This is a genomic window from Maribacter sp. HS (genome assembly GCF_048059195.1).
Lineage (GTDB): Bacteria > Bacteroidota > Bacteroidia > Flavobacteriales > Flavobacteriaceae > Maribacter > Maribacter dokdonensis.
Genome location: NZ_JAYLVV010000003.1, coordinates 749,518 through 807,188, shown reverse-complemented (window position 1 = coordinate 807,188; position 57,671 = coordinate 749,518). Strand labels below are relative to the sequence as shown.

40 protein-coding genes (2 of these 40 only partly in view) are annotated in these 57,671 nt (G+C 34.3%); 20 read left to right on the top strand and 20 right to left on the bottom strand.

Features of this window, described 5'->3' with window-relative positions; genetic code table 11:
- Positions 1-623, bottom strand: partial view of a T9SS type B sorting domain-containing protein gene (locus tag VBZ51_RS08645; protein ID WP_416576661.1) — the 5' end (the start) only. The gene continues 17,287 nt to the left of window position 1, outside the view; the window shows 623 of its 17,910 coding nt (coding positions 1-623); its start codon is at positions 621-623; the stop codon falls past the left edge of the window.
- A gap of 1,104 nt (positions 624-1,727) precedes the next feature.
- Here VBZ51_RS08645 and VBZ51_RS08640 point away from each other — a divergent pair.
- Together VBZ51_RS08640 and VBZ51_RS08635 are read left to right on the top strand one after the other, a co-directional pair.
- Entirely contained in the window at positions 1,728-2,561 is an 834-nt protein-coding gene (locus VBZ51_RS08640; protein WP_416576660.1) for a class I SAM-dependent methyltransferase, read from the top strand.
- Positions 2,551-2,733 carry a hypothetical protein gene (locus VBZ51_RS08635; RefSeq protein WP_058104576.1) on the top strand — a complete coding sequence of 61 codons (183 nt, stop codon included), beginning with the start codon at positions 2,551-2,553 and terminating at the stop codon, positions 2,731-2,733. Before VBZ51_RS08640 ends, VBZ51_RS08635 begins: the two co-directional genes overlap by 11 nt.
- Before the next feature lie 293 nt (positions 2,734-3,026).
- Here VBZ51_RS08635 and VBZ51_RS08630 read toward each other — a convergent pair whose 3' ends face one another.
- Both VBZ51_RS08630 and VBZ51_RS08625 read right to left on the bottom strand, forming a co-directional pair.
- On the bottom strand, positions 3,027-5,204 hold the full coding sequence (locus VBZ51_RS08630; protein WP_416576659.1) for a type IX secretion system membrane protein PorP/SprF: 2,178 nt from the start codon (positions 5,202-5,204) through the stop codon (positions 3,027-3,029).
- A 7-nt stretch (positions 5,205-5,211) separates the two neighbouring features.
- Entirely contained in the window at positions 5,212-7,458 is a 2,247-nt protein-coding gene (locus VBZ51_RS08625; protein ID WP_416576658.1) for a gliding motility-associated C-terminal domain-containing protein, read from the bottom strand.
- Positions 7,459-7,684: 226 nt separating this feature from the next.
- Here VBZ51_RS08625 and VBZ51_RS08620 point away from each other — a divergent pair, with 226 nt between their 5' ends.
- Positions 7,685-9,370, top strand: coding sequence for a glutamine--tRNA ligase/YqeY domain fusion protein (locus VBZ51_RS08620; RefSeq protein WP_416576657.1), 1,686 nt, complete (start codon positions 7,685-7,687; stop codon positions 9,368-9,370).
- Between the two features lie 248 nt (positions 9,371-9,618).
- On the opposite strand, the gene VBZ51_RS08615 is transcribed toward VBZ51_RS08620, so the two are convergent.
- The gene (locus VBZ51_RS08615; protein WP_058104579.1) at positions 9,619-10,548 is read right to left on the bottom strand and encodes an SPFH domain-containing protein; all 930 of its coding nucleotides are present in this window, start codon (positions 10,546-10,548) and stop codon (positions 9,619-9,621) included.
- Between the two features lie 177 nt (positions 10,549-10,725).
- On the opposite strand from VBZ51_RS08615, the gene VBZ51_RS08610 reads away from it, so the two are divergent.
- A complete protein-coding gene (locus tag VBZ51_RS08610) occupies positions 10,726-11,085 on the top strand; it encodes a bleomycin resistance protein (protein WP_416576656.1) in 360 nt (119 codons plus the stop codon).
- 66 nt (positions 11,086-11,151) lie between these two features.
- Here the strand turns inward: VBZ51_RS08610 and katG are convergent, their stop codons facing one another.
- Positions 11,152-13,398, bottom strand: a complete 2,247-nt coding sequence (gene katG / locus VBZ51_RS08605; RefSeq protein WP_416576655.1) for a catalase/peroxidase HPI — start codon at positions 13,396-13,398, stop codon at positions 11,152-11,154.
- Positions 13,399-13,861: 463 nt separating this feature from the next.
- Between katG and VBZ51_RS08600 the strand changes: the two genes are divergently transcribed.
- From VBZ51_RS08600 to VBZ51_RS08590, 3 genes are all read left to right on the top strand, one after another.
- On the top strand, positions 13,862-14,440 hold the full coding sequence (locus tag VBZ51_RS08600; RefSeq protein ID WP_416576654.1) for a PepSY domain-containing protein: 579 nt from the start codon (positions 13,862-13,864) through the stop codon (positions 14,438-14,440).
- Positions 14,441-14,455: 15 nt separating this feature from the next.
- Positions 14,456-15,454 carry a 23S rRNA (adenine(1618)-N(6))-methyltransferase RlmF gene (rlmF, locus tag VBZ51_RS08595; protein WP_416576653.1) on the top strand — a complete coding sequence of 333 codons (999 nt, stop codon included), beginning with the start codon at positions 14,456-14,458 and terminating at the stop codon, positions 15,452-15,454.
- A 131-nt stretch (positions 15,455-15,585) separates the two neighbouring features.
- A complete protein-coding gene (locus VBZ51_RS08590; RefSeq protein ID WP_416576652.1) occupies positions 15,586-15,981 on the top strand; it encodes an ACT domain-containing protein in 396 nt (131 codons plus the stop codon).
- Positions 15,982-15,984: 3 nt separating this feature from the next.
- Here VBZ51_RS08590 and gltX read toward each other — a convergent pair whose 3' ends face one another.
- Entirely contained in the window at positions 15,985-17,493 is a 1,509-nt protein-coding gene (gene gltX / locus VBZ51_RS08585) for a glutamate--tRNA ligase (protein ID WP_416576651.1), read from the bottom strand.
- 362 nt (positions 17,494-17,855) lie between these two features.
- On the opposite strand from gltX, the gene VBZ51_RS08580 reads away from it, so the two are divergent.
- From VBZ51_RS08580 to VBZ51_RS08560, 5 genes are all read left to right on the top strand, one after another.
- Entirely contained in the window at positions 17,856-21,161 is a 3,306-nt protein-coding gene (locus VBZ51_RS08580; RefSeq protein ID WP_416576650.1) for a hypothetical protein, read from the top strand.
- Positions 21,154-21,573 (top strand): rRNA maturation RNase YbeY, encoded by a 420-nt coding sequence (gene ybeY, locus VBZ51_RS08575; protein WP_058104586.1) that lies wholly within the window; start codon positions 21,154-21,156, stop codon positions 21,571-21,573. Before VBZ51_RS08580 ends, ybeY begins: the two co-directional genes overlap by 8 nt.
- A 5-nt stretch (positions 21,574-21,578) precedes the next feature.
- The gene (gene mnmG, locus VBZ51_RS08570) at positions 21,579-23,447 is read left to right on the top strand and encodes a tRNA uridine-5-carboxymethylaminomethyl(34) synthesis enzyme MnmG (protein WP_416576649.1); all 1,869 of its coding nucleotides are present in this window, start codon (positions 21,579-21,581) and stop codon (positions 23,445-23,447) included.
- A gap of 60 nt (positions 23,448-23,507) precedes the next feature.
- Positions 23,508-24,344, top strand: coding sequence for a class I SAM-dependent methyltransferase (locus VBZ51_RS08565; protein WP_416576648.1), 837 nt, complete (start codon positions 23,508-23,510; stop codon positions 24,342-24,344).
- A 238-nt stretch (positions 24,345-24,582) separates the two neighbouring features.
- Positions 24,583-25,089 carry an OmpH family outer membrane protein gene (locus tag VBZ51_RS08560; RefSeq protein ID WP_058104589.1) on the top strand — a complete coding sequence of 169 codons (507 nt, stop codon included), beginning with the start codon at positions 24,583-24,585 and terminating at the stop codon, positions 25,087-25,089.
- Positions 25,090-25,134: 45 nt separating this feature from the next.
- Here VBZ51_RS08560 and VBZ51_RS08555 read toward each other — a convergent pair whose 3' ends face one another.
- From VBZ51_RS08555 to rnr, 3 genes are all read right to left on the bottom strand, one after another.
- Positions 25,135-25,815 (bottom strand): LysE family translocator, encoded by a 681-nt coding sequence (locus VBZ51_RS08555; RefSeq protein WP_091607994.1) that lies wholly within the window; start codon positions 25,813-25,815, stop codon positions 25,135-25,137.
- A gap of 6 nt (positions 25,816-25,821) precedes the next feature.
- The gene (locus VBZ51_RS08550; RefSeq protein ID WP_416576647.1) at positions 25,822-26,499 is read right to left on the bottom strand and encodes a head GIN domain-containing protein; all 678 of its coding nucleotides are present in this window, start codon (positions 26,497-26,499) and stop codon (positions 25,822-25,824) included.
- Between the two features lie 90 nt (positions 26,500-26,589).
- Positions 26,590-28,782 (bottom strand): ribonuclease R, encoded by a 2,193-nt coding sequence (gene rnr / locus VBZ51_RS08545; protein ID WP_416576646.1) that lies wholly within the window; start codon positions 28,780-28,782, stop codon positions 26,590-26,592.
- Between the two features lie 647 nt (positions 28,783-29,429).
- On the opposite strand from rnr, the gene rpiB reads away from it, so the two are divergent.
- Together rpiB and VBZ51_RS08535 are read left to right on the top strand one after the other, a co-directional pair.
- Positions 29,430-29,861, top strand: a complete 432-nt coding sequence (gene rpiB / locus VBZ51_RS08540) for a ribose 5-phosphate isomerase B (protein ID WP_058105117.1) — start codon at positions 29,430-29,432, stop codon at positions 29,859-29,861.
- Positions 29,862-29,970: 109 nt separating this feature from the next.
- Complete coding sequence (locus tag VBZ51_RS08535; RefSeq protein WP_058104593.1) at positions 29,971-30,414, top strand: GNAT family N-acetyltransferase; 444 nt, start codon at positions 29,971-29,973, stop codon at positions 30,412-30,414.
- 47 nt (positions 30,415-30,461) lie between these two features.
- Here the strand turns inward: VBZ51_RS08535 and VBZ51_RS08530 are convergent, their stop codons facing one another.
- Both VBZ51_RS08530 and dcm read right to left on the bottom strand, forming a co-directional pair.
- Entirely contained in the window at positions 30,462-30,836 is a 375-nt protein-coding gene (locus VBZ51_RS08530) for a hypothetical protein (protein ID WP_058104594.1), read from the bottom strand.
- 159 nt (positions 30,837-30,995) lie between these two features.
- Positions 30,996-32,225 (bottom strand): DNA (cytosine-5-)-methyltransferase, encoded by a 1,230-nt coding sequence (gene dcm / locus VBZ51_RS08525; protein WP_058104595.1) that lies wholly within the window; start codon positions 32,223-32,225, stop codon positions 30,996-30,998.
- A gap of 55 nt (positions 32,226-32,280) precedes the next feature.
- Between dcm and VBZ51_RS08520 the strand changes: the two genes are divergently transcribed.
- Both VBZ51_RS08520 and VBZ51_RS08515 read left to right on the top strand, forming a co-directional pair.
- The gene (locus VBZ51_RS08520; RefSeq protein ID WP_058104596.1) at positions 32,281-33,474 is read left to right on the top strand and encodes a C40 family peptidase; all 1,194 of its coding nucleotides are present in this window, start codon (positions 32,281-32,283) and stop codon (positions 33,472-33,474) included.
- Between the two features lie 109 nt (positions 33,475-33,583).
- Positions 33,584-34,225: a hypothetical protein gene (locus tag VBZ51_RS08515; RefSeq protein ID WP_157490889.1), complete on the top strand. Its 642-nt coding sequence runs from the start codon at positions 33,584-33,586 to the stop codon at positions 34,223-34,225.
- Between the two features lie 105 nt (positions 34,226-34,330).
- Here VBZ51_RS08515 and VBZ51_RS08510 read toward each other — a convergent pair whose 3' ends face one another.
- Complete coding sequence (locus VBZ51_RS08510; protein WP_058105118.1) at positions 34,331-35,836, bottom strand: S10 family peptidase; 1,506 nt, start codon at positions 35,834-35,836, stop codon at positions 34,331-34,333.
- A 180-nt stretch (positions 35,837-36,016) separates the two neighbouring features.
- Between VBZ51_RS08510 and VBZ51_RS08505 the strand changes: the two genes are divergently transcribed.
- On the top strand, positions 36,017-36,892 hold the full coding sequence (locus tag VBZ51_RS08505) for a 3-keto-disaccharide hydrolase (RefSeq protein WP_058104598.1): 876 nt from the start codon (positions 36,017-36,019) through the stop codon (positions 36,890-36,892).
- Between the two features lie 2 nt (positions 36,893-36,894).
- Here the strand turns inward: VBZ51_RS08505 and VBZ51_RS08500 are convergent, their stop codons facing one another.
- The 7 genes from VBZ51_RS08500 to VBZ51_RS08470 form a co-directional block, all read right to left on the bottom strand.
- Positions 36,895-38,523 carry a S41 family peptidase gene (locus VBZ51_RS08500; protein WP_058104599.1) on the bottom strand — a complete coding sequence of 543 codons (1,629 nt, stop codon included), beginning with the start codon at positions 38,521-38,523 and terminating at the stop codon, positions 36,895-36,897.
- Positions 38,504-38,887 carry a ribonuclease P protein component gene (rnpA, locus tag VBZ51_RS08495; RefSeq protein WP_058104600.1) on the bottom strand — a complete coding sequence of 128 codons (384 nt, stop codon included), beginning with the start codon at positions 38,885-38,887 and terminating at the stop codon, positions 38,504-38,506. Before rnpA ends, VBZ51_RS08500 begins: the two co-directional genes overlap by 20 nt.
- 73 nt (positions 38,888-38,960) lie before the next feature.
- On the bottom strand, positions 38,961-40,814 hold the full coding sequence (locus tag VBZ51_RS08490; RefSeq protein WP_416576645.1) for a M1 family metallopeptidase: 1,854 nt from the start codon (positions 40,812-40,814) through the stop codon (positions 38,961-38,963).
- Positions 40,815-40,829: 15 nt separating this feature from the next.
- Positions 40,830-42,479, bottom strand: a complete 1,650-nt coding sequence (locus VBZ51_RS08485) for a S8 family peptidase (protein WP_091608018.1) — start codon at positions 42,477-42,479, stop codon at positions 40,830-40,832.
- A gap of 52 nt (positions 42,480-42,531) precedes the next feature.
- A complete protein-coding gene (locus VBZ51_RS08480) occupies positions 42,532-43,392 on the bottom strand; it encodes an MBL fold metallo-hydrolase (protein ID WP_416576644.1) in 861 nt (286 codons plus the stop codon).
- A gap of 135 nt (positions 43,393-43,527) precedes the next feature.
- Complete coding sequence (locus VBZ51_RS08475; protein ID WP_416576643.1) at positions 43,528-43,947, bottom strand: response regulator; 420 nt, start codon at positions 43,945-43,947, stop codon at positions 43,528-43,530.
- Positions 43,928-48,442 carry a PAS domain S-box protein gene (locus VBZ51_RS08470; RefSeq protein WP_416576642.1) on the bottom strand — a complete coding sequence of 1,505 codons (4,515 nt, stop codon included), beginning with the start codon at positions 48,440-48,442 and terminating at the stop codon, positions 43,928-43,930. Before VBZ51_RS08470 ends, VBZ51_RS08475 begins: the two co-directional genes overlap by 20 nt.
- Positions 48,443-49,133: 691 nt before the next feature.
- On the opposite strand from VBZ51_RS08470, the gene VBZ51_RS08465 reads away from it, so the two are divergent.
- A complete protein-coding gene (locus VBZ51_RS08465; RefSeq protein ID WP_215996869.1) occupies positions 49,134-50,999 on the top strand; it encodes a cation:proton antiporter in 1,866 nt (621 codons plus the stop codon).
- A 121-nt stretch (positions 51,000-51,120) separates the two neighbouring features.
- Here the strand turns inward: VBZ51_RS08465 and lepA are convergent, their stop codons facing one another.
- A complete protein-coding gene (lepA, locus tag VBZ51_RS08460; RefSeq protein ID WP_058104607.1) occupies positions 51,121-52,917 on the bottom strand; it encodes a translation elongation factor 4 in 1,797 nt (598 codons plus the stop codon).
- A gap of 203 nt (positions 52,918-53,120) precedes the next feature.
- Here lepA and VBZ51_RS08455 point away from each other — a divergent pair, with 203 nt between their 5' ends.
- Together VBZ51_RS08455 and VBZ51_RS08450 are read left to right on the top strand one after the other, a co-directional pair.
- Positions 53,121-55,523: an outer membrane beta-barrel protein gene (locus tag VBZ51_RS08455; protein ID WP_416576641.1), complete on the top strand. Its 2,403-nt coding sequence runs from the start codon at positions 53,121-53,123 to the stop codon at positions 55,521-55,523.
- A 110-nt stretch (positions 55,524-55,633) separates the two neighbouring features.
- On the top strand, positions 55,634-57,671 hold the 5' portion of the coding sequence (locus tag VBZ51_RS08450; protein ID WP_416576640.1) for a TonB-dependent receptor. The gene runs 362 nt beyond the window's last position; 2,038 of the gene's 2,400 nt are visible here — the first part of the coding sequence; the start codon lies at positions 55,634-55,636; its stop codon lies off the right edge, out of view.

The window sequence follows — 57,671 nt, the reverse complement described above, 5'->3', positions numbered from 1 at the left end:
TTGGCTACAAAGTAATCTCCATTTGGATTTCCTAAACTAGCTACTATAGAAGTGACATCTTTATAAGCTGCATACGGGCTGTAATACCCAAAATCTACATCACCATTACCATCAAAAATTATTTCATCTGCAGTAATATCTTGGTAAGTTCCTCCTGGAGTTCTAAACTTAATATCATCAATAGTACTTCTATCTGGATTTACATAAACGGCTGACCAATAAAGACCTGCATAACGTACCAATGAACAATCAACATCCGGTATTTCTAAGTTAGCACTACTAGAACTGAACGTGCTGTTATCATTATCGACATCAATATACTGCATGTCGTAATTATCATTATAATCTGAAGAACTTCCGGTAGCGTTAAGTGGTTCATTAGGTGAAACTTCGGGAATTGTTACAGTTTCGCGTCTCCATCTGCCATTTCTATAAACCCATTGTCTTCTTGTGGTCTCTGGTATTCTTCTATTTACAATGTTGTTAGCAATGAATGTAAGTTCACCTCGAATATCCGCTTCGTAACGAACATCAAAATCATTTTTAACCTGAGCAACCGCAGTTTGTAAACCAAGTGCCAAGAATAAAATGAAAAATAAACATTTTGAGTACTGTTTTCCCATAAGAGAAATGTGTTTGTTGAAATCTAAAAATGTGGTCAGCTTTGTCATGTCCTAAAATTGTTGAAGCATTCCTTTCACTCGATATCCATTTCGCATCGGTCCACGTGGAATTCTCCAATAACAAATATTAACCTTAGTAGTAACGTGAAGAATTTATTGTTGTGGTAACGATGTTTTCTGTTGTGAAACAGCAAATAAAATGGGTTTGATTTTGTCTAAAAGTGTGCATTTCAACGATAATACACACATAGGCACGACATTAAAAATGCATTGAATGAGGTAATCCTAATAAAAATTTTGGCAGATTTTTTATGTAAACACCTCTTTTTCAGGGATAAAAATCGGTGTCATTTTTTCTATATTTAGAGTAAATTTTTCATGGATTTCTAACTAAGTTTTAATGCACTAACAACAATTTTAAATGAGTAAAATAATGCTATTTTATGTTTAAAAAATAAGCACAAAACACCTGAACCAAACGTTTCAAAAATTGTATTTCCAGATATTTTTTAATGACATTTAGCTGTTTTTCTGATATTAAAAGGCGCTTAAAATCAGAATGAAAAATGTTATTTGGAGTGCATTAAAGCGTTTTAAACAATATTAAAAGCAATGTGGTCCTCTGCAAAAAAACAGTTTTTAAAATAGCTTATATAAAGCTGTAGGGCACTAATACTTTTCAAGTACTTTACCACAACGACAAACCATGTGCTGCTCCCCCAGCATTTTAAAGTCAAAATTCTTTAAGAACACTGCTATGAGCAACTATTATATTGAATATCTACTACTGTTTATTGTATACTCAAATATTAAAACTGAGACTTTGAACCGCTATTTTAATGTACCTAAACAAAAATTATTTAGAAGTTCAAATGAGTACGAGATAAGAATTACTATATTTATAGCCTGTTATATTCATACTACATATTAGCAATGTCTTTCTAAAAGACTTTCTCGTAAAGCGAGTAAAAAAAGCTTTGAGCCCTTTCAAGGCTTAGCTAATTACAGCCAATTATTTATTAGAATTTTTATTACGAAACTTTAGGTTTTAAGCACTATATAATTTTGCATTTTAACCTTTTGTGCCAAAACATGTAGTATGAAATGAACAAACAATTAATATCTAAAACCATTGAAACATTCTACAATCAAGCCTCGGAGGAAACCCGACTTGAAAATGGAATGGGATTATTTGAATTTGAAAGAAATAAGTTGCTAATTGAAGCATATCTAACCGCACCAAACTTACAAATAGTAGATGTTGGCGGAGGAACAGGAAAATATGCAGAGTGGCTATCAAAAAAAGGTCATAAGGTTCATTTAATAGAGCCTGTTGAAAAACATGTGCACTTAGCAAACCAAAGGTCAAAAAGACTTAAGAACAAGTTTAAGGTGCAATTAGGAGAATCTAGAAGTCTTAATTTTCCAGATAATTTTGCCGACTTGATCATACTTCATGGTCCACTTTACCATCTTCAAAGAAAAGAAGATAGAGCATCAAGTATTATAGAAGCTAAACGTGTCTTGAAAAATGGCGGAATCATTTTGGGTTTTGCCATAAACTATACAGCTTCAACCGTGGTAGGACTTTTAAATGGTCTCATTCACAAAAGGTCATTTTTTGAGATGTGCAAAAGTGAATTGACAACGGGCTTACACAATCCGCCAGATGATCTTCCTTGGCTCTTGGCAGAGGCTTATTACCATAAACCAGATCAATTAAAATCAGAATTTGAAAATCAAGGTTTAGCCTATTTAAATACCTATGCAGTAGAAGGTATGGCATGGCTGGACAAAGACTTTTTTACCAACATTCAAAATGTCAAAAAAAGAAAGACTTTAATAGGGTTACTTAAAATCACGGAAAACGACAGCTACATTTTACCTTTTAGTCCACATATGATGATAGCAGTAAAAAAAGAAACACATGGAAAATAAAGACAGATACTTAAAAGCCCTCATTGAAAACCGTGGTCAATTAAATGAGATTGATTTAGGAGAAAAAATTCAATTGGAAGAAGAGGAGACAAGGGAAATAATAGCACAGCTATTATCTGAACATAGAGTTATTTACCAAGAAAACGGATGTTGTGCATACAACGTTAAGTAAGTACTTTCCACAGGTCTCCATTCTATTTTTTTTGAAATTTACTATGAAGTAAAAATGACCGGTATAGGCAGTTACATTCTATTCCAAGCCACTTAAATATACCCATATGTATATTTTGTGAAAAAATGACAGATAGAGTTTCTGTGCAAAAATGGTTTATTATAACCTATACTACATATAACGATTGGTATATGATAGATTGTCATATAAAAATAAAAACAAGTAAAAACAACAAATCCCTTGTCAATGTAATGACAAGGGATTCAATATCGTAGAATTATCTTATAGCGGTTCTATGCCATCTGCTCTTGATTGACCCGCATAATCCACATTTTGTCATCATAGGCATCATTTAGCTTAGAGTAATAGGATATAAGGGCATTGGTCCAAGAGTCGTGCTTTTTAAGGTACACGTATCTATAATTGTTCTTAGGGTTGATAAAGTAGCTAGCACTTAGTCCAAATGAATTTAGCAGCGCCACAAACTTTTTAGCATTATTTGGGTTTGCAAATACATTTGCAATTAAGTAGTAACCAGAACCGGCTCCTTCTATCACATAAGATTTAGAATCGATCTCTCTAGAATCTACATTGTCTCTCACCACCTCATTGGAGGTTAAAACATTAGAATCATATTTGGAAGACTTCTCTTTTAGTTTGTTTACGTTACTGGCGTAGGCCTCATTAGAGTACTTATTATCAACGTTCATGATCCACATGGCACCATCATAAGCGCCATTTAATTTTGAGTCATGTGCGGCAACAGCATCTTCAAAAGTTTCAAAACGTTGTAAATACACATATTTTAAACCAGTGTTGGGGTTATCAATATAATCAGCTTGTATCCCTTTTGCATTAAGGTCATCTATGAAGTTGTTCATGTACTGCCCACCTTTATACACATTGGCTACTACGTAATACCCATCGGTAACATCTGGTAAATTTTTAAATCTTCTACTCTTAACTCCATCTTGTACAATCTCTGTAGTCGTAGCAGTCGGTGTTGTGGTAGTGGTTCTTCTTCTGCTTGCCACAACTGCATCTTTAGGTTGTACCTGCTTTTGATATTCGCGGTCAACGGTTGATCTATCGGTAGTATTGGTTGTCACAACCGCTTCGCTTTTAATAACAGGTTCTTTAGTGTTATTAGCTGCAACAACTACTCTATCTTGTTGACTTTCATTTACTACTTTATTCGAATTTATGGGTAGTCCTGTGTTACTTGGGTTATAACTAGATGCAATCTCAGTATCACTATTCTCATCTAAGAAAAGTTCCCTTGCCCTTTGCTCTAAATCTGGTCTTTCACCGTTGGTCTCGTTACGTACCATACGCATAACCATGGCAAAACGTCTTTCTAGGTCAGACTGGCGAATAGCTTCCAAAGAATCCTGACGAAACATCAGCTCTTCAATTATAGCATCATTTTCGGCCAGCTTCATTTTAAGCTCCTCAATTTCTTCATTGGTTGCAACGTTCTCAGGCTCTTCATCGTTCTTAACCAAATCATCTTCAAAATCATCTTCTAACATTACCCTATCTTCGGTTAGGTTAGGAGAGAATGAATATGCAACGGATATCTCATGCGTAAGACCAAAATTGTCAAAATTATTGGACAGGCCTTTTTCCATGGTATACCCTAATGATATTCTTTCATTCAAGTTAAAACCAACACCTGCCGCAGCTCCATAGAAACTATCATAACCACCCTGGATCCAACCTAATTTAGGAAGATCAAGTATTAAACTACCACCCAGGGTGACATCTTCTTCACCTACTTTTCTAACCCTTGCCAACGGCATTAATCTAGCTTCTTCAAAAATTCCTTTTTGATTTTCAAACTGATGGGTATATTGTAAGTGGGCAGAATATGTTTTATCCTTAAATTCGGTTACCGACTCGCTATTCTTTAAATTGTAGTCAAATAGGTTTTCTGCAAACATACCTACATCAAACTTTCCATAAGAAAGGTTAAAACCAGGTTGAAACGATAATAGGCTTTGATCTTGTAAACCCGCCAAAAAAGGATCTTCTTCAACCGTTGAAGCCCTACCGTTATCAAATCCGCTTTGATAGTAAGATACGTTAGCACCAAAAGTAAAATTACTCTTATCGTTCAACTTAACGCCATAAGCATAGTTTGCAAGTACACCAAAATTACTTAGAATACCTTCTCTTTGTGAATACAGACTTAAACCAAGTCCGGTTCTATCACTAATACGTCCACTATAGCTTAAGAAATAGTTCTGATTGTTATCATCAAATTGTACCGATTGGTTTCTGTGTAACAAGTTGATATATGATTTATCTTCCCTAACCGTTGAAAATGTAGGGTTAATTAAGAATCGGTTATACTTCAATAAGTTTTGGGCAGGAACGTCATATGATACAAACGGACTTTCCTCTTGCCCACTAACCTTCATGATAGCAAACACAAATAACAATAGATATAAAACACTTTTCTTTAGCATGGTGAGCTTAACGTATTACTGTGATCGTACCTTGTTTAAGTACTTCACTGGCATTTCTAATTTTATAATAGAATACCATATTTTGTTTGGTGAAAGCCGTAGTTGACTGCGGCCAATTATTTTTATAGTCGAATTCGTTTACAATTTCCTGACCTTGTTCATTATAGATTATGATATTAACATCGGCCTTATTAGAATATGAGTTAGGGATTACCCATTGATCATTGATTCCATCTCCGTTTACCGTAATTACATTAGGTACTTTAAACGTATCTAAGTACGAGACATCCACTTGTCTAATGATCTCACAATTATCAATTGAAGCGATCAATGTATAGCTACCAGCTTCCGTAAAAGTTATACTATCCACATTGCTTATTTCAACGGCATTGGCATCTAGCCATCTATATGCGGTACCTCCACTTGCGGTAACCAATTTTGTAGTGCCTTCTGGCATTACAATCTCAGTTCCCAGATCAAGCGTAATCAAGTTTTCATCAAGGGGACTAATGACAATTTCATTGGATAATAAAGCACAACCATCTCGGTTTACTGCTAATCTATAGCTACCTGCAGTAGTTACCGTTAGTGATGTATCTGTTGTATTTACAGATGCTCCATCTAGTTGCCATTCAAAAGTGGAAGAACCTAATTCACTAGAGGTACTTAAAGTTATCGTTTCGCCACCAGAACAGAATACAGTACCTGAACTTGCTATAGAAATGGTCTCGCTAGTTAATAACTGAACATTCAACGAATTGGAATCTACAGTAAAACTATCTACCGATGCGTTAAGATCGTATGTTCCATTTTCAGCATTAGAAGCCAAACTAATAGTACTACTTGTTGCACCACTAACAGCTGTACCATCTTTGGTCCATTGATAGGTGAACCCATCTACTAAGGCGCTGGTAACATCTGTTTTAGTACCATCTGTAGCAACCGCATTAATTTGTTCTACACCCAATATCGTACTTGTTGATTCACATGAAGTATACGCATCGGTATAATTAATGGTCATTTCAAAAGAAGCAGGTGACACAACCGTAGTCACATCAGAATTTTTTGAGGATACAGAACACGACCCACCTGTTTGGGTTACCTCAGCGTAATACTCTCCGTCTTGTGAAATAGTTATAGTACTATTGGTCTCGCCAGCTATTTCTATTCCATTTCTAAACCATTTATAACTAGGTGTATTTGCCGTTGTACTAACTGATAAGGTTTGGCTCTGCGTAGGCAAAAGCACCATATTAATTTCGTTTTCTACATCTACCGTATATACATCTGCATTTGTTATAGTAATCGCAGAAGATCTTTCATTACAGATACCCGTACCCGAAATTTCTATGGCATAGTCACCTTCAAATCCTGCAGCGGATGCATCAACGGTATAAGAAGTTGCCGTAGCACCTAATATAGCAACATCATTTTTAAACCATTGATAGCTCCATGAAGCATCTGTTTGATCTATAGTAAGTGTTTCAGAATCTGTACTACACAAAGCAGTTTTGCTTGGTGCCGTTACAGCTATCCCCGTACCAGAACCTCCAATCGTTACATCAACAATATTAGAATCTGTATTACCGGAACCTGTACAACGTGGTCCGTAATCAATATAAACATTATACATACCAGACTGGGTTACGTTTAATGTATGACCTGTTTCACCTGTTAACTCAGTTCCGCTTCTAAACCAAATATACTGGTAGGTTTCTGGGTTGCTTATATTATCTACTTGCAAGGTAATAGGACCAGTGCTACACACTGTACCTGGAGGCACACCATTACCTTGTTCACTAATGTTCAAGTTAGAAGTTACATCCATGTAATACATGTTATATGCGGGAGATTCGTTACCAATCTTTTCTGGATCGGTACTACGAACCCTCATTTTGTAACCTTCGCCACGCGTATCAGTTGGTATGGCAAAACTGGTATCAAAGTCCTTTACAGTATTTTTATCGCTAATGGTTTGCAAAGTTTGCGCATTAGCAAAGCTACCAGTGGCATCAGATAATTCGAGAATAAACTCATTACCTGCATTGGCGGTACCAATCCACGTGATATTCACAAAATATTCATTGAAACCAGAGTTTCCCGCACAAACGGCGGTCCATGGCGTACTTCCTGACAGATTAGGATTGTCTGCAGGTTCTGGGGCATTGAGCACTATTGCCTGTGCCGATAATTGATAGGCACTAAATAGCATACAAAATGCGGTAAAAAAGGTAATTTTGGTCAAGGTTTTCATAAGTATTTGTAGTTATGGGGGCCACTACGGTTGAAAAGTTGGTTAATAAATTATTTTACTTTTCCATCATTTCATAGACAAATATGTTATTTAATCCGACGAAGAGGAATTTATTGTTGTCGGAAGGAAGATTTATGTTGTGAAACTCATTTTATGTAAGGTGTACTTTATTTAAACCTGTCGTTTAAGGCAATTTTGCTACTTTTGTAGCTTGAAATATATTGACATGAGCGAGACAACAAAGTCTTTGAATTTTATTGAACAAATTGTTGAAGAGGACTTGGTAAATGGTTATACCAAAGATCAATTACGATTTCGTTTTCCCCCAGAACCTAATGGATACCTTCATATAGGTCATGCAAGTTCCATTTGCTTAAACTTTGGTTTAGGTTTAAGGTATAATGCCCCTGTAAATCTGCGTTTTGACGACACCAACCCGGCAAAAGAAGAACAAGAGTTTGTAGATGCCATTAAAAAGGACGTTGAATGGTTAGGTTTTAAGTGGGATACCGAACGGTATGCATCTGATTATTTCCAACAATTATATGACTGGGCAATTGAGTTGATCAGAAAAGGAAAGGCATATGTGGACAATCAATCTTCTGAAGAAATGGCCGCACAAAAAGGCACGCCTACAGAGCCCGGTACCAATAGTCCGTTTAGAAATAGATCGGTTGAAGAGAATTTAGCGCTTTTTGAAAAAATGAAAAATGGCGAATTTGAAGAAGGTACACATGTACTTAGGGCAAAAATTGATATGTCATCTTCAAATATGCTAATGCGCGACCCTATTATGTACAGGATCCTGCATAAAGCTCACCATAGAACAAATACCGATTGGTGTATTTATCCTATGTATGATTGGACCCACGGTGAAAGTGATTATATAGAACAAGTTTCTCATTCCTTCTGTACGTTAGAATTTGCCATGCACCGTGAATTGTACAACTGGTTTTTAGATCAGGTATATGACCAAGATAAGGTAAGGCCTAAACAACGTGAGTTTGCACGTCGTAACTTAAGCCATACCGTAGTTAGTAAAAGAAAATTAGCCCAGCTGGTAGAAAAGAGCATTGTTAATGGGTGGGACGACCCAAGAATGCCAACCATATCAGGTCTGCGTAGAAGAGGATATACGCCAGAGTCTATCCGTAATTTTGCGGATACCATTGGAATTGCTAAAAGGGACAACTTAATTGATGTTTCTTTATTGGAATTCAACATACGTGAACATTTAAATAAAACCACGCATAGGGTAATGGGTGTTCTAAATCCATTAAAACTGGTTATTACCAATTATCCAGAAGGAGAAACCGAGTGGCTGGAAGCAGAAAATTCCCCTGAAGATGAAAATGCAGGTTCAAGACAAGTTCCTTTTTCAAGAGAACTATATATAGAACAAGAGGATTTTAGGGAGTCTGCCAATAAAAAGTTCTTTCGTTTAAAATTGGGCGGAGAGGTTCGTTTAAAGAACGGATATATCATAAAAGCTGAAAGTTGCACAAAAGATACCGATGGTAATATTACAGAAGTCCAATGTACATATGACCCAAAAAGTAAAAGTGGTAGTGGTACGGAAGAAAGTTTGCGTAGGGTAAAAGGGACTTTACATTGGGTTTCAATAGCACATGCCTTAAAGACGGAAGTTAGGTTATACGATAGACTATTTACAGATGAGAGTCCAGATGCTCACAAGGACAAGGATTTCTTGGAGTTTATTAATCCAGATTCTTTAACCGTAATAACAGGATATGTAGAGCCTGCGTTAAAGGATGCGAAGCCAGGTGATCGTTTTCAATTTCAACGACTAGGATATTTTTGTGTTGATCCGGATACCACAACAGATAAATTAGTCTTCAACAGAACTGTTGGTTTACGGGATTCTTGGGCTAAAATCCAGGAAAAAAAGTAATATAATCATTGCTTATAAAGACACATCAGTTTAATCAATAAGTCTTATACAAAAGCGCCGTTAGATATACGTTCTAACGGCGCTTTATAAATTAAAGACCTATTGGTATTGTTTAGCCGACAAAACCCCATTAAAAGGGTGTATTTAGCGAAAACCTATACAAGTAAGAACCTTTACTATCAAAAAAAGCCAGATATAAAAAAAGCCCGAAAAAAATTTTTCGAGCTTTTTTAAAATTGGTCTTTTAATTATTCTTTTGGTTTGGGCTTGTTGGTTTTTTTCATGCTTTCTCCGATCATGTTACTTGCCGTAAAGCTTGCCACCATATTATTCAACATATCACTACCGGCTTGTGGTGAGTTAGGTAATAAAATTAAATTCGTATTGGTTTCTTCACCTATACTTTGAAGTGTATCATAATGCTGTGTTACTACGATCAATGCAGAAGCTTCTTGGGAGTTTATACCTACCTTGTTCAATACCTCTACAGATTCTTCTAGACCACGGGCAATTTCTCTTCTTTGATCGGCAATACCCTGTCCTTGTAACCTTTTACTTTCCGCTTCGGCTTTTGCCTTTTCAACAATTAATATACGAGCAGCATCACCTTCAAACTGAGCAGCTGTTTTTTGGCGCTCAGAAGCATTAATTCTATTCATGGCCTCTTTTACCTGTGGATCTGGATCAATATCCGTTACCAAGGTCTTTATGATATCAAAACCATAATCCAACATGGCCTCCTGTAATTCAGATTTTACCGCAATTGCTATATCATCTTTTTTAACGAAGACATCATCCAATTTCATTTTTGGCACTTCTGCACGTACAACATCAAATACATAGGATGTTATTTGCTCGTGCGGATACTCCAACTTATAGTAAGCATCATATACTTTTTCTCTAATTACTACATATTGTACCGATACTTTCAGCTTAACAAAAACATCATCCAACGTTTTAGTTTCAATAATTACATCTAGCTGCTGAATTTTTAAACCTATTCTTGCTGCTATACGTTGTACAAAAGGAATTTTAAACTGAATACCCGATTGTCTAACACTGGTAAATTTTCCAAATGTTTCTATTAAAACCGCGGTTTGCTGCTTAACAATAAACACACCGGATAAGATGGTCACAATGACCAGAAACAAAATTGGAATCCAAATAAATGAGCCCATAATAATTGATTTTTAAGTTAATAATGGAAGATACTAAAAGCCTTCTTAACATTAGTTGTCAAATAGCCACATTTGTTACATGAATTTCCTGTTTAATTTATAACGGGTAATTCAAACGTTACACAGTATTGATAATTAACTAACTATCTGTACATTTAATGCTATAAAGTTATTTCAATGCTATTAGCCATACAACCAAAACTACCTATGCGAAGTAAGTCTAAGACCAAGGCTTATTATATAGATATGCTAGGTTTTAAAGAGTTGGGCACTACCACGTATCCGGATTACTTAATGCTTGTAAAAGAGCATGTAGAAATTCATTTCTTCTTGTTCAAAACACTTGAAGTAAAGGAAAATTATGGCCAGGTATATATACGAACCAAAGACATAGAAATATTATACCAATCATTATTAAATAACAAAGTTCCTATTCATCCTAATGGTAAACTAGAAGTAAAACCATGGGGTCAAACGGAATTTTCCCTTTTAGATCCAGACAATAATCTATTGACATTTGGTGAATCTACAACTTAAATTCTACCATAAAAAAGGGCAGTACCCAAGTTGGATACTGCCCTTTAATTTAATATTCAAGTGTTATTACCTTAAATCATAACGATCTAAATTCATAATCTTTGTCCAAGTCTTCGCAAAATCTCTTACGAATTTCTCCTTAGCATCTTCCGTACCATATACTTCCGCTAAAGCACGTAGTTCAGAGTTGGAACCAAAGATAAGATCTGCTCTTGTACCTGTCCACTTAACCGTTCCAGATTTACGATCGCTACCTTCAAATACGGTATCATTATCAGATGCCGCTTTCCAAGTAGTACCCATGTCTAAAAGATTTAAGAAGAAATCGTTGGTCAATACACCTGGCTTGTCTGTAAACACGCCGTTATTAGAACCATCATAATTTGCACCTAATACACGTAGACCACCTATAAGAACCGTCATTTCCGGCGCCGTTAAAGTCAATAGATTAGCTCTATCGATTAATAATTCTTCGGCCTGGACAGACACTTTTTTTCTAGTATAATTTCTAAATCCGTCCGCTATAGGCTCCAATGCATCAAATGACTCGGCATCTGTCATTTCCTGCGTAGCATCCGTGCGACCTGCATTGAATTCCACATTCGTAGCAAAACCTGCTAAACTAGCGGCATTTTCTACTGCAGCAGTACCAGCTAATACAACTAAATCAGCAAAAGAAATCTTTTTATTGCCAGACTGACCATCATTAAACTCTTTTTGAATTCTTTCTAAAGTTGCAGTAACCTTTGCCAATTGAGTAGGATTATTTACTTCCCAATCTTTTTGAGGAGCTAAACGAACACGACCACCATTTGCGCCACCTCTTTTATCTGAACCTCTAAAAGTAGATGCAGAAGCCCATGCTGCACTAACCAACTCTGCCGTTGAAAGTCCAGAAGACAAAATAGTTTTCTTTAATTGGGCGATATCAGAATCATTGATCAATTCAAAATCTACCGTTGGTACAGGATCTTGCCATAGCAATTCCTCTTGTGGCACCTCTGGTCCTAAGTAACGCTCTTTAGGTCCCATATCACGGTGTGTTAATTTGTACCAAGCTCTAGCATAGGCATCCTTAAACTCATCTGGATTCTCTAAAAAGTTTCTTGAAATCTTTTCAAATTCCGGATCTACACGCAAAGACATATCTGTTACCAACATAAATGGTTGGTGAGTTTTTCCTGGAATATGCGCATCGGGCATTTCACCAGCGCCTGCATCACCTACTGGTTTGTATTGCCATGCACCAGCCGGACTTTTAGTTAATTCCCATTCAAAACCAAATAGGTTTTCAAAGAAATAATGGCTCCATTTTGTAGGAGTTTGTGTCCAAGCACCTTCTAGCCCACTGGTAATTGTATCAGCACCAAAACCACTGCCATAACTACTTTTCCACCCAAGACCTTGTTCCGTAATATCAGCTGCAGCTGGTTCAACATCTACATAATCATCAGGACTAGCAGCTCCGTGCGTTTTACCAAAAGTGTGTCCCCCGGCAATCAATGCAACAGTTTCATAATCATCCATGGCCATTCTCTTAAAGGTCTGTCTTATATAATGTGCAGCTTCCAATGGATCAGGATTTGCATTATGACCTTCAGGATTTACATAGATCAATCCCATATGGGCAGCCCCTAACGGATTCTCCAATTCATTACCATCTTCATCATACCTTTGCTTGTTGCCCAACCATTCTGTTTCAGATCCCCAATACACATCTTCTTCAGGTTGCCAAATATCTTCACGACCACCAGCAAAACCAAACATTGGTAATCCCATACTTTCATGGGCAACGTTACCTGCTAAGATCAATAAATCTGCCCAAGATATTTTTTTACCATATTTCTGTTTAATAGGCCATAATAATAAACGTGCCTTATCTAAGTTGGCGTTATCTGGCCAGCTATTCAATGGAGCAAAACGTTGGTTACCCGCACTAGCGCCACCTCTACCATCTGAGATACGGTAGGTACCAGCACTGTGCCAGGCCATACGGATGAAAAACGGACCATAATGACCATAATCTGCTGGCCACCAATCTTGACTATTGGTCATTAAATCGGTCAAATCCTTTTTTATAGCCGCTAAATCCAAAGACTTAAATTCCTCAGTATAGTTAAAATCATCATCCATTGGATCTGCCATTTTAGAATGTAACCTCAGTATATTAAGATTCAACATATTTGGCCACCAATCTTTATTAGTGGTTCCACCACCTGCTGCTTGATGCATTTCACCATTTAAAAATGGGCAATTTGCCGCTGCTGGATCATTTACATCCCAAGCTTCACCTTTTCCGTTAGTACTACTCATGATTATATTAGTTTAATTGTTGTTTTTAGTTCTTTCAATGGTAAAATTATCAATATTAAATTTATCGAAAACTCAATTACAATAGAAAATATCTATGGTGCGATTATAAAACGTTTAGCATTCGTTTGATTCAATTGACGAACATCTTCAAAAAAGCCCCTAAAATTTAGAATATCATAAAGATAAACAGATAATAGTATAATCTAATACCATACAACCATTAATTAATGGTTTAGTAAACCAAACAATATACTCCTTGATCTATAAATATATAATGCATAAAGAGAGATAGACCAAAATTTAACCATTGATATAAAGTAGCACTTATTTTATGATAATGATTACACTAAAAAATTCGTCTGCATACCTTTGAACAAAGCGGGTAACCAAAATTAATTTAACAATTCATTGATAATTCTACCTTCTAAAACTAGCTATATTGCAGGTTAACCAAACCTAATGAATGCCTAAAATCACCAAAAGACAACGCCAAGCAAAATGGTTGCGAATATTTCGCAAAGTACATCGTGCAACAGGTGCTGCTCTGTTCATTTTTTTCTTTTTCATTTCTATTACAGGGCTTCTTTTAGGTTGGAAAAAACATAGTGGAGGGGTAATTCTTTCTAAAACCTATAAAGGCACTTCAACAGATTTAAAGGAATGGTTACCTGTAGATAGTTTACATAGCCTTGCTAACACCTATATCTTGGAACATATATCGCCAGAACTATCTACCAAAATAGATCGCATAGATATTAGAAAAGAAAAAGGTATCGTAAAATTTGTATATGAAGATCATTATTGGGGTTTGCAACTAGATGGTGCCACAGGTACCGTCTTACACACCGAACGCCGGTATTCTGATATCATTGAACATATTCATGATGGTTCCATTTTAGATGATTATTTAGATACAAGTGATAATCAAATAAAGGTGTTCTATACTACGGTAATGGGTCTTGCCCTTTTACTTTTTACCATTACAGGCTTTTGGCTTTGGTATGGACCTAAGCGAATGCGTAAAAATAATGCAAGTACTTAAAAAATAGGCTTAGCTTTGAAATCTTTAATAAGCTATAAAGACATGCCAGAATACAAGAAAAAAGATACCCTACAAAAGCCTAATTTACACTCAAGAAATAAACATACCGGTCGTTATGATCTTAAGGCGCTAAAAATAGTAAACCCCGATTTAAAACCATTTGTAGCCAAAAATAAACACGGTAATTTATCTATTGATTTTTTTAATCCAATAGCCGTAAAAGCTCTGAACAAGGCGTTACTTTTGGCACATTACGGTCTTGAATATTGGGACATACCAGATGGTTTTTTATGTCCGCCAATACCAGGTAGAGCAGACTATATACACCATATTGCAGATGTTTTGGCAGACAGTAATCATGGAACTTTAGTCAAAGGCGATAAAATTAAGTGTCTAGATATTGGAGTAGGTGCAAATTGTGTATATCCAATAATTGGAAACAGCGCCTATGGTTGGTCTTTTTTAGGTTCGGATATTGACCCAAAAGCCATTGAGGCGGCACAAAAAATTGTAGAAAACAACGCCAATCTAACTGGTAAGGTAAAATTTAGATTACAAGAAAAACCTGAGCATATATTCTCTGGAATTTTAAAGGCCGATGAAAAAGTAGATTTCACCATATGCAATCCGCCATTTCATGCGAACCAAGCAGAGGCCGAAGCTGGAACTTTGCGTAAATTGAGCAATTTAAAAAAGAAGCGTATTAAAAAACCGACCCTTAATTTTGCAGGGCAAGGAGGAGAGCTTTGGACCGATGGTGGCGAAAAACGATTTGTATTGAACATGATCAATGAAAGTGCACAATTTTCAAAAAATTCCGCTTGGTATTCAACTTTGGTAAGCAAACAATCAAATTTGAGATCGTTCTATGACCGACTGGAGAAAATTGGAGCAACTGCCCATAAAACCATACCTATGGGACAGGGCAACAAAATGAGCAGGTTGGTTGCTTGGACATTTTTGACCGATGAAGAAATGAAAACATGGGCTGACAAACGTTGGAAAAACGAATAAATATCAACTTAAAAAATATTGAAGTAAAAATTGGTATTATAATAATACGTTTGTAGCTTTTTAAACCCTTTATATGATAAATATGACCCGAAGGGTCGATTTTTATTTTTAAATCCCTTAAAATCGATACTATGCCCGGAGAAAGCAATCTTGAAGTACTGTTACAAAGTTTAAAACCTAAATTAAACGAAGGGAACTATGTTTTTATAAGTCTCCCCGAAATTGGCCATATTTCAAGAGCTGATATTCTTTTTGAATTTAAAGAAGCCGAAGGCATCACAATAATATTGACAAAAGAAAAAGCAGCGCATTATAAACTAGCTTATGAATTCATTACCTCTTGGATTACATTGACCGTACACTCCGCTTTAGATGCGGTTGGGTTGACCGCTGCAGTTGCCAATGCGTTATCAAAACATAATATTAGCTGTAACGTCGTTGCCGCATTTTATCATGACCATATTTTTGTCTCCACAAAAGACGCTACTAAAGCCATGAGCGTTCTGCAAGAATTTTCTAAGAAATAAGCTTTAACCCAGTTTTTCTAGCGCTGTTTTAATTCGGGCAATACTTTCTTCTTTTCCAACCATTGCCATTATATCAAAAATATGGGGACCTTTCATATCACCAACTAAGAACAATCGTAGGGGAGGCATAACCTTACCAAAAGAAAGTTCTTTTTCAGCGATCCATTCTTTAACTATGGTTTCGCTATTCTCCGATGAAAAATCTTCAATGGATTCTATTACAGAAATCAATTCATTCATGATGACTGCAGTATCTTCTTTCCACTGCTTTTTGGCAGCCTTTGCATTATACTCAGTAGGAGCTACGAAAAAATAATCTGACAGATCCCAAAAATCGGAAACAAAAACTGCGCGTTCTTTTATTAAACTTACCACCTTGGTTACATACTCCAGATTTATCTTATCCTCATCAGTAGTGTGCTCTTTTACCATAGGTAAGAAGCTAGCAGCCAATTCTGCATTGGCAGTTTCCTGTAAATAGTGTTGATTGTACCATTTGGTCTTTTCTGGGTCAAAACGCGCTCCAGATTTATTTACACGGTCTAAACTAAAGGTTTTCACCAACTCGTCTAAAGAAAATAGTTCTTGTTCCGTACCAGGATTCCATCCTAATAAAGCCAAAAAATTAACAACTGCTTCAGGAAAATATCCTGATTCTTTATAACCAACAGAATCGTTCCAAGAAAGAGGAAAAACCGGAAAGCCCATTTTTTCACCATCACGCTTACTCAATTTACCTTTACCAACAGGTTTCATAATCAATGGTAAATGAGCAAATTCTGGAGCAGTCCATCCAAAAGCATCATACAACTGTTTGTGTAATGCTAAAGAAGGTAACCATTCTTCACCACGAATTACATGGGTAATTTCCATTAAATGGTCATCAACTATATTTGCTAAATGATAGGTTGGCATACCATCACTCTTAAAAAGAACTTTATCATCTAGCACATTTGTATCTATCTGTATTGTACCACGAATTAAATCTTGCAATTGCAAGATTTCATCTGGCGGCGTTAAAAATCGAATAACATAGTCATCACCATTGGCCAACCTTTCTTTAACTTCTTCTGGCATTAACGAAAGAGAATTATCCAACTTTAACCTGTTATGCCAGTTATATATAAAAGTTTTACCTTTTTCTTCATGCTCTTTTCTATGCGCATCTAAGCTTTCTGAAGTATCAAAAGCATAATATGCCTTACCATTCGCGATTAAATCATCTGCGTATTTTTTATATAAAGATTTACGCTCGCTCTGTCTGTACGGTCCAAAACCACCTTCTTTACCAACACCTTCATCAAAAGGAATTCCGCACCAGTTCAATGCATCAATTATATATTGTTCCGCACCTTCTACATATCTATTCTGGTCGGTATCTTCTATACGCAGTATAAAATCGCCACCATGTTTTTTGGCAAATAAATAATTAAATAGGGCCGTGCGCACACCGCCAATATGTAATGGTCCTGTAGGACTTGGTGCAAAACGCACACGAACTTTCTTAGACATAATGATTATTTGATTGCGCAAAGATACATAACCAAGTGTTTTTAAATATAGAATACGAAATAGGATTTCACTTAAGTAAAGCGCATTTTCACTGTAATAAACAGCATTACAGGATTTTGATTTAACAAATATTTCCCAACAAACCATCTTAATATCCGTTATCTTGGTATAAAAAAGGGCAATTGCAAGACTATAATCACATATTACACCGGTTAAATCAATTTATAAAAAAACATTATTGTCAAATTCTTCTAAAGGGAATTTTGCTTTTTATAGCGTTAGGATTTTTGTTTTTCCTCACCATCTTAGCTATAGAGTACTTTCTTTGGTTAAACTCTTTGGGCCGAACGGTATTATTTACCTTGTTCATAGCAGTAGAAGTTCTATTGCTTTATAAATACATTTTAATACCGGTCTTCTATCTTCTTAAATTAAAAAAGGGTATAGGAAATAAAGAAGCTGCAAATATGATTGGCAAGCATTTTCCAGAAGTAGGGGATAAACTCACAAATTTGTTAGACTTAGCAGAAGATTCTGAACAGTCTGAATTATTACTAGCTAGTATTGCACAGCGTTCCAAACAATTGGATTCCGTTCCATTTTCAAGCGCAATTGATTTTAAAGACGCCATCAAATATGTAAAGTATTCTATTATACCGATTGTTATTGTCTGTTTACTTTACCTCACCGGTAATTGGAGTTCATTTTTTGGTACATATGAAAGAGTTGTAAATTATGAAATGGCATATGAAAAACCTGCACCGTTTCAATTTCATGTACTTACCGATCAATTAAGTGCTTTGCAAAATGAATCATTCACCATTCAAGTTTCCACAAAAGGTAAAGTTAAACCAGAAAATGTGTACATCGTAGTAGACGGTAAAACCATATTGATGCAAAAACAGGACGGGATTTATGAATACACCTTTTCACCACCCATACAATCTACAAATTTTACATTTTTCGCCAATGAAGTTAATTCAAAATCCTACTCATTAATCGCATTGAAAACTCCATCAATATTAGATTTTTCAATGGATTTAAAATATCCTACATACCTGAACAAACCAAATGAAACAATCAAAAGTACGGGTAATGCGATTTTACCGGAAGGAACCCAAGTAACATGGAACATTGAAGGAGAAAATACCGAAAAGATTAATCTAAACACAAAAGATACCGTTCAATCTTTTATAAAAGAAAAAAACACGTTTACAATACAACGGAAAATATACAACGACCTAGATTATGAACTTACCACAACCAATGTAAATGTCGAAAATTATGAACAATTAGAATACTCGTTCAAAGTAATTAAAGATGCTTATCCAACATTAAAGGTGATCCAGGTTTTAGATTCCTTGAATCTAAATGTTTCCTACTATACAGGAAATGCCAGTGACGATTATGGTCTTTCAAAAATTGAACTTGTTTACTATGAAGTTGGTAAAGAGAATCAAGAGCAGAAAATAAGCCTTGCAAAACCCAGTTCAAATTTTGAACAGTTTTACTACACCTTTCCATCAGGTTTGGCATTAGAATCCGGTAAACAATATGCGTTCTATTTCCAGGTAACCGATAACGATGCCGTACACCATGGAAAGGCTATAAAAAGTCAAATATTCCAACAGGTATTATTAAATGAAAATCAACTCAAGAATAAAGATCTTGAATCTCAACAATCACTCATAAAGGATTTAGATAAATCTTTAGAACGTGCAAAACAACAGAAAGAATCATTAGAGGAAATAAATCAAAATCAAAAAGAGAAAAGTAGTTTAAACTTTAATGATCAAAATCAAATTAAAGACTATTTAAAAAAGCAGGAACAACAAGAGCAATTAATGCAAAAGTTCAGCAAAGAGTTAAAGGAAAACCTAGACAAAGGAAACAAGGACGATAAATTAAACCAATTGTTACAAGAACGATTGGAGCGACAAGAACAACAAGCCAAGAAAAACCAGCAACTGCTAGAAGAACTTAATAAAATAGCAGATAAAATTAAAAAAGAAGAGCTTACTAAAAAGCTTGAAGAATTAGGTAAAAAGCAACAAAATAGCGAACGCAGCCTAGAACAATTATTAGAATTGACCAAGCGCTATTATGTCACAGAAAAAGCGTCTCAGCTAGCACGTGATCTTGAAGAACTGGCAAAAAAGCAAGAGGAACTTTCTAAAAAGAATAAAGAAGAAAATAGTTCAATTAAGCAGCAACAATTAAATAAAGCCTTTAATGAATTATCCAAAGAAATGGATGGGCTAAAAAATGATAATGAAAAACTAAAAAAACCAATTGATTTAAATTTAGACACCAATAAAAAAGAAGCTATTAAAGAAGATCAGAATGAAGCTTTAGACGAACTACAAAAACAAGAAAATTCAGAATCAAAATCAACCCCGGTAAGCGATCAAAACAATGCTTCAAAGAAACAAAAATCCGCTTCGCAGAAAATGAAAGAAATGAGTGAGCAGCTCAGCTCATCTTCTTCCAGTAGTAGTGGAGGATCATCAGTAGCCGAAGATGCAGAAATGCTAAGACAAATATTGGATAACCTCATTATATTTTCATTTAAGCAAGAATCTTTATTTGATAAACTATCGGCTAAACAAGACCAAGATCAAACGCAATACTCACAAACAGTTCGTGACCAAAATGAATTAAGAGGGTTATTTGAACATGTTGACGATAGTCTTTTTGCCTTGTCTTTACGACAAGCAGAACTTTCAGAATTCGTAAATGAACAAATTACGGAAGTATACTATAACATTGATAAATCTTTAGAAACAATGGCAGATGGACAATTGTTTCAAGGAATTTCACATCAAAAATATGTATTGACCGCTTCAAACAGCTTAGCAGATTTTTTAGCAAATGTTATGGATAATATGCAAGAAAGTATGCAAATGGGTAAAGGTTCCGGTCAAAATGAAGGAGGTTTTCAACTACCAGATATTATCAAAGGACAACAACAACTTGGGGAAAAAATGGGTCAACAAGGCCAATCCGGAAAAGAAGGTAAAAGTGGAGAAGGAGAAAAGGGAAGTAAGGGCGAACAAGGAGAAGGAGGAAAACAAGGAGAGAATGGGGAGCAAGGTCAAAACGGAAAATCTGGAGAAAACGGAAGTGAAGGAGAAAATGGCCAGAATGGAAAAAATGGTAATGGTGGCCAAAAAGGAGAAAATGGTCAAGGAAACGGAAAAGGGAACTCTAACGGAAATGGAGGACAAGGAAATGGACAGATGAGTGAAGCAGAACTAAAAGAGATTTATGAAATTTATCAAAGTCAACAAAAAATTCGTCAAGAGTTAGAAAAACAATTAGAAAACATGATTAATAGCGGAGACCAAAAATTGGGTCAAAAGCTGATTAAGCAGATGGAGGATTTTGAGAATGATTTACTTGAAAATGGAATTACACAACGTACCATCAACAAAGCCAACACTATACAGTACGAATTATTGAAGCTGGAGAACGCAGCACTAAAGCAAGGAGAAAAATCTGAGCGAGAAAGTAATAGAAATACAAAAGACTTCACAAATCCTATTACTACTAAACCCTCATTATTAGAGAATTATCATAATGAAGTGGAAATTTTAAATAGGCAAAGCTTACCTTTGCGGCAAAATTTTCAAACAAAGGTTAAAGAGTACTTCAAAGCAAATGATTAATTACAATTACCTAACCGATTTTAAGCTAGTAGAAGAAACACATTTTGATTCATGGATTATTAATTCTTGCAAAACCGAAGGTTTTTCAGTTCAAGAATTAAACTACATTTTTTGTGATGATGAATACTTGCTTAAAATCAATCAAGATTATTTACAACACGATTATTTAACAGACATTATTACCTTCGATTATGTATCAGGTAAAAATGTATCTGGAGATTTGTACATCTCTATAGATCGCGTAAAAGAAAACGCAGAAGACTTTAATGTCTCATTTGAAAATGAATTAAAGCGCGTAATGGTTCACGGTGTTTTACACTTAATGGGCTATTCGGATAAATCGGAAACAGCTACTGCCGAAATGCGCGCTAAAGAAGAAGAAAAAATAAAGCTGTTCCACGTGGAACAATAGAAGGTATGTTTGGAGAAGAATATGATGTAATTGTAGTTGGCGGAGGACACGCCGGTGCAGAAGCGGCAGCAGCAGCTGCAAACTTGGGTTCTAAAACCCTATTAGTAACCATGAATTTGCAAAACATTGGTCAAATGTCTTGCAACCCAGCAATGGGAGGTATTGCAAAAGGACAAATTGTAAGAGAGATTGATGCACTTGGAGGATATAGTGGCATAGTCTCTGACAAATCTGCAATACAATTTAAAATGCTGAACAAATCTAAAGGACCTGCAATGTGGAGTCCAAGAACTCAAAACGACCGAATGCGATTTGCAGAGGAATGGCGTTTAATGTTAGAACGTACTCCAAATGTTGATTTCTACCAAGAAATGGTTTCTGGACTATTAGTTGAAAACAATAAAATTGTCGGAGTTAAAACTTCCCTAGGCATTGAAATAAAATCTAAAGCTGTTGTATTAACAAATGGTACATTCTTAAATGGTTTAATTCATATTGGTGAAAAACAATTCGGAGGAGGTAGGGCAGGAGAAAAAGCAGCTACTGGCATTACAGAACAACTTGTAGCATTAGGATTTGAAAGTGGTAGAATGAAAACCGGAACACCACCAAGAGTTGATGGAAGATCCTTGGATTATTCAAAAATGATTGTTCAACCAGGAGATGCACTTCCCGAAAAATTTTCATACTCCAAAACAAAACCCTTAACACATCAACGTGATTGTTTTATGACTCACACAAGTGCTTTGGTTCATGATTTGCTAAGAGAAGGTTTTGATAGATCACCTATGTTTAATGGAAGAATTAAAAGTTTAGGACCAAGATATTGCCCATCTATAGAAGATAAGATAAACAGGTTTGCTGATAAAGATAGCCATCAAATGTTTATTGAACCAGAAGGATGGGAAACCGTAGAAGTCTACGTAAACGGATTTTCAACTTCATTACCGGAGGATGTTCAATTTAAAGCATTGCGCTCAGTCGTAGGTTTTGAAAACGTAAAATTCTTTAGACCAGGTTACGCCATAGAATATGATTACTTTCCGCCAACACAATTGAAACATACACTAGAAACAAAGTTAGTTGATAATTTATATTTTGCCGGTCAAATTAACGGAACCACAGGTTATGAAGAAGCTGCATCCCAAGGATTGATGGCTGGTATTAATGCACATCTTAAAATTAAAGAACAAGAACCATTAATACTAAAAAGAGATGAAGCTTATATTGGTGTTTTAATAGATGATCTAATTACAAAAGGAACAGAGGAACCTTATAGAATGTTTACTTCCCGCGCAGAATATAGAACATTATTAAGACAAGATAATGCTGATTTACGTCTTACTCCCTTAAGTCATTCTATTGGATTAGCTACGGATTCACGAATGAAAAGAATGGAAGAGAAATTAGAACAATCAGAATCATTAGTACAATTTTTCAAAGAAACCAGTGTTTTACCAAAAGACATAAATCCTATACTATCCAGTGTAGATTCTGCCTTAGTAAAACAATCAGATAAAATGTATAAAGCATTTTCAAGACCAAATGTAACTATGGATCACATGTTGCAATTGAAGGTTGTATCTACCTTTGTTGAAGAAAATAAATTTGATAATGAAATTTTGGAACAAGCAGAAATACAGATAAAATATTCTGGTTATATCGCAAAGGAAAAACTAAACGCTGATAAACTTCATAGATTGGAAGCCGTTAAAATTCCTGAAAACTTCGACTATACTAAACTAAAATCTTTATCATTTGAAGCAAGGGAAAAACTAACTAAAATTCAACCGGTAACCATTTCTCAAGCATCAAGAATAAGTGGGGTGACCCCAAGTGATATCAGTGTACTTTTAGTTTTTCTCGGAAGGTAGGGCAAATTGTTCCACGTGGAACAACTAAAAATATTCACTACCTAAATCCAAAATCACAGTATGAATAGCAATAAAATATATCTAGAAACTACGGACCATTTAGTTAGTAAGGAAAAGTTTCGACTTGAACATTTAACAGAAACCGATATGTTGGTTACACAACCAATACCCGAAAATCTATACAACTATTATGAATCTAATAATTATATATCACACACAGATGAATCAAAAACCTTGCTTGAAAAGGTATATCAAACAGTAAAAAAAATTGCCCTAAAACGTAAACTAGTACTCATAAACAAGTATGCTAATACCAGTAAAACCATATTAGATATAGGTTGCGGAACTGGAGAATTTCTAATAACCGCTAGAAAAAATAATTGGAATACCCTTGGAGTAGAAATAAACGATGAGGCTAGAAATAAATCAAGTAAGAAAAATATTACAACATACAAATTTATAGAAGAAGTAAAATCAAGTCGATTTAATATAATAACATTATGGCATGTACTAGAACATCTTAAAGATTTAAATGGAACTATAACAAAAATATCCAGTCTATTAGATACTGACGGTACCTTAATTATAGCAGTGCCAAATTATAAATCTTACGATGCTAACTACTATAAAGAATATTGGGCAGCATATGATACACCTAGACATCTATGGCATTTTTCCAAAAAATCAATTTCAACAATATTCAAAAACCATAATTTAAAAGTGGTAAGAACATTACCAATGTATTTTGATTCCTTTTACGTTTCGCTATTATCAGAAAAATATAAAACTGGAAAATCCAACTACCTTAAAGCATTCTATAGGGGAATGCTCTCAAATTTAAAGGCTAAACATACAGGAGAGTATTCTTCACTTATATATGTACTTCAAAAAGCATAATTTATCAATTTAAAGCAATTTAAAGTATTTTAATCACCAAGTGATACTATTTGACCTTAAATAAATTTAAACGTAGTAAAGCCCCCTAAAAATAGGTCAATATTATAAGTTGTAACTATAAAATATTTAAAAAGAATAAGTAATTCTTATATTTATAAAAATCCGATTATTAATATCAATTTAAAAACAAAATCCTTCTAAAAGCTTTATTACTTTTGCATCTCATAAAAATGAAAAAATGAAAAACATAATTGTAATTTTTGCTATTGTACTATTAGCATCTTGCCAACAAGAAAAAATTGGATACGTTGATAACGTTAAATTAATGGATGAGTATCAACAAAAAATTGATGTTGAATCTAAATTCAAAGTTAAGGCAGATGCTTTAGCAAAAAAAAGAGATAGCATATCGCAAGCATTTCAAATGGAAGCTCAAGCTTTTCAAACTAAAGCACAATCCATGTCTCAATCTAAAGCACAAGAAGAATATGCCGCTATGCAACAAAAGGGACAAATTATTGGTCAGCAATTACAACAACAAGACCAACAATTACAAATGGAAGGACAAACTGAAATGGATAGTATAGTCTCTAAAGTAAAAGAAGAAATTAAAGCATACGGAAAAACAAACGGCTACTCTTATATCTTAGGCGGAGGAGATGGTGGTAGTGTTCTTTATGGTACAGAAGCAAATGATCTTACCGATGAGATTGTTAAAATCCTAAATGATAAATACAAGAAATAAAATTAGATTTCTATTTTAAAAAAAGCCGGTAACCCCGGCTTTTTTTTATTCAATTAAACTAGGTTCAAAACGTTCTAATTCATGTTCCAAATTAAATTGATCCTTGGGTAAAAAGCCTTTTACTACTAGAACAACTCCACAAATAATGAGAATAATTCCTATTACTTTTTTCACCCAAACAATTCTTTCTGGGGTTAATTTTCTTTTTAATTGCTTAGCCAATAAAATTTTGAAAACATCGGTCACAAAATAGGAGAGTAGTACGGTTGCAAAAAAAGTAAAAAACCTATTGGGTTGATTATCTAAACTAGGGCCTACTATTATAATTATACCAAGCCAAAATACCAGCACACCAATATTGATAAAATTCAATAAAAAGCCTTTTATAAAAAGTCCGAAAAAATCCGATTTTCTAATCTTTTTGGACTCTATAGGAATTTCTTTCTTTTCAGTTCTAAAAAACGTTACCAAACCATATACCAATAAAATAACACCACCAAAAACATAAAGTCCTGGTTGATTACTTAAATTTTCAAGTAACTGAAAACTACTAAAGTAAGCTACTAAAATAAATAGAACATCTGCAAATAACACGCCTAAATCAAAGGTAATTGCTGCTCTAAAACCTTTAACCGCACTAGTTTGTAAAAGGACAAAAAACACAGGGCCTACCATAAAACTTAGAAAAAATCCTAAAGGAACTGCCGCTTGAATATCTTCTAACATTACCTATTACATTCTAGTTATAGTACCGCCAAAAACGGTCTTTTCTTCTAATTTTTTAGGATTACCATAAACCAATACCTCGCCACCTGCCTTTACGGTAGCCTTTACATAGTCTCTAGCATTAATTTCCGCACGAGAACCGGCGTTTACATTAATCGTAGAAAAGTTTGTCTCAAAAGATTTACCTTCATAGACTCCACCAGTATTTATTTGCACATCTTGTACGTTTGAAGAACCGTTGGTTTTTATAATTCCGCCAGAAACGGATTTGATCAACATTTGTTCAACTATTGCATTCACAACCAGCTCACCACCTTCTTGAGCTTTTAATTCCAGTACATCTTGCTCAATCATTTGCTCCGTAACTATTCTTGCATCTTCATTAACATCTATAATCAAAATATCTTGAGCATAATGTAAATCTACGAAGGTTTTATAACCACTAAAGATTTTACCAATCTGCATTCTTATTTTTAAGATACCATCATTATTAACAACAGCAACTTTATCCGTATTCTCTCCAGAAATAACAACCTTATTTTCAGATGATTTAATAAGATTTATAGATAGACCATCAAATCCTTTTACTTCTTTAAAAGGCTCAATACTTTGAGTTATTTTGACATCTTGGCCATTGACCATAAAACATCCCAAGAGAAACATTATTAATAAAACTTGTTTCATTCCTATTTATGTAATTTTTAAATAAAATGCATTGATTAAGTCCAATACATTTTATCAATTCTGCCAATGAATACCAAAATCTATTCCAAATTATTTAGTGTCCTCTGGAATTAAAGCAAAATCTAAATGTCTTTTTATTAGGTCCGTATTCTTAACCATAACGGTTACTTCATCACCTAAGGTATATTTTTTCTTGGTACGTTCACCAATAATTGCGTATTCTCTCTCATCAAAGATAAAATAATCTCCCTTGATGTCCCTTATACGAATCATACCTTCACATTTATTGGAAATAATTTCAACATATATTCCCCATTCGGTAACCCCACTTATAACACCTCTAAATTCCTCATCTTTATGGTCTTGCATAAATTTGATCTGCATATACTTAATGGAATCTCTCTCAGCACTTGATGCTAAATATTCCATATCTGAAGAATGCTTACATTTTTTCTCAAATTCTTCCGCATTTGCAGATTTACCACCATCTAAATAATGCTGTAATAACCTATGCACCATTACATCTGGATATCTACGAATAGGGGAAGTAAAGTGAGTATAATAATCGAAAGCCAATCCATAATGACCAATATTATCAATGGTATAAATAGCCTTGCTCATACTACGTATGGTAAGTGTATCCACCATATTTTGCTCTCTTTTACCTTTTACATCTTCCAATAATTTGTTCAAAGAAGAACTAATGGTCTTTTTATCCTTAAAATCCAATTTGTGTCCAAATCTTGAAACAATACCGTTTAAAGCCATTAATTTATCTGGATCTGGATCATCATGAATTCTATAAACAAAGGTCTTTTTAGGTTTTTGTTTACCAATAAATTCGGCAACCTTTCTATTTGCCAAAAGCATAAACTCTTCTATAAGTTTGTTGGCATCTTTAGATTCTTTAAAGTATACACCTACTGGTTCGTTATTTTCATCAAGATTAAAACGTACTTCAACCTTATCAAAAGATAAAGCACCTTGATCCATACGTTTATCACGCATGATCTTAGCAAGTTCATCCATTTTTAAAGTTGCGTCAACAACTTCATCAGAGACCTTATACGCAGTTTCTCTTATAGAAATTTCCTCCGGTATTTCTCCACTACCTGTTTCAATAATATGTTGCGCCTCTTCATAAGCAAAACGTTCATTTGAATCTATTACAGTTCTACCAAACCATTGATTTCTAATAGTGGCATTTTCATCCAATTCGAAAATTGCGGAAAATGTATATTTTTCTTCATTAGGCCTTAAAGAACAAGCATTATTAGACAACACTTCCGGTAACATAGGCACTACACGATCCACTAGATATACCGAGGTAGCACGTTCGTAAGCTTCATCATCTAAAATGGTATCTTTTTGTAAGTAATGTGATACATCTGCAATATGAATACCTATTTCATAATTACCATTTTCCAATTTTTGAAACGACAATGCATCGTCAAAATCCTTAGCATCTTTAGGATCTATGGTAAAAGTAAGTACGTTACGTAAATCTTTACGCTTTCTAATCTCTTCCTCCTTAATACTGGTATCTAAACCATCTGCAAACTTTTGTACATCTTCCGGGAAAGAATAGGGCAAACCGTACTCCGCCAAAATGGAGTGAATTTCCGTATCGTGTTCACCAGGAATACCTAAAACTTGAGAAATTCTACCAAAAGGAGAATCTACATCATCTGGCCAATCTGTAATTTCAACCAATACTTTTTCACCATCTTTTGCATTGGCCAATTTATCCTTTGAAACAAAGATATCTGTATACATTCTAAAATCTGTAGGTCTTACAAAAGCAAAAGTTTTCTGCATATCAACAATACCCACAAAAGTAGTTTTATACCTTTCAAGTACCCTAACTACTTCACCTTCAAGTTTTTTACTCTTTTTTCTAGGATATATAAAAACCTCTACCTTATCTTTATGAAAAGCCTTGTTCAATTTATTTGAAGGTATAAACACGTCATCATCGATACCATCTACAACAATATAGGCATGACCTTTACCGGTTAAATCTACGGTACCTTCATAATAGGTCTTTGTATTCTCTAAAACTTTAAACTGACCACGATCTACTTCTTGAATTCTTTTTTTCTCTTTTAGCTGCGTAAGCCTTTTAATAAGAGTATTTCTATCTTGAGCATCGGTAATATTTATCTTAGCGGCAATTTGCTTATAGTTGAAACTTTTATTCGGTTCCTTTTCAAGAACGGTAAAAATTCCCTTAGTAATTTCGTTCTTTCTATGATTCTTCGCCTTCTTATTTCTTTTCGACATTAAACTTTTAATTTGTTGGAAAATTACGAATTATAATCCACTACCTGTTACACAACCATTTATTGAAAAGTTAAGCAAACTAGTTGTTATTAACATATATATCATATTAGGCATTTTTTCTTTTAAATTAAATTAAAAATTAATGATTATTATAGCTTGTTAATATCTAGAATAACTTATTTAGATATTACTTGACTTTATGAGATACTAATAGTTGTTGACAATAACTTTTATAAAACTATAATTGAATATCAGTATTTTGAGAAGTTATTAAACACAGTTTATAAGTGCTATTAACATGAATTTATTAATAACTAAATGTAATTTTAATGTTAACTAGGATTAGATTTTTGATGAAAATGAGCTAAAACTTTCTAATATTTAAATTCGTGTTAAGAAGATTAAAAGTGTAAGCAGATGTCAACATTAAAAAGCAAATATTTTAGCAACTTTTTCTAAACAATTTATGCAATGGGTAAACTCGTTTATAACATACTAATTAACAACTATTATTATTTAGTTGGTAACAATTGTTGTGAACCCCCTGTTTTTTGTTGTGAACCCCTGATTATTGTACCTTTAGCTTAGTTTATTAACTACCCCACAGCAAATAAACATTGAATAATTAACCTTAAACTATTATGCATATGAAAATTGCTATTGGTAATGACCATGCGGGTACAGCTTATAAGTTAGCTATTATAGGTTTGCTAAAATCTTTACAAGTAGAAGTTATTAATTATGGAACAGATGGTACGGATAGTGTTGATTACCCAGATTTTGCGCACCCGGTTGCTTTAGATGTTGAGGAAGGTAATGTAGATTTTGGAATATTGATCTGTGGTAGTGGTAATGGGGCATGTATGACGGCAAATAAACAACAAAATGTTAGAGCGGCGTTATGCTGGACAAAGGAAATTACGAAGTTGGCAAGAGAACATAATGACGCCAATATATTAAGCCTGCCCGCAAGGTACATAGCACTACCTCAAGCACTTGAAATGGTATCTACTTTTTTAAATACTTCTTTTGATGGGGGTAGACATGAACGAAGAATTGAAAAGATTCCTATTCAATAAATAGTTATTATAACTATGTTGATAACCTAAATAAGCTATTATAAGTATCTAAAAATTAATATGTTACATGGTAATAGATATAAACATAAGAAGTTAATTGAATAGATTTATGCTAGATATTAAAGTAAAAGGTTTTAATGAATTTAATAGTATAGAACTTTATAATGTGCTGCAGTTACGAAGTCAAATTTTTGTAGTTGAACAAGATTGTGTTTATTTAGATATTGATGGTAAAGATGATAAGGCATTACATGTAATAGGGCTAAGTAATAACAAAGTAGTTGCTTACACACGCATATTTAAGCCAGGTATTTATTTTGAACAAGCTAGTATTGGTAGGGTAGCCGTTCATGAGGATTATAGAAAATTTGGGTATGGTAAAATAATTATGCAATCCTCTATACAGGCGGTTAAAGAGCATTTTAATTGTACTGAAATAAAAATTTCCGCTCAAAAATATCTAACTAAGTTTTATTCAGATTTGGGTTTTACCGCAACAGGAGAAGATTATTTGGAAGACGGTATACCTCATATAGCAATGATCAAAAAATAATAAGTCCGCTCATAGCGGACTTATTTAAAATAATTCTTTTAAGGTGATTATATTTTGATAGGAGTTTTGTTGCTTAGGTTAATATCCTCTAACATATTATCCGTAAACTTATAATGACCTTTGGTGGTTATAATTCTAAATCGATTAGAGTTCATTCTACTCAAGGTATCTAAAAACAACCATTTGGATTTTAATAACCTAGTTTTTGGTGATTTTAAACTAATATCGAAATAATATTTTCTACCGTTTTTAATAGCTACTATGTCTGGAGTAACGTTGTCATCTTTCCCTTTTCTAACGTATGATTTTGGAGTTTCATAACCTTCAATATCAGCCTTAATATTTTCAAAACCAGTGGCTTCTAAATGTTGTATAGACTTTTCTAAAAATGCTGTGTTTTCTGACTTTTCTACTTTTACCATACCTAATAAGATAATAAAAAAAGTGACAATTCCTAATTTTAAACGTTGATTAACAATATGTTATGTTTATCAACATCAATATTTAGGAATTAAGGGAAATGTAGAAATGAGGAATAAAATTAAAAGAGAGCACTAAAATATTAGATATGCACGTTTAAATTATGCTTCCATAATTTTTTCAGATAATACTTTTCCTATTTTTTTAACCACACCTACCACTAAAGCATTACCCATAAAAAAAGCTCTTTTAGTATTAGAAATACCTTCTAGTAATGTATGATTATCTGGGAACATATTTAAGCGTTCCAATTCTATGGGAGTTAATCTACGAAGACCATTTTTAGTGTTGATAACATGTTTAAACCGTGATGGGCTTTTACCTCCCTCACCGGTAATAATGGTTCTTGAAGCATTATCCAATGCATCTGGAAAAACCATACTACCTTCATTGTAATGATATATAAATCCAGATTTTGAAGTTCTGGTTTCTTTTTTAGCACCTTTTAAATAGTGCCATTTATCATGGTCTTCTTCTGGAATGTAAAATTCGTTTAAAATAGATTCTTTCTGTAGAATATCTCCCAAGACAGTTCTTTTTCCAACATAGCTGGCTGTTGTTTTGGTAGTATGAACCTTTCCTTTTATAAAAACCCCGGTATTTTGAAATGGAGATAATTTTTCGCCCAAATTAAAATTTTCTGACAGTGCTACCAGATTATCTTTAATATCAAAAGATTGCATTTTAGAGGAAGTACTGGTAATAGGAAACGCTGTTGCTATAGTTCCTTTTTCAAAAATCCACTCTGCGGCTTCAGCTTTTTTAAATTGTTTATAAAGCGGAGTAGATTTATGGTATCCTAAGAAAAAAATACGTCTTCGTCTTTGTGGCATTCCATAATCCGCAGCGTTAATAACCCTCCATTCTACTGCATATCCTAAGTCATCAAGACTTTTTAGCATAATGGCAAAATCTCTACCACGTTGTGTAGAAGGAGATTTCAGCAAGCGATCTACATTTTCTAAAAACAGGTATTTAGGAGGATGTTTTTTTTTAGATAAAATACGGTGAATACTCCACCATAACACTCCTTTTTTACCAATTAGTCCTTTAGAATTATGAAGGGTAGTTGCTACCGAATAGTCTTGGCAAGGAAAACCTCCTACCAAAATATCGGCATCTGGAATTTCTTTTGTAGGAACTTCCGATATGTCTTGATTACGGTGGTTGTTTGATCCAAACCTAGCTTCGTACACCTTAGATGCATGTTGCATTTTTGTGCTGGGTTCAAATTGATTGCTCCAAACTACCTCAAAATTGTCAGTATCTTCTAATCCTAAGCGAAATCCACCTACACCTGCAAAAAGTTCTATGACCTTTAGTTTCTTCATTTGCGATAAAATTACATAATTTCACAAGGCTATTACTATTAGAAATTGTTTAAGGATGAAGAGAATATTGCTAACAAAGGCTTTTGTATTGATTTTGATTACTTTAAATAACTCGTGTGGAGTTCGTATGGGTCAAAAGAAAGTTCTTGCCAGTGAGATAGAACAAATTAAGAATACGTTTGCTCCAGATAAACGAACTGCGTTATTTAATATAGATGTTTTAGATGGTCCTTCAGGATTTACTTTAATAGGTGAAACAAATTTACCCAGGGCAATTGATTCTTTAGAAGCTGTTTTAAGTGAAAAGGGGATAGTGGCTACCAATGAAGTTAACGTATTACCTGCAGATAACCTAGAGGGTATGACAAAGGCAGTGATAAACATTTCTGCCGCCAATCTAAGAAGTAACCCTAAACATTCAGCAGAATTGGCAACTCAGGCTACTTTGGGTACAGTGGTCAATGTACTTAAAAAAGAAGGAGATTGGTATTTGATACAAACGCCAGATAAGTATTTGGCATGGGTAGATCCCGGTGGAATTCAGTTAATGAACAACGCTGAGATTACAGCATGGAAATCATCAGAAAAGATTATTTATACCAATACCTATGGGCATGCATTTAGTTCTATAGATGCTGAGAATAGAATATCTGATGTAGTTGCAGGAAGTATTTTAAAATTAGTGGGTAGTGATGAAAGCCATTTTAAAATAGCATTTCCAGATGGTAGACAAGCTTATATTTCAAAAGATGAAGCGCAAGAATATAAGACTTGGTTATCTAGTTTGGATTATACGGCAAATTCGCTGATAGAAACCTCTAAAACATTAATGGGTGTTCCTTATTTGTGGGGCGGTACTTCTACAAAAGGTGTAGATTGTAGTGGTTATACAAAAACCATTTATTTTTTAAACGGTATGGTTATACCACGTGATGCTTCTCAACAAGTACATGCTGGTAAGCCAGTAGATTCTATAGCAGATTTCAGCAAATTGGAAAAGGGAGATTTATTGTTCTTTGGAAGAAAAGCTACAGACTCAACCGCAGAAAAAGTTGTACATGTAGGTATGTGGATCGGGGACAAACAATTTATACATTCTTCTGAAATGGTAAGAATAAGTAGTGTAGATAAAGAATCTCCAAATTATGATGCCTTTAATGTAGGTAGGTATTTAAGAACTCAAAGATTATTAAATGAAGATGACCCATTACTTCAAAATTTAAAGATCAACCAACCGATCAAAGATTAATAAGAAGTTTACTAAATACCGAAATAGGTGGTTCATCGAATTTAAGGGAAAAAGTATAACATAGTAATTATGTACCCGTTTTATGATAGATATCTATCAATTACGTGTCATGAAAAAAACGTTTCTTTTAGTTTTAATCAGTTGTTTTGTAGGGTCATATATGGGCATTGCCCAAAAAGATGTTGCTACCTTATATTTTAAAGATGGTAAAAAGCTTACAGGTTTTGCTAAGCTTATTAATGGTGATCAAGTAAAATTCAAAAAAAGTAAAAGTGACAAAGCGGAAAAATTTCACTTTGATAATCTAGAACAAGTAGTAATCAATGATAAGGAAAAAGCCTCTACCTATATCTATTTAGAAACCCGTAAAGGCTATTTCAATGTGGTGCGGGAATTGGAGATAGGTACTGTTAATCTATATGTTCTTGAACAAACAGGGTATTCTTCTCCAATGTTCGTAGGTGGTGCAAATGGGCAAATGAACATGATGCATGGTAATTACTATGATATTAAAAATCTATATGTAAGTAAAGGAGTAAATGGTGAAATAACCCATTTAGGTTCTAATCAGCTCTTTAGTAAAAACTTTAAGAATGCAGCTTCAGATTACTTTGCCGATTGCCCAGAATTGGTGGCAAAAATTCAAAATAAAGAATACAGGAAAAAACATGTAAAAGACATTGTACACTTTTACAATCTTAAATGTAATGGACAACATGTGGTTTTAACAAAGCAAAGTAAAACACCTTAAGGCAAGCCCATGAGGCATTCAAAGGAAACAAACTTTTAAATTCCAGGCTAGCCTCGGGGTATTATACCCTTTGGCGGTGCCAATAAATAATATCGTACAAACAGGTTAATTCTTAGTTATAAACGCACGAATATCTTTACTTAACTTTATTAGATCTGGTTCATGGGTGTACATCATATGACCTGCTTCATAATACTTCATTTCAACACGTTCCTTAACAATTCCGTTTCTATCAAAAGTATATTCAGCATCAAAAAACGGAGTAATCAAATCATAGTATCCGCTGGCTACCATTACTTTCATAGCAGTATTTCTACGCATGGTTTCACCTAGGTCAGGAGCCGTATTAACAGGCATGGGTTCCCAGTATTGACCATCTGGTACCGTTCTCCATCTCCAATTAGAACCTCCACCAGAAGTAATATACGGTCTATCCATTTTTACCTTTAATTCTGATGCAAAATAATGATTTAAGCTTGCGGTATAGGCAGCGCTTATTTGATAACTGGCTGCATCGCCCAAATGTGGTTTTTCAGATACTTTATCCTCTTCATTTCCCATAAATCTTCCGTCAAGTCTACCAATTGCCAAACCTTTATCTTCTAATAGTTTCTTCTGAAAACGGCCCATTAGAATTCTCAAATTAGATTGTAGAATATATGTTTTATCCAATCCAGTAAAATAAGAGAGTTTTTCTGCCAAACTATTCTTTTCCAGATCACTTAAAGAATTGCCTTTGTATAAAGCTGGCACATAGGTATTGTATGTAAAATCTCTACATTCCTTTGTAAAACTTTCCAATGTTTTGCCTTGCCCCGCTTTTTTATGGTACCATGCTGTTGCCGCCATGCTTGGTAAATAGGTAATGAATGAAGTTATGTTATTAGATATAGATGTTGAGCCTGCATAATCTAAAGCTTGGGAAATTAAAATCATTCCATTTAACGCCATATTTTGACCAGAACCTTCTAATGCTTTTCCAAGAGCGGCGGCACGTGTTGTTCCGTAACTTTCACCAGCTAAATACTTAGGTGAGAACCAACGTTCATTTTCGGTAACCCATTTTCTAATAAATTGGGCAAAGGAATTTACATCTTCCTTTAACCCGTAAAAGTCTTTTCCTTCACCTTTCCCTACCAATCTGCTGTAACCGGTACCTACTGGATCTATAAAAACCAAATCTGTAATATCTAATAAACCATGATCATTATTTACTAGATGGTAAGGTGCCGCACCATCATCTGATTTGGCATCAGAATCTACTTTTACAACCTTGGGTCCAAAGAATCCCATATGTAACCACATTGAAGCAGAACCTGGTCCGCCATTGAAGACAAAGGTTACCGGTCTTTTGGTAACATCTCCTATATTGGTTTTAGTGTAGGTAACAGACCAAAATGTAGCTATAGAATCTCCTTCTTTATTGGTCAAGTAAGTTTCTTTTGCTGTAGTGGTGTATTCAATGTTTTTACCGCCAAAAACCCCTTGGTGTTTGGTAACAAAAGATTTTGTTGGGGGTATAGGTTTTATATTTTTCTCATTTTTTGAACTTTGTCCATAAAGCGATGGAATTAGTAAAAAACAAACGGTAAGAAAGAATAGATTTCTCATGATATATTGTAGTAAAAGTAGTTTTATTAGCTCTTTTAAAAGTAGCATAATATTTCTACGTATGATCGTCTTATTAAAAATCAAATGTATTTTAATGAAACCTACATTTCTAACAACTTAACATTGAGTATATTTAGAAATAGAATAGTATTGTTTTATATCAATTTTTATAGCAACTATATGAAAACAACGTTACGTAAACAACATACCATGATGTCAATATTATTCTTTGTGATCGGATGTGGTATTGCCAGCTCACAACAATTAAATGATGGTTGGGAAACCATGTTCAATGGTAATGATTTAAAAGGATGGACCACAAAAGTACATCATTATGAAGTTGGTGATAATTATGCTGATACCTTTAGGGTAGAGGATGAGATCATAAAAGTAAGATATGATAAGTATGAGGGTGATTTTAATAATAGATATTCTCATCTCTATTATGATCGTCCATTTTCCGATTTTCATTTAACTATGCAATATCGTTTTGTTGGAGAGCAGTATAAAGGAGCACCAGATTATACTATTCTTAATAGTGGTGTCATGTTTCATTCACAAGACCCAAGAACCATGTTGAAAGAACAAGATTGGCCTATTAGTGTTGAAATGCAATTTTTAGCGGGAGTGGAAGAAGGTGTAGAACGACCAACAGGTAATATGTGCTCACCAGGTACGGATGTAGTTTTTGAAGGTAGAATAGACCCAAGGCATTGTATAAATTCTACATCGGATACCTTTTACGGAGATCAATGGGTAACCGCAGAATTAGTTGTATATCATGATTCATTGGTTAAACATATTGTTAATGGTAAAACAGTATTGGAATACACAAAACCACAAATAGGGGGTGGTGTGGCAACCGGTTATTATCCTAAGATGAAACAAGATGGTAAACTTTTAAAAGAAGGATTTATAGCATTGCAAAGCGAGGGTCAACCAATTGACTTTAAGAATATTAAAATACGCAACTTAAAAGGCTGCACAGACCCTAAGGCTTTGAACTATAAGGAGTACTATAAAATTTCAGATAAAGGGGCGTGTACTTATGAATAGGTCTATTTTAAAATAGCACTGTATTTTGAGTTATTGCTTAATAGTTCTGTTGCTGCCAAAATAGCTTCGTCATTATTCAAGTAATATTGGTACAGGCCATCTCTATAAAAATAGCGCTTTACTATTTCATCTTCTAAATTCTTTTGAATTTCGCTTTGGTATTTATCCAACGCATTAAGTTTGCCTTTTTCAATGTTGGCTAGCAACGTTTTGTAACTATCCTTAACATCTGACCCTAAAAAGTCGTTCTCGTCGCCTGAGAGTGCTTTTTTAATAGCTTGTTCCGCCTTAGTCTCAAAAGAGAAGCTACTTTGCTTTACATAATTTTTAAAAGCATTAAAATCGGCATCTGTAAATTTAAAATCGTTTACATCTGCATAACTGTGGGTGTAATGGTAGTCTGTGGCATAATCAAAAATGACATTGTTCTGTAAAAGTGCCAAGGTAAGATCATTGGTTTTAGAAGTGGCTACTTCAATATCTGGCAAAATACCACCGCCATCTTGTACTTTTCTACCATTACGCGTAGTAAAATCATTGAACGTAGTATTACGAACGGCATTGCCACTTTCATCTCTGTTCCAATAATCCAATGATTGTATGCAACGACCAGACGAAGTATAATATCTAGAAATGGTAACTTTTAGTTGTGTACCGTAAGTTAATTTTAATGGGCGTTGTACCAAACCTTTACCAAAGCTTCTTGCACCCATGATCACTGCTCTGTCTAAATCTTGTAAACTACCAGATACAATTTCACTGGCAGAGGCGCTGCTACCGTTTACTAAAACAACCAGTGGTATTTTTTCATCTACAGGTTGGTTGTTGGTGTGGTATTCTCGGTTGAATTTTTTAACCTTTGATTTTGTGGTCACCACAAGCTCACCTTTTGGAACAAATAAATTGGTCACATTTATAGCTTCAGATAATAATCCGCCTGGGTTATCCCTAAGATCTAAGATGATTTTTTCGGCACCTTTTCCTTTAAGGTCCAATAATGCCGCTTTAGTTTGATCGGTAGCTTTCGCATTGAATTTTGCAAGAACAATGTATCCAGTCTTATTATCTATCATTTTAAAGAACGGTACGGCATCTACCTCTATACCTTCACGGGTTATGCTGGTAGTTTTTAATTTGCCTTGTCTTTTGTAAGTAACGGTAACCGTAGATCCGTTAGCCCCTTTTAAAAGCTCACTGGCGTTATTTTCAAAATCTGCTACTTTGATATCTCCGATCTGTATTAATTCATCACCAGCCTTTAATCCTGCTTTATCTGCCGGGTAGCCCTCATGTGGTTCAATGATTAATAATCTATCATCAAACGAACGTACCATGGCACCAATACCAGAATATTCACCGGCATTGTTTATACGATACGTTTCAACATCTTGTTCGTTCAAAAATTTGGTATAGGGATCCAATTCATTCAGCATATTTTTAATGGCGGTATCCATTAATTCTGCCGGGTTGGTTTCATCCACATAGTTCATGTTCAATTCTTTGAACAAGGTGGTAAAGATTTCAATTTGCTTAGCTATTTCGAAAAAATCACTTTTATAACTACTTCCAATGAAGAGAAAGGCAATGGCTATTATGGGTACAAGTACTTTTTTACTTACTATTTTTTTCATCAATTTGTAGCTTAAACTTGTTTAAAACGAGCTTCATTTTATGATCTAACTGCTCAAAGGTGGGCATATCCTTACCAAGGTATAAAAATAGAAACGCAAAGTTAGCATCTGTATTGTTAAAAACCTCTGCTTTATTACGTCTATAACTCTCTCTAAGTAAGCGCTTGATCCTGTTTCGATCCACTGCGCTCTTAAAATTTCTTTTAGATACGGTGACTGCTGATTTAATAGAAATCTCTTGCTTTTCCGTAGATAAATAAATCAATTTCAAAGGGTATACAGAAATACCTTTACCCTCTCCAAATAATTGGGTGATGAGTATTTTGCTTTTAAGTTTTTCCTTTTTTCCGAAGGATTGATCCATTATAAAAAATGCATTTAAAAAGAATTAGCCCCCAAGTTGGGGGCATAAATATCTTAAACTTTACAAGAACTTACTATTCTGCTTGCCAAACATTATTCTCTAAATTAACATCTGCCATTAATTGAGAAGGGTCTATCACTATGGCTTGAATAGAAGATATTGGTTTTTGAATATCAAAATCATAAGTTGGATAAGCCCAAGCCCAATCTTTGATAACCGTTCTTTTAATACCCTCATAAGGGTTTTCCTTTTCACCGCGCATCATTTGTAATGGAGCATAGAAAGTTTCTCTGCTGCCATCATTATACACAATCAATATATCTATAGGCATTGGCATTAAGCCTATACGTTCTAAAGTTACTTTTGTAACATTGTCTTCAGCGGTAACCGTTTTTATACCGTAATCAATAGTATTGGTAGTTTGTGTCCAATCTGTTAAGTACCAATCTAACTCAACACCGGATATTTTTTCAGCAACACGTTTAACATCGTTTGGTACTGGATGTTTAAATTTAAATTCATCGTAATAGGTGCGGATGGTTTGCATCAATTTATCTTGACCAATTACATAACCTAGTTGAGAAAGGAAAATAGATCCTTTACTGTATGCAGAAATGCCATATGCAAAATTAAGTGCATAACGATCGGCATGTGTTGTTTGTGGCTGTTCTTTGCCAGACAAAGCCAAGTTTCTATAACCTTTGTAAGTGCTCTCGAACGGATTTTCCTTGTCCAAATCCATTATTTCACTCATACAAAGTTTAGATATGAACGAAGTAAACCCTTCATCCATCCATTCATGCTTGCTTTCATTTGTTGCCAATATATGTTGAAACCAAGAATGTGCAAGTTCATGAGCCATTACACCAACCAAACTACCAAATTTGCGATCACCCGTAATTAAAGTTGACATAGCATATTCCATACCACCATCACCACCTTGAATAACAGAGTATTGGTCATATGGATATTTACCAATATTCTTACTGAAGAACTCCATTGCCTCAATGGTCTTAGGCTGAAGATTTTTCCAGTTCTCTAATATTTTAGGATCATCCTTATACAAAAAATGTAACACAGGACCGTTAGGCACTTGTTGTATATCATGAATATAATCTGGATCTGCCGCCCACATAAAGTCATGTACCATTGGTGCCTTAAAGTGCCAAGTTAAGGTCTTACCTTTTTGCTTTTTAACTTTTGTACCGGGAGTTTCATATCCATGCCCTATTTCATCGGCATTTTGTAAATAACCAGTTCCACCAACGGTGTAATCCTTATCAATAGTCAATTTTACATCAAAATCTCCCCAAACACCTTGAAACTCTCTAGCTATGTACGGATCGGCATGCCAACCTTCAAAATCATATTCCGCTAATTTTGGATACCATTGGCTCATAGATAAGGCAACACCTTCTTCGCTATTTCTTCCTGAACGTCTAATCTGTAACGGCACTTGACCTTTAAATTCCATATTAAAAGTAGACTTGGCACCTGCAGGAATGGGTTTTGCAAGGTCAACCACCAATATAGTACCTTCTTCAGAAAAAGAAACTTCGCTACCATCTTGTGTCAAAGAAGTTGCATGTAAATAGCCTTGTTCACTTTCTGCAAGCAAAGCTATTCTACTTTTCTTATCAGCCGTTGTCATTCTACCATCTGGGTCGGCAATGTTCTGCAGGCGAATATCCATTTCACTACCTGGTTGAAAAGCATTGAAATACAAGTGAAAATATACTCTTTTAAGCTCATCTGGAGAGTTGTTGGTATACACTAGTTTTTGTGTACCGGTATACTGAAAATTATCAACATCCATGTCTACGGCCATGGTATAATCTACATGTTGTTGCCAGTAATTTGTAGTATTTTGGGCAAATACTGCCATAGAGCATAAAGCCGTAAAAAATGTGAAAAATGATTTAGTCATCTGAGTTATTTATAATTAAAGTTTAATCTGACCTGCTGCAACTTTACTCGCCATTACCAAGGCGTTATACGCATTTGCAATTTTACCAGAGGTAGAGATTTCATCTAAAGAAGCACTTTTGCCGGTATTTTTACCTAAAACCACTTTTGTTTTAATTGGAAGTCCTGATTGTAAAATTATTTTCTTCACCTGTGCAGCCGTTAAACTTGGATATTGAGACATAACCAAGGCGGCAACCCCTGCAACACCAGGTGCGGCCATTGAAGTACCTGGAGAATATTCATAATCATTGTTTGGGTAAGTAGAATAGATATCTGTACCCGGGGCAAAAATATCGACATTTATTTTACCGTAGTTAGAATAGCTGGCTACAAGCTCTGACCCATATTTAGGGTTTAAAGCACCCACCGTAATTACGTTATCTGCAATTTCAGGTCCGTTGTTAACTTGGTCATTTGGGAAGTTGGCGTTAACAGGATTATCAAGATCGGCACCATCATTACCGGCAGCATGTACAAAAAGTACGTTATTATCTGCAGCATATTTTATGGCATCATAAACCCATTGTGCATTTGGAGAAAAAGACTTTCCAAAACTACCGTTTATAATACGCGCACCATTGTCAACGGCATATCTTATACCTCTAGCGATATCTTTATCATATTCATCTCCGTTAGGTACTGCCCTTATGCTCATAATAGCTACATTGTTGGCAACACCGTTAACCCCAATTCCATTATTACGTTCAGCACCAATAATACCTGCTACGTGCGTACCATGGCTCTCATCATCTACCCTGTTCATTGGGTTGCCGTTACCATAATCTACATCTGTAAAATCATAAGGATCATCACCAACGCTCTCACGACCGTTAAAATCTTTGTTTAGATTGTAGTTCAGTTGCTCTGTGTAATATTTGATACCGTTGTTCAATTCTTCAAGAACTTCGGGTATAGTATCTTTTATACCGAACATTTGATTTAGAATGGCAATATTACGCTGCATGGTTTCATCGGTCGCGGTAATAGTGGCTAAATCTTGTTTAGTATACGTATCCTTTTTCAAGTATTTCTTTACGTCCGCATCGGCATTTTTTACTGCCTGATATATAGATTCATATTGTTCTTTACCTTGAAGAGCTTCGTTATATTTAGAATCAAGTTTGGTTTTTGCCTTGGCTAAAGTTGCTGCATCCCCTATGTTTAAACGAAGCATACGAACATATTCCAATTGTTCATTATATGACTCTCCTAAGAAATTATAGCCATGTATATCATCTATATAACCATTACCATCATCGTCTATACCGTTACCGGGTTTTTCTTTTGTATTGGTCCATAAAACTCCGTCTAGATCTTCATGGTCGAGGTCAATTCCAGAATCTAGGACTGCAACTATGGTTTTTGTTCCCTTTTTGTTTTTAATGATTTCTGCGTAAGCTTTATCTACACTCATACCCGGTATGGTATCTGTTACTAGATCTAAGTGTCCCCAATTATTTTTTTCAGCTGTTGTTAAATCTGAAATCTTTAAAGGAGTAGCATCAATGTTTTCTACTGGAGTAAGAATTAAACCGCTGCTAGTGGCTGTATTTGTGCTTCCGCATCCTGAAATTACGGCCGCTAATGAAAGGGCAAAGATTGATTTAAGAGATGTATTTGTCATATAAGGGAAAACGTTTAGTTAATGTTTATCGTTAGAATTTAAAAGTGTAGAGTTAGTTGAAGAGCTCGTTGAAAGTGTATACTTGATCTAACCTAACTCCTCTTTCTGTATGTTTTAAGGTACAAAGTTGATTGTGAGCATCGTGTTCAAAGAATAAGTAGTAGTTATTTTCCACAGCTTCATTTAAAAATATTTCTTTTTCGGTCATAGTAACCAATGGTCTGGTATCATAGCCAATAACATAGGGCAAGGGAATATGACCTACCGTTGGTATAAGATCTGCCATGTAGGCTATGGTTTTGTCTTGATAGGTAAATTGTGGTAACATTTGTTTCTCCGTATGGCCGTCTACAAAACGGATATCAAAACCAAGCGGACTGTTCTTTAAAAAGCTATTATCCGTTGGGTCAACAAAAGTTAGTTGTCCACTTTCTTTCATGGGATATAGGTTTTCTTTTAAAAAAGAAGCTTTTTCCCTAGGGTTAGGTTCGGTAGCCCATTTCCAGTGTTTTTCATTGGTCCAAAACTTGGCATTTTTAAAAGCGGGTTCATACCCCGTTCTATTTTTGTTCCATTGGATTGTACCACCAACATGGTCAAAATGAAGGTGGGTCAAAAAAACATCGGTAATATCATCTCTATGAAAACCATATTTATTTAAAGATGAGTCTATATTAAAATCTCCCCATCTGTAGTAGTAACCAAAAAACTGATCAGATTGTTTATTGCCCATACCGGTATCAATTAAAACTAACCTGTCCCCATCTTCTATCAAAAGACTTCTGGCGGCAATATCAATTAAATTGTTTTCATCTGCAGGATTCGTTCTTTGCCAAATGGTTTTAGGAACCACCCCGAACATTGCACCACCGTCCAACTTAAAATTACCAGTTTCAATGGGATAAATTTTCATAAGGGGCAAAATAGTAAAAGTGTACCAAATCTTATGATTATTAAGAAGATATTATAATTTAACCCTAGATAAAGGGTGTTTTTCTGATGTTTTCACTGAATTGTGAAAGGGAGAAAATGTGTTTTTACCAAAAGTTTAATCTTCAGCAAGTAAATCGCCAATTTTATGATGTGCTAGAGGTTTGGTCAAATGCTTTTTAACAATAGCATATTCTTTTCCTCTTTCAGAATCTATAGAATCTATAGATGAGCTCAATATGTAAATTTTACAATGATTTACGAGTATTTCCGGTAGTTTTAAATATTCATCTAAAAATTCAAAACCGTTCATTCCCGGCATTTTAATATCCAGAAATATAACATCTGGAAATGCTTGAGGATTATCAATTACCCCATTCAAGTGCGTTAAAGCTTCTTGCCCAGAGGTCATAGTGATAATTTGAGAAATATTATCCTCTTTAGAGATAACGGCTTTATTAATGAAGTTATCTACGTCAGAATCGTCAATCAACAAAATATTAATATCCTTGCTCATATTATAATTTACCTGATTCATTTGGTATTGTTATCGTAAACGTTGAACCTTGTCCTATTTTAGATGTTACGTCTATTGTTCCTTTTAATTTTGCGATTACCTCTTTAACAATAAACAGCCCAATACCAGAGCCCATTACTTTAGAGGATACCCTATAAAACATTTCAAAAATTCTTTCTAATTCAACATCTTCAATACCAACACCGTTGTCTTTTACAACTAAGATAGCTTCTTTTTTAGATGTCTTTACATTTATATGAATAAAAGGTGATTCTTTATTAAGATCATGATACTTGATAGCATTTGAAATAAAGTTATTCAATAAAACCGAAACTCTCTTACTATCAGATACAAATTGTTCTTTATCATCTATATTAATATCAATTTTAATTTTTTTACTGTTTTCTAAATACCAGAAACTTTCAAGTGATTGTTCAATTAATGTATTAAAATTAATGGGTTCAAAATCAATATTTTTGTGTTTATTTCTTGAGTATTCAATAATATCTTTGATAAAACTATCCAGTCTTTCTATGGAAATCTCCATCATATCTATATGCTGATATAACTTAGGATCTACCCCTTCCATTTTAATTAGTTGTATTAAGCCCAATACAGAAGATAATGGAGCTCTCAATTCATGTGAAGCACTGTATACAAAACTATCTAGTTCTGAGTTGGTCTTTTGGAGTTCATTAAACTGCGATGCTAAAATTTCAGCAGTCTCTTTTCTCTTGGTATCGTCATTTAAGGTAACTAAAACCCTAGTTTGGTCTTTTATTTTTAAATATTCTTTTGATACCAAAACAGTTTTTTCCTGTCCGTTCTTGAGTGTTATTTTAAATTCTTCATTAGAAACTTTGCCTTTTTCTTGAAGTTGTATAATAGTATTGTTTCTTTTTTTAGTGTAATGCTCATTTAGAAATACAATACCAGAATCCATTATTTTTTTATTTATCAGGTCTTCTTTTGATACGTTCAATATATTGCAAACAGTAGCGTTTGCCTCTATTACTATTTCTTCTTCATCTAAAATGAGCATACCAATAAACTTATTTTCAAAAGCCTTGGCAAATTTCTCTTGACTTTCTTTAAGTGCTTTCTCGGCAAGTACGCTTTTGGTAATATCCATAGCAGTTCCTCTGTATATTATTGGGTTACTAGAATCATCAAAAACTACTTCTGACGAAGCCAAAAAATATTTGAAAGTATTATTTTTTAGTTTTGATCTATAGATATTTGGTGAATGATGTTTCTCACCTGGTTTGGATGATAAAATACTATCCATTAAATACAAATCTTCATGATATATAGTTTTCCTAACTAAATCTACGGTCATTTTAGTACTTGGGTCTATTTCATGTATGGCATACATTTCTTTAGACCATTCTACAACATCACCAGACATATCCCAATGCCAATATCCAATATTACCAATACGTATTGCGGCGTTCATTCTGTTCTGTAGTTCTAGAATCGCTTTTTCAGACTCCTTTTGTTCTGTAATATCTATAACTGTACCTCGAAATTTAATAGGAGATTCTTTTTTATCTAGCTCAACTTCCATTTGTATAAACAAATGCTTTAAAGACCCGTCTTTATGAAAAATTCTATAGGAAAATGAATGTGATTTTTTTTCGTTCTCTATCACATTTCTATGCATTTCTATATCATCTGGGTGTAAAAGACTTTCAATGAGTGGGATGGAAATTATGGTATCTGGTTTAACATCATAAATTTCATACATTCTTGGAGACCAGTTAATATTTTCTGTTTGAAAGTCAAAATCCCAATATCCAATTTTACCAATTCTTATGGCAGATTCCATTTTGTTTTTAAGATCAAGAATCTCAAAATCAGCTTCTCTTTGTTTAGTAATATCTAAAATTGTTCCACGAATATTGATGGCCCTATTGTTAGTATCCCTTTCTACTTCAATTTCTACCATTAAGTGCTTAATAGATCCATCTTTTATGATGATTCTATACGTAAAGGCATGAGTTGTTTTTTCTTTTAAAACTTGCCTTACATTTTTTCTATGCATTTCTAGATCATCCGGATGAATTAGACTTTCCAATAATGGTATATCTATGACCGCATCTTGTTCTAAATCATATATATTATACATCAATGGGGAGCAAATAAATACTTTAGATTCCATGTCAAAATCCCAATATCCAATTTTACCTATTCTTATGGCAGCATCCATTTTGCTTTGTAGAGCAAGAATTTCTTTTTGAGTTTTTTTACGTTCTGTTAGATCAAATCCTATGGCACCTATAGCAATTGGCTTGTTCGTAGTTTTATCTTTTATAGAAAAACCAGAAAATTCTAAGGGGGTAGGTATATTGGTTTTAAAGTTTTTTAGGGGAACTTCACCGGTCCATAGTCCCTTTTCCCTAATGGTCGGCAAATGTTCATTTGCTATGACATCTCTATAGTAGTCTTCGAAAAAATCATATATAGTACCGTTTTTTAGGTCAACATCTTTAGGTAGGTTCACTAATTTTTTTCCAGCATCATTTAAAAATAATGGTTTACCTTCTAAAGTTGCCAAACCTATAAAACCAGGACTATTTTCTATTACAGAGATAAGTTGTTGCTTTTCTTCATCTGCTTTTTTTCTATGGGTGATATCTCTAAAAAATACAGATAGACCGTTTGAAGATGGGTATAGATGATTTTCAACCCATCTGTCCACACTTTCATGATATTGCTCAAAATGTGTATATACTTGCCTGGTCATAGCTCCCATGAAGATGGCATAAGCTTCGGAATTTTTAAAGGTGGGAAATTCGTCCCAAAGATTTTTACCGATCATTTCCTTGGCATCCATACCAACCACTTTGGCAGCCTTTGCATTAATATCCATAAAATTCCAATTGGCATCGAAACTTACGTATGCATCAGAAATACGTTCAGTAAATTGTTTATACCTTTTTTCACTTGCGGCAATGGCCAAGTTTGCATTCTTAGAATCGGTTTGATCAATATAAATACTAAGACTATATTTTTCACCTAAGTATTCATAGGGTTCAATGGAAGTTATTAAGTGTAGGCTTTTACCATTTTTAGAGGTAAACTCAACTTCAATCTTATCAATTCTGTCAGAATTAATAAAGGCATTGTATGGAGTATTTTCTTCTTTCGTTTTTTCTAGGGCAATTAAATTAAGGTCTTGAATTGTTTTCCCTTTTATTTCTTCTAATGAATAACCGATCAAGTTGAGAAAATAACAATTGGCATCTACAATTTTTTTGTGCTGATTTTTAATAACCATACCCACGAACGGATTGTTATAGGCTTTACTGAATTTTGCCAAATTTTCTTGGGCTGTTAACTCAAGTTGTTTTCTTTGGGTAATATCCCTAACTATGCTCAAAATAGTGGAGTTACTCAACTTTTTGGCACTGACTTCACCATAGAATAGTGTTCCGTCTTTTTTTAGTAATTTACTTTCTGTACGTAGCGTTTGTCCTTCAAGTATTCTTGTGTAGGTCAAAGGCATATTTAGAGACTCATCTTTTAGTGATAGATCAGCAAGGTTTTTGTTCAATAGTTCTTTCTCACTATAACCGAACATTTTTATACCGTACGGGTTGGCATCTAATACATTTCCATTAAAGTCATTTAAAAAAATACCGTCAGAGGCCTCATTGATCAATTGTTTATATCGCTTTTTACTTTCGTTTAAAAGTGCTGTTTTTTCATCTACCAATCTTTCAAGTTTAGCAGGTTGACGCATTAAAAACCAAGAAAGTAAGCCACAAACAGAAGCAAGTAAAAAGCCTAGAATAGAAAAAAGAATTGCGGTAGCGTATGATTCTGTCTTATTTGAATATACATATAGTTTCCACTCCCCTTGGCTAGTGGTTAGTGGTAATGTAGTAATTCCGTCTTTGTAAATATTTTTAGAAACATAAAAGGTTTCTTCAGAGTTGTCAGAATTTATTTTTACAAGTTCATATGAAAAATCAGACATACCTATAGAGTCTAATTTTACCGAATTTACAACGGTGGATAAACGAACAACAGCTGCAACAAAACCATTAAATTCTCCATTTTTATATAATGGTCTTCTACCAACGATTCCTGATCCACCTTGTCTTAAATAAATTGGTCCAGCAGTATAATAGTCTTTTCTTTCTAAGGTGGTTATGGCGCCAAATTTATTATCTGGATCGTCCAAAATATTTAATCCAATTACATCATTGTTTTTAAGCGGATAAACGTGCGTAATTATACCTTTTGCATTTACCAATTCTAATGCGTCAACAGCCTTGTTACTATTTAAAAGTAAGTGGGCTACACTATCAAAATTTTCTGGAATACCATATTGATCAACAATAAATGCTAGAGTTTGTGTAGCATTGAAACTTTGACCTAGAACGTTTTGTAAATCAACTTTTAAATTTGATACCCGTTGTTCAATTTCTTGCTGGTCTGTCTTTTGGTCTAATTGGTATTTTTGATAGGCGATAAACTGTGTAATAACCAGAACTAGTAAAAATGACAAAAACCCATAAAATATTGGGTTTTTCAAAATTAAATGCTTTTCTGGAATAGACATTTTTGGTTATATGAGTTAATTGACCTATTCTATTATTTTTTTAATAGACTTTAAGATTTAATCCATAGTGGTAATTACGAAGTTATAAAAGTCTCGCCTATTATGATGTTTTTTCTGATACTTTTGTAAGATTAAACTTGGTGTATAAAACACATTTAATAATTGATATTGAAAGCAATACAGTTTTTTAAAAATTGCATGATACGTACCATAGTGCTATAATTCTCTTTTGTTAAACGTAACACCTTTATACAATGGAATTTTAGAATTACCTATAAAATACAGCAATTATCTTAAACATTAGTTGGATATTTATTTCTTTTTATGAGTTAATTACGAGCTATAATTATAGTTAGTTTGGAATTTAAGGAGAATTAAACTGCTCCATATGGTGTAGTTATAATTGAGCATAAAATAGGGTTAAAAGGGGAAGGCGAGTAGCGTTGTATAGCTTTTAGGTATCTTAATTTTAGATGCAGAACAAACAACTGAAATGTTTTATAAATCAAATTACATGCTTTCAGTCCGTGTTTTATAATAATCGAAAAAACAAATGACATTAAAAATAGGTGTTATGGGCTGTAAATTATGACGTTTACTGGTCTAGAATTGTTATTTTTATCTCAAAACAAATTAAATGCTAGAGCTTGCAGGAATTATAATTTTAGGAATACTTGCTCAATGGGTAGCATGGCGCTTAAAACTGCCTGCAATTTTACCTTTGATACTTATAGGATTGATTGTGGGGCCTTTGTCCACACTATATACCGAAGACGGATCTAAAATAATTGAACCAATTTGGAACGGTGATAAAGGACTTTTTCCTGGTGAGGGACTTTACTATTTTGTATCACTCGCCATAAGTATTATTTTATTTGAAGGCGGACTTACTTTAAAGCGCTCAGAAATAAAGAACATTGGACCGGTAATTACTAAACTGATTACACTGGGTAGTTTAACCACCTTTTTTGGGGCTGCATTGGCCGCATACTTTCTTTTTGGATTGTCATGGCAACTTTGTTTCCTTTTTTCGGCATTGATCATTGTTACAGGACCTACTGTAATAACCCCTATTTTAAGAAATATTCCGCTTAAAAAAGATGTATCTGCAATTTTAAAATGGGAAGGAATTCTTATAGATCCTATTGGAGCCTTGGCCGCAGTATTGGTATATGAATTTATAAGTGTGGGTGAAGGCCAGGCATACACGGTGACGGCGTTAATAGAGTTTGGAAAAATTCTGTTATTTGGTTTTACCTTCGGGTTTACATTTGCACATGCACTTACATTTTTGATCAAAAAGAACTTTATACCACATTATCTTTTAAACGTAGTGTCCTTATCTGTGGTACTCGGTGTTTTTGTAATGTCCGATGTTTTTGCACATGAATCTGGTTTATTGGCAGTAGTTGTTATGGGTATGGTCATGGGAAATACAGATTTACCCAACATTAAGGAGTTGCTGTACTTTAAAGAGTCTTTAAGTATTCTTTTAATATCCATATTATTCATTTTATTGGCTGCAAATATTGATATTGCCGATTTAGAATTGATATTCACCTGGAAGACCATAGCCCTTTTCTTATCAATAGTACTTATTATAAGGCCTCTTGGGGTATTTTTAAGTTCAATAGGATCTAATTTAAAATTCAACGAAAAACTTTTTATTAGCTGGGTAGGTCCTAGGGGTATTGTAGCTGCAGGTATTGCCTCATTATTTGGATCAAAACTTTTATCTAAGGGCGAAGCTGGCGCAGAATATATTACACCCTTGGTATTTATGATTGTTTTGGGTACCGTTTTGTTAAACGCAACTACGGCCCGTGTATTCGCTAAATTAATAGGAGTCTTTTTAAATAAATCTGAAGGTATTTTGATTTTGGGTGCCTCTAAGGTTTCACGTTTAATTGGTGATTATTTACATAAAAACGATAGGCATGTTGTCTTAATTGACAATAATCAATCTAATATTGATAAGGCCACCAAACTAGGTTTAGAAGCTATATCTGCAAACATATATTCTGATAATTTGACAGATAATATAGAACTCAATGACATTGGCTATTTAATGGCCTTGACCCCCAATTCGGATATCAACAAATACGCAATTAACAAATTTCAAGATGCCTTTGGTGAAAATGGATCCTTTAGGTTGGTAGATGCCGATGAAATGTCCGACCCGGAAAACAACCCAAAAGAAGGGTTATTCTCGCATACCGATGACTTTATTAAGTTGACCGAAGCTGCTAGAAAATTCCCTGCGATACATGAAATAGAACTTCATGATACAGAGCATTATGAAGGGTTAATTGAAATTACCAAGGCCGATGCCGATATTGTACCATTATTTCTTTTAGATCCAGACGGCGACATACATATTATCACTGCATTCAGTAAGGACTTTACAGATATACAAAAAGGCTATAAATTGGCATATTTGGGTAAAATGTTCCCTAATGAGGATCCTGAAAAAGAAGCTCAATCGGAAACCGATGAGGTATAATGGGTTTACTGTTTTAAATAATGCCCCTTTTTGGTATTGTGAGAACTACAACGCGTTAAAAAAATATAGCCTATCTCTGAATCCAGAGATAGGCTATTATAATTGTAAGATTAATTAATTACTAATCGTTTAGTTTTAATACGGCCATAAATGCTTCTTGTGGTATTTCAACATTACCCACTTGGCGCATACGCTTTTTACCTTTCTTCTGCTTTTCTAGAAGCTTTCTTTTACGAGAAATATCACCACCATAACATTTAGCTGTTACGTCTTTACGTAAGGCCTTGATCGTTTCTCTGGAAATAATCTTTGAACCAATTGCTGCTTGAATAGGAATATCAAACTGTTGTCTTGGTATTAGCTCCTTTAATTTTTCGCACATCTTTTTACCAATTGTGGTAGCACTATCAAAATGTATTAAAGCGGACAATGCATCTACGGTTTGCGAATTCAAAAGAATATCTACACGAACCAGTTTAGATTCACGCATACCTATTGGTGTATAATCAAAAGAAGCATATCCTTTTGACACTGTTTTAAGGCGGTCATAGAAATCAAATACAATTTCTGCCAAAGGCATATCAAAATTAAGTTCAACACGTTCCGTTGTCAAATAGGTTTGGTTGGTAATCTGCCCTCTTTTTTCAATACAAAGAGACATAACATTACCCACAAAATCAGACTTGGTAATAATGGTTGCTTTAATATATGGTTCTTCTACACGATCTATGGTAGATGGATCTGGTAGATCGCTTGGGTTGTTTACAATTAACGGAACTTCTGGGTCTTTTCTAGTAAACGCATGGTAGCTAACGTTTGGTACCGTAGTAATTACGGTCATATCAAACTCACGCTCTAAACGCTCTTGAATAATCTCCATGTGCAGCATTCCTAAGAATCCACAACGAAAACCAAATCCAAGTGCAGCACTACTCTCAGCCGCAAATACTAAAGAAGCATCGTTAAGTTGTAATTTCTCCATTGAAGAACGTAGCTCCTCAAAATCTTCGGTGTCTACTGGATATATACCTGCGAATACCATTGGTTTTACATCTTCAAAACCACCTATAGCATTTTTTGTTGGGTTTGCAGAGTCTGTAATGGTATCACCAACCTTTACTTCACGGGCATCTTTTATACCGGTAATCAAGTATCCTACGTCACCAGTGTTTATTTCCTTTTTTGGGTGCTGGGTCAATTTTAAGGTACCTACCTCATCTGCAAAGTAACTTTTATCCGTAGCAACGAACTTTATTTTTTGTCCTTTTTTAATAGAACCGTTAACGACCCTAAAGTAAGTTTCTACCCCTCTGAAAGGATTGTAAACAGAATCGAACACCAAAGCTTGCAAGGCTTCATCAGAATTGCCTTTAGGGGCAGGAATTCTTTCAATGATGGCACTTAAAATTTCTTCTATCCCAATGCCCGTTTTTGCAGAGGCGGGTATAACCTCTTCTGCCTTACAACCTAATAGGTCAACAATATCATCGGTAACCTCTTCTGGGTTGGCACTCGGTAAATCTACTTTATTCAATACCGGTATTATCTCCAGATCGTTCTCTAGTGCAAGGTATAAGTTAGAAATAGTTTGTGCCTGTATACTTTGTGCAGCATCGACTACTAACAATGCGCCTTCACAAGCTGCTATAGATCTAGAAACTTCATAAGAGAAATCTACGTGACCAGGGGTATCTATTAAGTTCAGTATATATTTTTCGCCTTTATAGATATAATCCATCTGTATGGCGTGGCTTTTTATGGTAATACCACGTTCTCTTTCAAGATCCATACTATCTAGTAGCTGTTCCTTTTTTTCTCGATCGGTAACAGATCCCGTATATTCCAATAACCTATCTGCCAAGGTACTTTTACCGTGGTCAATATGTGCAATAATGCAGAAGTTTCTAATGTTTTTCATAGCGGAAACAGTAATATTGATGCTTTTTATACCATAAATTATACTCGGTACAAAAGAGCAATTGCAAATATAATCTAATTTATAGCGCTAAACTTTAGTGGGCTTACCTATTTATTTATTGTATTTATAACTTTGTATTACATATATTGTAAAGAATTACGACAATATTATATTTAGATTTGACAAAAAACCCCAAATTTCTGTTGAAACCTCTACTTGTTATTTTTTGTTTTACGCTAGGCTTTTCACACTTTTCATACGGTCAAGGCTTTGAACTTAGCGGAGAAGTAAAAGACCAATACCAAGAACCCGTTGCTTTTGCATCTGTTTTTCTTCTAACGGTTACAGATTCAACATTGGTAACAGGTACATCTGCAGATGAAAACGGAGCGTTTTTGTTCTCTAATATTGCAGAAGGTCTATATTTTTTAAAAGCATCTTATATAGGTCAGGTTTCTGAGAATTTGCCTTTGGAAATTTTGAAGGATACTAAAATTGGGGCATTAATTTTAGAACAAGAAGCTGAGCAATTGAACGAGGTAACCGTTACCAGTAATAAGCCCGTAGTCAAAAGAGAAGTAGATCGTATTGTTTTTAATGTAGAGAATACCGTAATCTCTCAGAATAGTTCATGGGATATTCTTAGGCAAACGCCCGGAGTACTTATGATGAATGATGAACTTAAAGTAAGAAACCAGGCTACTACCGTTTATATTAATGATAGAAAAGTTCAATTATCTTCAGATGAGGTCAAAAGTCTTTTAGAAAACTACCAAGGCGAGAATATTAAATCTGTTGAAGTAATTCACAATCCACCGGCAAGTTATGATGCCGAGGGTGGATCTATTTTAAATATTATTACCAGTAAAAATGTATCTATTGGTTATAAGGGAAATGTCAATGCCGGTTATACGCAAGGTGTTTTTCCTAAATATAATTTTGGTACCTCTCACTTTTACAAAACCAAAAGGTTAAACGTAAACGCTAGTTATAATTATGCACCCAAAAAGGAGTATAAAAACACGTTGAACAATACTAATTTTATGGGCGATAGTGGTATTGTTTCTGTTTGGGATACAGATTTTGACCAAGTAATACGTAGCAATACACATAGTGCGGGTTTAGTAATAGATTATGATTTTAACGATAAAAATGTACTAAGTTTTACAAGTAATGCCCTTATACAACCTAAGAGAGATGCAGATTTCTTTCAGGAAACTACCATTAAAGATGCATCTGGTGTTTTGGATTCCCTATTTACCACAAATAGTTTTTTAAGTGAAAGAAAGAACAATATTTCTGGTGACCTTACTTTTAAACATCAATTTAAGGATCAGGGTAATTTGACCGTAAACGCACATTACACGAATTTTGATTTAGATAGAAATCAAGATGTCAATTCTGACTACTTTGAACCCAATGGATCATTTATTCGCGATTTTAACTTTTCTACACTTGCCGATCAACAAATAGAAATTAAAACTGCTCAAATAGATTACAACGATTACCTGGGCAGTGTCTTTTTTGAGACAGGAATCAAAAGTTCTTTTATAGACTCTGAAAGTAAACTAGATTATTTTTTGGAGAATAATGGCACCGAGTTTATTCCAAATTTATCCGATGATTATACGTACGATGAAAGTGTGTATGCTGGTTATTTTAGCCTTTCTAAAGACTGGGAAAAATGGAGTGTAAAAACAGGCTTGCGTGCAGAACAAACAGAAAGTTCTGGGGTATCTGTAAATGTATCGACTATCAATGATCTTAGTTATTTTGAACTTTTTCCTTCTTTCTACCTATTACATAACATTAATGACAATCACAGCTTATCTTTTGATTATGCTAGAAAAGTACAACGCCCTAGGTATGAAGATTTAAACCCCTTTAGAACCTATATCAATGAACGTACTTTTGAAGAAGGTAATCCTAATCTAATGCCTAGTTTTGGTCATAACTTTAATTTGAATTATACACTGAATCAGGAATATTATTTTGATTTCTATTATCGAGATAATGGTAGGTATATCTCTACACTTACTTTTCAAGACAATGATAATTTCGTTTTAAGGGATATCACACAGAATGTATTGGAAAGTACTTCGTATGGGATTGATTTTACCTATGGAAAATCCATTACCAACAATTGGTATTTGTATAGTTACATTTCACTGTTTCATGAAGATGAAACATTCATAGCCCTACAAAGCGATGATTACTCTTTTAAGAATGAGTATAATGGGGCCTATATAGACTTAACCAATTACGTAACGCTTTCCAACGATGGTAGTTTTAAGGGGGAATTAGGTTTTGTATATTTATCAGGCTGGTTGCAGGGTTCTTATATTCAAGAAGAATCCACAAATTTAACGGTAGGTTTAAGAAAGTCTTTTTTCAATAATAGAGCGGTTTTAAGTGTAAGTGCCAATGACTTATTAGGTAATTACAATTCTTATGTTTCTTCGCAGTATCTGAATCAAGACAACAGATTTCTAACCGTCCCTGAAACCCAATATGTAAAGTTCGGCTTTACCTACAATTTTGGAAATTTCCGTTTAGAGGACAATCAAAGAAGCATCGACAAATTAGAACTGGACAGACTGGAGTAAGATAAAATGTTAACTATCAACATCTTATTGTTTTGTTAAGAAAATATTAAGAGCACTGTAAGATAATTCAATTTTACTTTCCTACATTTAGTCAGAATTCCGCTTATTAAATGATTAGGAGTACTTATTTAACGGTTATATTTTTTCTTACGTTTTCTTTAGCGTTAGCACAAGATTTTACCATCAACGGTTCTGTCGTAGACGAGAACAATACACCCGTTGTTTTGGCCAATGTAATCTTGTTGAGTGAAGAAGGTGAATTCATTAAAGGTACGGTTACCAATGATCAAGGAGACTACAGGATTCATTCCATAGCAAAGGGTAATTATAGAATTGTTGCCAGTTATATAGCCAATACTGTTGAAAGTGATTTGTTAGTAGTAACAAGTAATATTGAGATGCCACCACTTGTTCTTCAAAGTGCTCAAGAATTAGATGAGGTCGTAGTAACCCAGAACAAACCAAAATTAGAACAACTGGCAGATCGCCATATTTTCAACGTTGAAAACACGGCAATTTCCGATGGCGATATTTGGGATGTTTTAAAGCGTACACCAGGTGTTATGGTAATGAATAATCGCTTGTATGTAAATGGTAGCGCTAATGTAAATATTATGATCAATGGTAAGCTGGTCAACTTACCAGAAGAGGATATTATTAATTTACTTAGCGGTAGTTCTGCAAGTAATGTACAATCTATAGAAGTAATTACGAGTCCGCCGGCAAAATATAGTGCAGAGGGTGGTTTGTTAATTGATATTAAAATGAAGAAAAACCTTGTTGCAGGGTATAACGGTGCTGTTTTTAACAGATATACGCAAGGTGTTTTACCAAAACATACAGTAGGTACAGATCACTTTTTTAAAGGTAAAAGAGTAGATTTTTCAACGAACTATAGCTTTAGTCATGATAGGGATTGGACCAGATATTCTGATGCTACCACGTTTTTTGAAGACGGACAAGAAAATGAGATTTGGACTGCAGAGCAAAAATCTATATCTAAAGGAAAAAGTCATAATCTAAATCTGTTTTTAGATATTGAATTAAATGAAAAAAATGCGCTAAGCTTTTCTTCTACCTCAAGTTTATCACCCGATAACAATACAATATATACCTCATCAACCGATATTGAAAGTACCAATGCAGATATAATAGCGCGTTTAAAAGGTCTTAATACATTAGGTGATGATACCTATAACACGTCTAATTATTTAGATTGGGTACATAAGTTGAATGATAAAGGGGCAGAAATAGCAACAAACGCCCACTTTACCTATTATGATTCTAAGGATAATCAAGAATTAAATAATGACATTGTAGAAGGTTTTACCGAGAATACTTCTGAGAATACGTTAAATATAAGTTCAGACCAGATTATAAACCTTTTCAGCGCCCAAACAGACCTAACATTACCGTTATCAAAACAGTCTACTTTAGAGACAGGCTTAAAATTTGCAAATATAAACTCAGAGTCAAGTATTCTACAGTCTGGTTTTGATGAAACCATTACCAACATTAACCCTTCAGAATCTGGAATTTTTAATTACGACGAACAAATTTACGCAGGTTACGTAAGTCTTAGTAACAGTTGGGAAAAATGGAAATTAAATGTAGGTCTTAGAGCAGAATATACAGACACAAAGGGAGAATTAAATATTTTATCATCAGCAAACACAAATTCTTATTTTGATGTATTTCCAAACTTGTCTATGTCCTATACGAAAGACAAAAATGCTTTCATGGTTAAATATTACAGGCGAATTACCCGACCTAGATATAGCAGCATTAACCCTTTTCAATATTATATATCTGCAAACTCTATTTTTGAGGGAAACCCTAATTTAAAACCAGCTTATCGTAGCTATATAGAAGTGGATTATGTATATGATAAAGACTATAAGTTTGCTTTATTTACGAGTATAAAATCGGACCAGCAGGTACAACAATTTATTCAAGACAATACGACCAATTTTTTAATAGCGCAGTATATAAATTTAGAAACCAATTATAATTTTGGTGCAGATGCTAGCGTATCTAAATATTTTACCTCGTATTGGTATTTTTATTTTTTAGTGAGCCAATATTACAATCAGAATAAATTTGTTGATGTAACTACCAACGCTATTATTGACAACTCTACTTGGACCA

Bases quoted from the DNA above. Each gene is read 5' to 3' on its own strand.
- VBZ51_RS08490 (WP_416576645.1), bottom strand. From the start codon at position 40,814: ATGACTAAATCATTTTTCACATTTTTTACGGCTTTATGCTCTATGGCA.
- VBZ51_RS08625 (WP_416576658.1), bottom strand. From the start codon at position 7,458: ATGAAAACCTTGACCAAAATTACCTTTTTTACCGCATTTTGTATGCTA.
- VBZ51_RS08610 (WP_416576656.1), top strand. From the start codon at position 10,726: ATGCTATTAGCCATACAACCAAAACTACCTATGCGAAGTAAGTCTAAG.
- VBZ51_RS08500 (WP_058104599.1), bottom strand. From the start codon at position 38,523: ATGAAAAAAATAGTAAGTAAAAAAGTACTTGTACCCATAATAGCCATT.
- VBZ51_RS08465 (WP_215996869.1), top strand. From the start codon at position 49,134: ATGCTAGAGCTTGCAGGAATTATAATTTTAGGAATACTTGCTCAATGG.
- VBZ51_RS08565 (WP_416576648.1), top strand. From the start codon at position 23,508: ATGAATAGCAATAAAATATATCTAGAAACTACGGACCATTTAGTTAGT.
- VBZ51_RS08485 (WP_091608018.1), bottom strand. From the start codon at position 42,479: ATGACAAATACATCTCTTAAATCAATCTTTGCCCTTTCATTAGCGGCC.
- VBZ51_RS08535 (WP_058104593.1), top strand. From the start codon at position 29,971: ATGCTAGATATTAAAGTAAAAGGTTTTAATGAATTTAATAGTATAGAA.
- VBZ51_RS08520 (WP_058104596.1), top strand. From the start codon at position 32,281: ATGAAGAGAATATTGCTAACAAAGGCTTTTGTATTGATTTTGATTACT.
- VBZ51_RS08560 (WP_058104589.1), top strand. From the start codon at position 24,583: ATGAAAAACATAATTGTAATTTTTGCTATTGTACTATTAGCATCTTGC.
- VBZ51_RS08555 (WP_091607994.1), bottom strand. From the start codon at position 25,815: ATGTTAGAAGATATTCAAGCGGCAGTTCCTTTAGGATTTTTTCTAAGT.
- rnpA (WP_058104600.1), bottom strand. From the start codon at position 38,887: ATGGATCAATCCTTCGGAAAAAAGGAAAAACTTAAAAGCAAAATACTC.
- VBZ51_RS08515 (WP_157490889.1), top strand. From the start codon at position 33,584: ATGAAAAAAACGTTTCTTTTAGTTTTAATCAGTTGTTTTGTAGGGTCA.
- VBZ51_RS08615 (WP_058104579.1), bottom strand. From the start codon at position 10,548: ATGGGCTCATTTATTTGGATTCCAATTTTGTTTCTGGTCATTGTGACC.
- VBZ51_RS08635 (WP_058104576.1), top strand. From the start codon at position 2,551: ATGGAAAATAAAGACAGATACTTAAAAGCCCTCATTGAAAACCGTGGT.
- katG (WP_416576655.1), bottom strand. From the start codon at position 13,398: ATGAGTAGTACTAACGGAAAAGGTGAAGCTTGGGATGTAAATGATCCA.
- lepA (WP_058104607.1), bottom strand. From the start codon at position 52,917: ATGAAAAACATTAGAAACTTCTGCATTATTGCACATATTGACCACGGT.
- dcm (WP_058104595.1), bottom strand. From the start codon at position 32,225: ATGAAGAAACTAAAGGTCATAGAACTTTTTGCAGGTGTAGGTGGATTT.
- VBZ51_RS08510 (WP_058105118.1), bottom strand. From the start codon at position 35,836: ATGAGAAATCTATTCTTTCTTACCGTTTGTTTTTTACTAATTCCATCG.
- rnr (WP_416576646.1), bottom strand. From the start codon at position 28,782: ATGTCGAAAAGAAATAAGAAGGCGAAGAATCATAGAAAGAACGAAATT.
- VBZ51_RS08475 (WP_416576643.1), bottom strand. From the start codon at position 43,947: ATGAATCAGGTAAATTATAATATGAGCAAGGATATTAATATTTTGTTG.
- VBZ51_RS08550 (WP_416576647.1), bottom strand. From the start codon at position 26,499: ATGAAACAAGTTTTATTAATAATGTTTCTCTTGGGATGTTTTATGGTC.
- ybeY (WP_058104586.1), top strand. From the start codon at position 21,154: ATGATTAATTACAATTACCTAACCGATTTTAAGCTAGTAGAAGAAACA.
- VBZ51_RS08600 (WP_416576654.1), top strand. From the start codon at position 13,862: ATGCCTAAAATCACCAAAAGACAACGCCAAGCAAAATGGTTGCGAATA.
- VBZ51_RS08530 (WP_058104594.1), bottom strand. From the start codon at position 30,836: ATGGTAAAAGTAGAAAAGTCAGAAAACACAGCATTTTTAGAAAAGTCT.
- gltX (WP_416576651.1), bottom strand. From the start codon at position 17,493: ATGTCTAAGAAAGTTCGTGTGCGTTTTGCACCAAGTCCTACAGGACCA.
- mnmG (WP_416576649.1), top strand. From the start codon at position 21,579: ATGTTTGGAGAAGAATATGATGTAATTGTAGTTGGCGGAGGACACGCC.
- VBZ51_RS08620 (WP_416576657.1), top strand. From the start codon at position 7,685: ATGAGCGAGACAACAAAGTCTTTGAATTTTATTGAACAAATTGTTGAA.
- VBZ51_RS08630 (WP_416576659.1), bottom strand. From the start codon at position 5,204: ATGCTAAAGAAAAGTGTTTTATATCTATTGTTATTTGTGTTTGCTATC.
- VBZ51_RS08480 (WP_416576644.1), bottom strand. From the start codon at position 43,392: ATGAAAATTTATCCCATTGAAACTGGTAATTTTAAGTTGGACGGTGGT.
- VBZ51_RS08505 (WP_058104598.1), top strand. From the start codon at position 36,017: ATGAAAACAACGTTACGTAAACAACATACCATGATGTCAATATTATTC.
- VBZ51_RS08590 (WP_416576652.1), top strand. From the start codon at position 15,586: ATGCCCGGAGAAAGCAATCTTGAAGTACTGTTACAAAGTTTAAAACCT.
- rpiB (WP_058105117.1), top strand. From the start codon at position 29,430: ATGAAAATTGCTATTGGTAATGACCATGCGGGTACAGCTTATAAGTTA.
- VBZ51_RS08640 (WP_416576660.1), top strand. From the start codon at position 1,728: ATGAACAAACAATTAATATCTAAAACCATTGAAACATTCTACAATCAA.